General features: G+C 70.8%; 58 protein-coding genes (2 of these 58 cut by a window edge). 8 read left to right on the forward strand and 50 right to left on the reverse strand.

Translation table 11 applies throughout. From position 1 onward, the window contains the following. The 14 genes in view from ACFY04_RS14445 to ACFY04_RS14510 are tightly spaced (at most 43 nt apart) and all read right to left on the reverse strand, a layout consistent with a single transcriptional unit that may run on beyond the window. Positions 1-171, reverse strand: partial view of a PP2C family protein-serine/threonine phosphatase gene (locus ACFY04_RS14445; RefSeq protein ID WP_389116691.1) — the start only. It extends 1,089 nt beyond the left edge of the window; only the first 171 of its 1,260 coding nucleotides appear in the window; its start codon is at positions 169-171; its stop codon lies beyond the left edge, outside the window. Beyond that, complete coding sequence (locus tag ACFY04_RS14450) at positions 153-626, reverse strand: ATP-binding protein (protein WP_389116693.1); 474 nt, start codon at positions 624-626, stop codon at positions 153-155. The genes ACFY04_RS14445 and ACFY04_RS14450 overlap by 19 nt, the downstream gene beginning before the upstream one ends. Further along, complete coding sequence (locus ACFY04_RS14455; protein WP_030008825.1) at positions 623-934, reverse strand: STAS domain-containing protein; 312 nt, start codon at positions 932-934, stop codon at positions 623-625. The genes ACFY04_RS14450 and ACFY04_RS14455 overlap by 4 nt, the downstream gene beginning before the upstream one ends. A 16-nt stretch (positions 935-950) precedes the next feature. After that, a complete protein-coding gene (glgX, locus tag ACFY04_RS14460) occupies positions 951-3,098 on the reverse strand; it encodes a glycogen debranching protein GlgX (RefSeq protein WP_389116696.1) in 2,148 nt (715 codons plus the stop codon). Further along, on the reverse strand, positions 3,095-3,457 hold the full coding sequence (locus ACFY04_RS14465) for an STAS domain-containing protein (RefSeq protein WP_389116698.1): 363 nt from the start codon (positions 3,455-3,457) through the stop codon (positions 3,095-3,097). Before ACFY04_RS14465 ends, glgX begins: the two co-directional genes overlap by 4 nt. A 37-nt stretch (positions 3,458-3,494) precedes the next feature. Further along, entirely contained in the window at positions 3,495-5,327 is a 1,833-nt protein-coding gene (locus tag ACFY04_RS14470) for an AGE family epimerase/isomerase (RefSeq protein ID WP_389116700.1), read from the reverse strand. A 3-nt stretch (positions 5,328-5,330) separates the two neighbouring features. Next, the gene (locus ACFY04_RS14475) at positions 5,331-5,768 is read right to left on the reverse strand and encodes a VOC family protein (RefSeq protein ID WP_389116702.1); all 438 of its coding nucleotides are present in this window, start codon (positions 5,766-5,768) and stop codon (positions 5,331-5,333) included. After that, positions 5,768-6,379 carry a DJ-1/PfpI family protein gene (locus ACFY04_RS14480; RefSeq protein ID WP_389116704.1) on the reverse strand — a complete coding sequence of 204 codons (612 nt, stop codon included), beginning with the start codon at positions 6,377-6,379 and terminating at the stop codon, positions 5,768-5,770. Before ACFY04_RS14480 ends, ACFY04_RS14475 begins: the two co-directional genes overlap by 1 nt. Further along, positions 6,372-7,976 carry a GMC family oxidoreductase gene (locus ACFY04_RS14485; protein WP_389116706.1) on the reverse strand — a complete coding sequence of 535 codons (1,605 nt, stop codon included), beginning with the start codon at positions 7,974-7,976 and terminating at the stop codon, positions 6,372-6,374. Before ACFY04_RS14485 ends, ACFY04_RS14480 begins: the two co-directional genes overlap by 8 nt. Positions 7,977-7,985: 9 nt before the next feature. Further along, positions 7,986-8,369 (reverse strand): nuclear transport factor 2 family protein, encoded by a 384-nt coding sequence (locus ACFY04_RS14490; RefSeq protein ID WP_351157529.1) that lies wholly within the window; start codon positions 8,367-8,369, stop codon positions 7,986-7,988. Positions 8,370-8,382: 13 nt separating this feature from the next. Continuing rightward, positions 8,383-8,838: a nuclear transport factor 2 family protein gene (locus ACFY04_RS14495; RefSeq protein WP_382549055.1), complete on the reverse strand. Its 456-nt coding sequence runs from the start codon at positions 8,836-8,838 to the stop codon at positions 8,383-8,385. 23 nt (positions 8,839-8,861) lie between these two features. Next, on the reverse strand, positions 8,862-9,296 hold the full coding sequence (locus ACFY04_RS14500; protein WP_329104069.1) for a nuclear transport factor 2 family protein: 435 nt from the start codon (positions 9,294-9,296) through the stop codon (positions 8,862-8,864). 43 nt (positions 9,297-9,339) lie between these two features. Beyond that, entirely contained in the window at positions 9,340-10,986 is a 1,647-nt protein-coding gene (locus ACFY04_RS14505; RefSeq protein ID WP_389116709.1) for a thiamine pyrophosphate-binding protein, read from the reverse strand. 42 nt (positions 10,987-11,028) lie between these two features. Next, positions 11,029-11,853: a type 1 glutamine amidotransferase domain-containing protein gene (locus ACFY04_RS14510; RefSeq protein WP_030388465.1), complete on the reverse strand. Its 825-nt coding sequence runs from the start codon at positions 11,851-11,853 to the stop codon at positions 11,029-11,031. Between the two features lie 330 nt (positions 11,854-12,183). Between ACFY04_RS14510 and ACFY04_RS14515 the strand changes: the two genes are divergently transcribed. The 5 genes from ACFY04_RS14515 to ACFY04_RS14535 all read left to right on the forward strand — a co-directional run bounded on the left by ACFY04_RS14515 (position 12,184) and on the right by ACFY04_RS14535 (position 15,612). Beyond that, entirely contained in the window at positions 12,184-12,450 is a 267-nt protein-coding gene (locus ACFY04_RS14515; protein WP_389116979.1) for a UBP-type zinc finger domain-containing protein, read from the forward strand. Continuing rightward, positions 12,447-14,171, forward strand: a complete 1,725-nt coding sequence (locus ACFY04_RS14520) for an FAD-dependent oxidoreductase (protein WP_389116711.1) — start codon at positions 12,447-12,449, stop codon at positions 14,169-14,171. The genes ACFY04_RS14515 and ACFY04_RS14520 overlap by 4 nt, the downstream gene beginning before the upstream one ends. Before the next feature lie 55 nt (positions 14,172-14,226). Then, on the forward strand, positions 14,227-14,736 hold the full coding sequence (locus tag ACFY04_RS14525) for a hypothetical protein (protein ID WP_030729546.1): 510 nt from the start codon (positions 14,227-14,229) through the stop codon (positions 14,734-14,736). A gap of 73 nt (positions 14,737-14,809) precedes the next feature. Next, a complete protein-coding gene (locus ACFY04_RS14530; RefSeq protein WP_314253357.1) occupies positions 14,810-15,133 on the forward strand; it encodes an antibiotic biosynthesis monooxygenase family protein in 324 nt (107 codons plus the stop codon). 2 nt (positions 15,134-15,135) lie between these two features. Continuing rightward, a complete protein-coding gene (locus tag ACFY04_RS14535; RefSeq protein WP_389116713.1) occupies positions 15,136-15,612 on the forward strand; it encodes a group II truncated hemoglobin in 477 nt (158 codons plus the stop codon). Positions 15,613-15,781: 169 nt separating this feature from the next. Here ACFY04_RS14535 and ACFY04_RS14540 read toward each other — a convergent pair whose 3' ends face one another. From ACFY04_RS14540 to fmt, 7 genes are all read right to left on the reverse strand, one after another. Then, entirely contained in the window at positions 15,782-16,216 is a 435-nt protein-coding gene (locus ACFY04_RS14540; RefSeq protein ID WP_389116715.1) for a barstar family protein, read from the reverse strand. Next, the gene (locus ACFY04_RS14545) at positions 16,213-16,647 is read right to left on the reverse strand and encodes a ribonuclease domain-containing protein (RefSeq protein WP_389116717.1); all 435 of its coding nucleotides are present in this window, start codon (positions 16,645-16,647) and stop codon (positions 16,213-16,215) included. The genes ACFY04_RS14540 and ACFY04_RS14545 overlap by 4 nt, the downstream gene beginning before the upstream one ends. A 49-nt stretch (positions 16,648-16,696) precedes the next feature. Continuing rightward, positions 16,697-16,918 (reverse strand): CarD family transcriptional regulator, encoded by a 222-nt coding sequence (locus ACFY04_RS14550; protein ID WP_314253348.1) that lies wholly within the window; start codon positions 16,916-16,918, stop codon positions 16,697-16,699. Between the two features lie 123 nt (positions 16,919-17,041). Next, on the reverse strand, positions 17,042-18,055 hold the full coding sequence (locus ACFY04_RS14555; protein WP_030729529.1) for a sugar-binding transcriptional regulator: 1,014 nt from the start codon (positions 18,053-18,055) through the stop codon (positions 17,042-17,044). A gap of 124 nt (positions 18,056-18,179) precedes the next feature. Then, positions 18,180-18,866 carry a ribulose-phosphate 3-epimerase gene (gene rpe, locus ACFY04_RS14560; protein WP_389116720.1) on the reverse strand — a complete coding sequence of 229 codons (687 nt, stop codon included), beginning with the start codon at positions 18,864-18,866 and terminating at the stop codon, positions 18,180-18,182. Between the two features lie 308 nt (positions 18,867-19,174). Next, positions 19,175-20,650 (reverse strand): RsmB/NOP family class I SAM-dependent RNA methyltransferase, encoded by a 1,476-nt coding sequence (locus ACFY04_RS14565; RefSeq protein ID WP_389116722.1) that lies wholly within the window; start codon positions 20,648-20,650, stop codon positions 19,175-19,177. Between the two features lie 122 nt (positions 20,651-20,772). After that, the gene (gene fmt, locus ACFY04_RS14570) at positions 20,773-21,717 is read right to left on the reverse strand and encodes a methionyl-tRNA formyltransferase (RefSeq protein WP_389116724.1); all 945 of its coding nucleotides are present in this window, start codon (positions 21,715-21,717) and stop codon (positions 20,773-20,775) included. Between the two features lie 250 nt (positions 21,718-21,967). Here fmt and ACFY04_RS14575 point away from each other — a divergent pair, with 250 nt between their 5' ends. Next, entirely contained in the window at positions 21,968-22,519 is a 552-nt protein-coding gene (locus ACFY04_RS14575; RefSeq protein ID WP_389116726.1) for a hypothetical protein, read from the forward strand. Between the two features lie 156 nt (positions 22,520-22,675). Here the strand turns inward: ACFY04_RS14575 and ACFY04_RS14580 are convergent, their stop codons facing one another. The 14 genes from ACFY04_RS14580 to pyrR form a co-directional block, all read right to left on the reverse strand. Continuing rightward, positions 22,676-24,724 carry a primosomal protein N' gene (locus ACFY04_RS14580; RefSeq protein ID WP_389116982.1) on the reverse strand — a complete coding sequence of 683 codons (2,049 nt, stop codon included), beginning with the start codon at positions 24,722-24,724 and terminating at the stop codon, positions 22,676-22,678. A 286-nt stretch (positions 24,725-25,010) separates the two neighbouring features. Next, on the reverse strand, positions 25,011-26,219 hold the full coding sequence (gene metK / locus ACFY04_RS14585; protein ID WP_030841517.1) for a methionine adenosyltransferase: 1,209 nt from the start codon (positions 26,217-26,219) through the stop codon (positions 25,011-25,013). Between the two features lie 212 nt (positions 26,220-26,431). Continuing rightward, positions 26,432-27,646, reverse strand: a complete 1,215-nt coding sequence (gene coaBC / locus ACFY04_RS14590) for a bifunctional phosphopantothenoylcysteine decarboxylase/phosphopantothenate--cysteine ligase CoaBC (RefSeq protein WP_389116983.1) — start codon at positions 27,644-27,646, stop codon at positions 26,432-26,434. Positions 27,647-27,767: 121 nt separating this feature from the next. Continuing rightward, positions 27,768-28,040: a DNA-directed RNA polymerase subunit omega gene (rpoZ, locus tag ACFY04_RS14595; RefSeq protein ID WP_004948662.1), complete on the reverse strand. Its 273-nt coding sequence runs from the start codon at positions 28,038-28,040 to the stop codon at positions 27,768-27,770. Between the two features lie 73 nt (positions 28,041-28,113). Continuing rightward, positions 28,114-28,677, reverse strand: coding sequence for a guanylate kinase (gene gmk / locus ACFY04_RS14600; protein WP_030008745.1), 564 nt, complete (start codon positions 28,675-28,677; stop codon positions 28,114-28,116). Positions 28,678-28,738: 61 nt separating this feature from the next. Continuing rightward, positions 28,739-29,062, reverse strand: a complete 324-nt coding sequence (locus ACFY04_RS14605) for an integration host factor (protein ID WP_030008746.1) — start codon at positions 29,060-29,062, stop codon at positions 28,739-28,741. A gap of 303 nt (positions 29,063-29,365) precedes the next feature. Next, positions 29,366-30,205, reverse strand: coding sequence for an orotidine-5'-phosphate decarboxylase (gene pyrF / locus ACFY04_RS14610; RefSeq protein WP_389116728.1), 840 nt, complete (start codon positions 30,203-30,205; stop codon positions 29,366-29,368). After that, the gene (locus ACFY04_RS14615; RefSeq protein ID WP_189972633.1) at positions 30,202-31,311 is read right to left on the reverse strand and encodes a quinone-dependent dihydroorotate dehydrogenase; all 1,110 of its coding nucleotides are present in this window, start codon (positions 31,309-31,311) and stop codon (positions 30,202-30,204) included. The genes pyrF and ACFY04_RS14615 overlap by 4 nt, the downstream gene beginning before the upstream one ends. A gap of 95 nt (positions 31,312-31,406) precedes the next feature. Beyond that, complete coding sequence (gene carB, locus ACFY04_RS14620; protein WP_389116730.1) at positions 31,407-34,715, reverse strand: carbamoyl-phosphate synthase large subunit; 3,309 nt, start codon at positions 34,713-34,715, stop codon at positions 31,407-31,409. Next, positions 34,708-35,871, reverse strand: coding sequence for a glutamine-hydrolyzing carbamoyl-phosphate synthase small subunit (carA, locus tag ACFY04_RS14625; protein WP_389116732.1), 1,164 nt, complete (start codon positions 35,869-35,871; stop codon positions 34,708-34,710). Before carA ends, carB begins: the two co-directional genes overlap by 8 nt. Next, positions 35,868-36,449 carry a hypothetical protein gene (locus tag ACFY04_RS14630; RefSeq protein WP_030769179.1) on the reverse strand — a complete coding sequence of 194 codons (582 nt, stop codon included), beginning with the start codon at positions 36,447-36,449 and terminating at the stop codon, positions 35,868-35,870. Before ACFY04_RS14630 ends, carA begins: the two co-directional genes overlap by 4 nt. Then, positions 36,446-37,732, reverse strand: coding sequence for a dihydroorotase (locus tag ACFY04_RS14635; protein WP_389116735.1), 1,287 nt, complete (start codon positions 37,730-37,732; stop codon positions 36,446-36,448). The genes ACFY04_RS14630 and ACFY04_RS14635 overlap by 4 nt, the downstream gene beginning before the upstream one ends. Positions 37,733-37,734: 2 nt before the next feature. Beyond that, complete coding sequence (locus ACFY04_RS14640) at positions 37,735-38,727, reverse strand: aspartate carbamoyltransferase catalytic subunit (RefSeq protein ID WP_389116737.1); 993 nt, start codon at positions 38,725-38,727, stop codon at positions 37,735-37,737. A gap of 106 nt (positions 38,728-38,833) precedes the next feature. After that, the gene (pyrR, locus tag ACFY04_RS14645; RefSeq protein ID WP_030732111.1) at positions 38,834-39,409 is read right to left on the reverse strand and encodes a bifunctional pyr operon transcriptional regulator/uracil phosphoribosyltransferase PyrR; all 576 of its coding nucleotides are present in this window, start codon (positions 39,407-39,409) and stop codon (positions 38,834-38,836) included. Positions 39,410-39,703: 294 nt separating this feature from the next. On the opposite strand from pyrR, the gene bldD reads away from it, so the two are divergent. Beyond that, positions 39,704-40,204: a transcriptional regulator BldD gene (bldD, locus tag ACFY04_RS14650; protein ID WP_030008755.1), complete on the forward strand. Its 501-nt coding sequence runs from the start codon at positions 39,704-39,706 to the stop codon at positions 40,202-40,204. A 169-nt stretch (positions 40,205-40,373) separates the two neighbouring features. Here bldD and nusB read toward each other — a convergent pair whose 3' ends face one another. The 15 genes from nusB to ACFY04_RS14725 form a co-directional block, all read right to left on the reverse strand. After that, a complete protein-coding gene (gene nusB / locus ACFY04_RS14655; RefSeq protein ID WP_389116739.1) occupies positions 40,374-40,808 on the reverse strand; it encodes a transcription antitermination factor NusB in 435 nt (144 codons plus the stop codon). A gap of 3 nt (positions 40,809-40,811) precedes the next feature. Further along, positions 40,812-41,378, reverse strand: a complete 567-nt coding sequence (gene efp / locus ACFY04_RS14660) for an elongation factor P (protein ID WP_327386411.1) — start codon at positions 41,376-41,378, stop codon at positions 40,812-40,814. A gap of 59 nt (positions 41,379-41,437) precedes the next feature. Further along, positions 41,438-42,544 carry an aminopeptidase P family protein gene (locus ACFY04_RS14665; protein WP_389116742.1) on the reverse strand — a complete coding sequence of 369 codons (1,107 nt, stop codon included), beginning with the start codon at positions 42,542-42,544 and terminating at the stop codon, positions 41,438-41,440. Between the two features lie 113 nt (positions 42,545-42,657). Then, a complete protein-coding gene (locus ACFY04_RS14670) occupies positions 42,658-43,476 on the reverse strand; it encodes an AAA family ATPase (protein ID WP_389116744.1) in 819 nt (272 codons plus the stop codon). Positions 43,477-43,568: 92 nt separating this feature from the next. Beyond that, entirely contained in the window at positions 43,569-44,009 is a 441-nt protein-coding gene (gene aroQ / locus ACFY04_RS14675) for a type II 3-dehydroquinate dehydratase (RefSeq protein ID WP_373043692.1), read from the reverse strand. After that, the gene (gene aroB / locus ACFY04_RS14680; protein ID WP_389116746.1) at positions 44,006-45,097 is read right to left on the reverse strand and encodes a 3-dehydroquinate synthase; all 1,092 of its coding nucleotides are present in this window, start codon (positions 45,095-45,097) and stop codon (positions 44,006-44,008) included. Before aroB ends, aroQ begins: the two co-directional genes overlap by 4 nt. Beyond that, on the reverse strand, positions 45,094-45,612 hold the full coding sequence (locus tag ACFY04_RS14685; RefSeq protein WP_389116748.1) for a shikimate kinase: 519 nt from the start codon (positions 45,610-45,612) through the stop codon (positions 45,094-45,096). The genes aroB and ACFY04_RS14685 overlap by 4 nt, the downstream gene beginning before the upstream one ends. After that, complete coding sequence (aroC, locus tag ACFY04_RS14690) at positions 45,609-46,793, reverse strand: chorismate synthase (protein WP_389116750.1); 1,185 nt, start codon at positions 46,791-46,793, stop codon at positions 45,609-45,611. Before aroC ends, ACFY04_RS14685 begins: the two co-directional genes overlap by 4 nt. Before the next feature lie 132 nt (positions 46,794-46,925). Beyond that, complete coding sequence (locus ACFY04_RS14695) at positions 46,926-47,117, reverse strand: hypothetical protein (RefSeq protein ID WP_373043688.1); 192 nt, start codon at positions 47,115-47,117, stop codon at positions 46,926-46,928. Positions 47,118-47,148: 31 nt separating this feature from the next. Next, positions 47,149-47,973, reverse strand: coding sequence for a shikimate dehydrogenase (locus ACFY04_RS14700; protein WP_389116752.1), 825 nt, complete (start codon positions 47,971-47,973; stop codon positions 47,149-47,151). A 6-nt stretch (positions 47,974-47,979) separates the two neighbouring features. Then, positions 47,980-49,770: an endolytic transglycosylase MltG gene (gene mltG / locus ACFY04_RS14705; protein ID WP_389116754.1), complete on the reverse strand. Its 1,791-nt coding sequence runs from the start codon at positions 49,768-49,770 to the stop codon at positions 47,980-47,982. A 128-nt stretch (positions 49,771-49,898) separates the two neighbouring features. After that, positions 49,899-50,369, reverse strand: a complete 471-nt coding sequence (gene ruvX, locus ACFY04_RS14710) for a Holliday junction resolvase RuvX (RefSeq protein ID WP_030009552.1) — start codon at positions 50,367-50,369, stop codon at positions 49,899-49,901. A 2-nt stretch (positions 50,370-50,371) separates the two neighbouring features. After that, positions 50,372-53,041, reverse strand: coding sequence for an alanine--tRNA ligase (alaS, locus tag ACFY04_RS14715; protein ID WP_389116756.1), 2,670 nt, complete (start codon positions 53,039-53,041; stop codon positions 50,372-50,374). Continuing rightward, complete coding sequence (locus ACFY04_RS14720) at positions 53,041-53,385, reverse strand: DUF6167 family protein (RefSeq protein ID WP_389116758.1); 345 nt, start codon at positions 53,383-53,385, stop codon at positions 53,041-53,043. The genes alaS and ACFY04_RS14720 overlap by 1 nt, the downstream gene beginning before the upstream one ends. 8 nt (positions 53,386-53,393) lie before the next feature. Then, positions 53,394-53,837: a DUF948 domain-containing protein gene (locus ACFY04_RS14725; RefSeq protein WP_301372368.1), complete on the reverse strand. Its 444-nt coding sequence runs from the start codon at positions 53,835-53,837 to the stop codon at positions 53,394-53,396. Between the two features lie 147 nt (positions 53,838-53,984). On the opposite strand from ACFY04_RS14725, the gene ACFY04_RS14730 reads away from it, so the two are divergent. Further along, positions 53,985-54,898, forward strand: the beginning of a protein-coding gene (locus ACFY04_RS14730) for an ATP-binding protein (protein WP_389116760.1). 1,270 nt of this gene lie beyond the right edge of the window; the window shows 914 of its 2,184 coding nt (coding positions 1-914); its start codon is at positions 53,985-53,987; its stop codon lies beyond the right edge, outside the window.

The raw sequence follows: 54,898 nt of genomic DNA on the forward strand, positions 1-54,898 counted from the left end.
CTCGGCCGGGGCCAGCAGCACGTCCGCGACGGGCAGCAGTTCCAGTGCGCCTTCGCGCAGCTCCGTCAGGGAGCGGGTGACGAGTGCCGCGTCCATCGTCCGCAGAGCGTCGAGCAGCTCGGGCGGCGGTGGCGGGTACACGTCGAGGATGATCACGGTCGTGGAGGGCATCGGTCCGTCCCCTCAGCCTTCACAGTCAGGGTGCTGATGTTGCGGCCGTCCCTGTGCGCGTAGCCGAACTCGTCCACGCTGGTCAGCGCCAGGTGGATGCCGAGGCCGCCGATCCGCCGCTGCTCCGGGGGGACCCCGGGGGCGGGCGGCAGGCGGCCTTCGACGGGGTCGAAGGGGAGTGCGGTGTCCTCGATGACGATCTGCACCCCGCCCGGGCCGGAGCGGCCGCGGACGGTGATCCGTCCGTCGCCGCCCCGGTACCCGTGCATCACGACGTTCGTGGCCAGTTCGTCCACGGCCAGCCGGAGCCGGTAGGTGGCGCCTTTGTTCAGGCCCGCCGCTCCGGCCAGCCGCAGGACGAACGAGGCGATTTCGCCCAGTGCCCCCACCGTTGCGGGCACTTCCAGTACGCAGGACGTCCTCGCCAGTTCGGCCATGTCAGTCACGGTGGTCACTCATCGGAGAGGACGATGCTCCGGTCGAGCCCGGCGGTCCGGATGGTCCGGGACACGGGCTCGATGGCACCGACCACCTTGATGGTGACGTCGTTCGCGACCTTCTGCTGGGCGAAGACCAGGGAGCGCAGTCCGGCGCTGGCCATGTAGCCGACGCCGGCCATCCTGATCTCGACGGTCTGGGTGCCGTGGCCGGCGGCCTTCTCGATGGTCCGGTGGAAGTCCGGCGCGGTCTTGGCGTCCAGCTCGCCCGTCAGTTCGATCACGGTGGTGTCGCCCTCGATGCTCAGGGACACGGAAAGCGGCATGTCAGGTCTCCTTCGGTCAGGGCGTGTCGAGGTCGTCGCGGTCGTTCGTGCGGCCCACCAGGATCACGACCGAGCGCGGGCCGATCAGGTACTTCCCGGCGTTGTCCAGCTCCTGCTCGGCCCCGGGGGTGCGGATGTCGTACGGTGCCTCGGCCCCGGTGTCGGCGAACAGGTGCCAGCTCCGGCCTCCCGGCAGGGCGGGCAGTTCCAGGTCGTGCGACTCCCAGTGCGCGTTCATGGCCACGTACACCACGTCGTCGTCGCCGGTGCCGCAGCGGGCCACCGCCAGCAGCCGGCTCTCGGCCGACCAGTCGGGCTGCCAGGCCCGCTCCCCGTGCCAGCTGATGTCCGGCAGGCCCAGGTGCTCGCGGACCTGCCCGGTGGGGTGGGCGGTGGAGCGCAGCTCGCCGTGGTGCTTGCGGAACTCGATCATCTCCCGCGTGAACCGGAGCAGTTCGGCGTTGTCGTCGACCTGGTCCCAGTCGAACCAGGAGAGCTCGTTGTCCTGGCAGTAGGTGTTGTTGTTGCCCTGCTGGGTGCGCGCGACCTCGTCCCCGGCCAGCAGCATCGGGATGCCCTGGCTGGTGAAGAGGATCGCGAGGGCGTTCTTCATCTGCCGGGTGCGCAGCGCGTTGATCTCCGGGTCGTCGGTGGGTCCCTCGGCGCCGCAGTTCCAGCTGTTGTTGTCGTTGGCACCGTCGCCGTTGTTCTCGCCGTTGGCCTCGTTGTGCTTGTCGTTGTAGGAGACCAGGTCGGCGAGGGTGAAACCGTCGTGCGCGGTCAGGAAGTTGACCGAGGCCGCGGTGCCGCGGGTGGCGTACAGGTCGGGCGAGCCGGCGATCCGGGTGGCCAGCTCGCCGGTGACGCCGGGGTCGCCCTTGAGGAAGCTGCGCACGGTGTCGCGGTACTTGCCGTTCCACTCGGCCCAGCGGCCGTACGCCGGGAAGTTGCCGACCTCGTAGAGGCCGCCGGCGTCCCAGGCCTCGGCGATGAGCTTGGTGTGCCGCAGGACCGGGTCGTAGGCGAGCAGTTCCAGCAGCGGCGGGTTGGGCAGCGGGGTGCCGTCCAGGGCCCGGCCGAGGATCGCCGCCAGATCGAAGCGGAAGCCGTCGATGTGGTAGTCGGCGACCCAGTGGCGCAGGCAGTCGAGCACGTAGTTGCGCACGACGGGGTGGTTGCAGTTGACGGTGTTGCCGGTGCCGCTGAAGTTGAAGTAGTACCCCTCGGGCGTGAGCATGTAGTACGTGGCGTTGTCGAGCCCCTTGAAGGAGATCGTCGGGCCCTGCTCGTTGCCCTCGGCGGTGTGGTTGAAGACGACGTCGAGGATGACCTCGATGCCGGCCGCGTGCAGGTCCTTGATCAGGGTGCGGAACTCGTCGCCCTGCATGCCGTAGCGTCCGGTGGCCGCGTAGCCGGCCTTGGGCGCGAAGAACGAGACGGTGTTGTAGCCCCAGTAGTCGAAGAGCTGCTCGCCCGTCTCCGGGTTGGTGCGCGGGTTGTCGCTCTCGTCGAACTCGAACACCGGGAGCAGCTCGATGCAGTTGATCCCGAGTTCCTTCAGGTACGGGATCTTCTCGCGCAGCCCCGCGAAGGTGCCGGGTGCGGTGACCTGCGAGGAGGGGTGCCGGGTGAAGCCGCGCACGTGGGTCTCGTACACGACGAGGTCCTCGGCGGGGATGCCCAGCGGGGTGTCGTCGCCCCAGTCGAAGTCCTGGAGGCAGACGCGGGAGCGGTACTGGTAGCCGCGGCTGCGGTCCGGCTCCACGCCCCACACGTCCCGGCCGGCGATCAGCCGGGCGTACGGGTCGGAGAGCACCTGCCGGGCGTCGAAGCGGTGGCCGGTGACCGGGTCGTAGGGGCCGTCGGCCCGGTACCCGTACTCGATGTTCTCGTGGTCGAGGCCGAAGACGGTCATGGCGAAGACGCTGCCGGTGCGGAATTCCTCGGGGAACTCCAGTTCGGCCATCGGCTCGGGTTCTCCGCGCTTGAAGATGACCAGGGTCATGGAGGTGGCCTGGTCGGAGAAGACGGAGAAGCTGACCCCGCCGGGGACCACGTTGGCCCCGAAGGGGAACGGTTTGCCGGCGCGGACGCGGTACCCGCCCACCTCGTGGGTCGGGTACGCGTCGACGCGCAGCACCTGCTCGGACCGGGTCTCGGTCATCGCGCGGCCTTGGCCTTGGCCTTGGCCTTGGCCTTGGCCGCCGCGGCGACGGCCTCGCCGGTCTCGAAGAAGTCGAGGAACCCGGTGGCCGACATGACGAACCGGACTTCCTCGCTCACCCCGTAGAGGGTGACCGCGACGCCGGCGTGCTGCGCCTCGCGGTAAACCACGAGCAGGGTGCGCAGGCCCGCGCTGGAAACGTAGGAGACCGCCGTGAGGTCGATCTTCAGCGGCTTGCCCTCGCGAACCAGCGGCAGCAGTGCCTGGAGCAGCGAGCCGGATGTCTCGCTGTTGATCTCGCCGGTGGCGACGAGCACGGTGCCCGTCTTGTTCCGGCGTTCCTTGACGTTGAGAGTCATTGCATTCCCCTCTGGTTGGGGCGCCCCCCGTTGAGCGCTACTTCTTGGCCGCTGGACGCAGCCGGACCTTGACCTTCACGCGGCCCTGCACGTCGGGCAGCCGCACGGTGAGGGCATCGGCGTCGAAGTCGGTGTACGGCTTCTCGTCGATCTCCACGGACGCGATCCGCACCGAACCGGCGGGAAGCAGGTCGGGCGAGACGCGCAGGACGCGGTCGGGCAGGTTCGTCGGGTCGGGCTGGAAGTGGAAGTCCATCTCCCGGCCGTTGATGAGCAGGTTGTTGTAGACGGCGGAGAGGTAGCAGAGCTCCGCCGAGTGGTACATGGACATCGAGTGGCTGCCCTTGAGCCGCTCGGTGCCGAGCAGGTACGGCGTACCGCTGGCGAGCACGTTGAAGTAGACGGCTCCCTCGTCGTGGTCGAGGAAGAAGGTGTTGTAGAAGGCCTGGGCCTGGCGGGCCTCGCGCACGTTCGCGTCGCCGCCGACCGTGCCGTTCAGGATGAGGTAGGCGAGGATCGCCTGCTCCTGCTGCCACCAGGCCTTGCGGTCGTGCCAGGCGAACCGGTACGCCTCCTGCCCGTCCTCGCTGGTGGACTTGATCCGCTCGACGACGTCGTACCAGCCGCCGCGCTGCACGTCGCTGCCGACCGCCGGCATGATCTCGCCGATCTTCCTGGCGAGCTGCTCGTACTCCGGCTTGGCCTTCAGCGAGTTCATCCGCATCAGGTTCCAGGCGATCTTCAGGTTGTGTCCGACCACCGCGCGGTTCTGCTGCCAGCTGTGCGCGGTGTCGTGCGACCAGTCGCGGAAGAAGCGCTCCTGGACGAAGGGGCTGTTCTTGTAGTCCGGGAACTTGTCCGCGATGGTGTCGAAGGTGTACTCGAGGAAGTCGGCGTATTTCTGGTCGCCGGTCGCCAGGTACAGGTTGATCAGGTAGGCGGGCGCGTGGTCGCCGACCGAGTTCCAGTTCTTGCGCTCGGCGTTCTCACCGAGGGACTCGTGGTCGGCGCTGAAGAGGATCGGGTCGATGTGCGAGTAGTAGCCGCCCTGCTCCGGGTCGAAGAAGAACTTGTCGAACAGCCGGATGGTGGCGTCCGCGTCGTTCTTGATCCGGATGTCACCGGTGACCCGGTACGTCTGGATGGGGCCGGCCAGCGCGTAGATCTGCTCGTACATCGGGATCGCGTCGTAGTCGTCGGAGAACTCCGAGGTGAAGAGCTTGCGCTCGCTGTCCCCGTCGACGCTGATGCCGTGGTACCAGAAGACCACGTCCTCCTCGCTGTCCACGACCCGCATGTGCTTGCGCAGGTACTCGGTGCCGCGCTCGGCGACCTCCAGGTACTCGTCCTTGCCGGTCAGCAGATAGGCCGAGGCCATGCCGTAGACCAGGCGGGAGATCGTGTCGGTCTCCTGGACGTGGCTTGCGGTCTTGTCACCGCCGAGCCGGATCTCGGTGCGGTACTCGGTGAAGTCCACCGGCCCGTCGCCGAACTGCGCCCGCTTGTAGAAGTCGGCCAGGGATTCGATCTGCTTGATCCACCAGCTGGGCTCCTCGAAGCGGTAGTCCTCGGCCCCGCGGCCCAGGAAGACCAGGCGCTTGGCGTCGAAGCGTCCGCCGCGCTCCGGGTAGTGGACCCCGTAGACGAAGAGGAACCGTCCGGGCGAGAGCATCTCGTCGATGTGCCCGGAGGCGTCGATGTAGGGCTCGTCCAGGTTGCGGACCAGCTCGGCGCTGGGGTCTCCGGCGAGGGAGACGTCGAACTCGCGCCCGTCGGAGGTCTTCAGCTTCAGCAGCCGGGCCCCGGAGTCGAAGCGGGTGACGTATCCCGCGATCGTGTCGGAGAAGGAGAAGGTCACGGCGTCAGCCATGGGTCACGCACCGTCCTTGTCGTGAGAGCCGTCGTCCTCGTATCCCTGGCTGACCTCGACGATGACCCCGTCGGGATCGCGGACCCACACGGTCCGCCAGCCGCAGATGAAGTCGTCGAAGTCCAGTGGTCCCAGGGTCACTTCCGCCGCGTCGCCCAGCTCGGCCAGGAACGCGTCCACGCTGTCGGTCTGGAAGGCCAGGTGGCGCATCCGGCCGGGGGCCTGCGGGCCGTCGTCGTTCGCCGGGCGGGCCGGTCCGGTCCCGCCGGCCGCGAAGAGCTCCAGGTACGCGTCCCCCTTGCGCAGGAACACGATCTGCGTCTCCCCGAGGTCGACCACCCGGGCCCGGGCGAAGCCGAAGTACCGGGTGTAGAACTCCTCGGTGGTCTTCTGGTCCGTGCAGTTCAGTCCTACGTGGGACCACCGCAGCCCGGCGGCCATCAGCCGGCTCCCCGGCCCCGGCCGGCCGCGATCAGTTCGATGATCCGGCGGGCGAACAGGTGGTGGTGGGCTCCGGTGCGGCCGGTGACCAGGTCCCCGTCGACCACCACGTCCTCGTCGACGTACTCCCCGCCCATGTTCCGGACGTCACCGATGAGGTTGTTGTGGCAGACCACCTTGCGGCCGCGGATCTTGTCCGGGATCGAGGAGGCCAGCCACATGCCGTGGCAGATGATCCCCTTGAGGACCGTCGGCTCCTCGAAGGCCCGGCGCAGCAGCTCGGTCGCCGGGGCGAGGACGTCCACGTCCTCGGTGTAGCGCAGCCGGTCGGCCACCATGCCGGAGGGCACGATGATCGCCGCGTACCGGCGCAGCTCCGCGTCGCCCAGTCCCTCCAGGGACTGCGTGGCCGTGAAGGGCGCCCGGTACTCGTGCCCGGTGAAGGTGATGGAGTCGTTGCCCCACAGCCGGGTCAGGAAGTCGACCTCGGCACCCTCCTCGGCGAAGCGGCGCTGGTAGTAGAAGATCTCCGGCTCGTAGTAGTCGCTCTCGACCAGGACCGCGATCCGGGTCCCGGACAGCGCGCCCTCGCGCAGCACCACGTCAGACACGGGAGGCCCCCTTCAGGAAGTCCGCCGCGCGCTCGGCGATCATCGCGATGGCGGTGTGGCAGTTGCCGGACGGGACCGCGGGCATCACGCTCGCGTCGACCACGCGCAGGTTCCGTACGCCGTGCACCCGCAGCTCGGGGTCGACGACGGAGAGGTCGTCGATGCCCATGCGGCAGGAGCCGGCCTGGTGGTGGTAGCTCTCCGACTTCTGCTTCACGAAGGTCCGCAGGTCGTCGTCGCTCGCGTAGCCCGGGCCGGGCTGGAGCTCCTGCTTGTACCAGGGGGAGAAGGCGGAGGTCGCGAAGATCTCCCGGGCGATCTTGACGCCCTGCACCATCCGTTCCAGGTCCCACCGGTCGCCCAGGTAGTTCGGGTTGATCAGTGGGTGGGCCAGCGGGTCGGCGCTCGCCAGCTTGATCCAGCCGCGCGAGACGGGCCGTACGACTCCGGGCAGGATGGACACCGTGTTGGGGTGGTCCTGGCCGACAATCACGTCGAACGGCACGTGGACGAAGGCGATCTGCAGGTCGGGGGCGGGCAGCCCGGGCTGCGAGGACAGGAATAGAGCGCTCTCCGACAGGTTCTGCGCCGGCGGCGGGAGCTCCTGGGTGACCTCGGCCATCAGTCCGGTCAGGACATGGTTGTGGAAGTTCTCGCCGACCCCGGGCAGGGCCGCGGTGACCTCGATACCGTGCTCGCGCAGCTGCTCGGGATGGCCGATGCCGGAGAGCAGCAGCAGCTTCGGGGACTCGATCGCCCCGGCCGCCACGATCACCTCTCGGCGGGCCCGTACGGTGTGCGGCCCGGGCGCCGCGGCGCTGCTGTGGCTGTCCCGGACGGTCCGGCCCGGGATCTCGGCGGGAGCCCGCAGCTGGACGTACTCGACGCCCGTGCAGGTGTCCCCGCCGAACAGCAGCCGGGTGCTCTGCGCGTTGGTGCGCAGGGTCAGGTTTGCGCGCCGCAGCGCCGGCTCCAGGTAGGCGGCGAGGACGCCCTGGCGGCGGCCGTCGGCCACGTCGATGTGGTGCCAGCCGGTGCCGAAGAGGCCGCGCCGGGGGCCGTCGGTGTTGAAGTCGTCGATCTCCTGGTGGCCCAGCTCGACGGCGGCGTCGATGAAGGCGCGGGAGACCGGGTTGGGGCCGTGCCGCCCGGCGTTGGTGATCCGCTGCGGGCCTCGGGTGCCCGTGGTGGCGGCGGTGGCGTCCTCCTGGCCCTCCAGCAGGGCGAAGTAGGGCAGCACGTCCTCGTGGGACCAGCCGGCGGCGCCCTGATAGGCCCAGTTGTCGAAGTCCGAGGCGTGGCCCCGGATGTGCATCATGATGTAGAGGTTGCTGCTGCCGCCGGGGGCCTTGCCGCGCGGTTCGTACGTACGGCGGCCGTCGAGTCCGGGCTGCGGGGTGCTGGTGTAGCCCCAGTCCACCGGCCCGCCGAGGAGCTTGTACCAGGAGGACGGGTCGTCCACCTCGGGCGGGATGCGGGAGCCGCCCGCCTCCAGGACCAGGACGGAGACCTCGGGGTCCTCGGAGAGCCGGTCCGCCAGCACGCTGCCGGCGGTGCCGGATCCCACGACGATGTAGTCGTACTCTTCGACGCTCACGGATCCCCCTCAGCCCTGGCTCAGCACCTGGAAGGGAACCGTGTCGTGGTAGTTCGCCATATAGGCGATCTTTCCGTCCACGATCCGGAAGAAGTTCATGACCTCGGCCTCGATGGCCTCGCCCGAGGCGCTGACCGCGGTCAGGTGCGAGACGGCCGCGGCCTTCTCGCCGTCGACGACGAAGTGCACGGGCTCGTTCCGGAAGACCCGGTACATCGTGCCCATGCCCTTCATCATCGAGCGCAGCACGTCCAGGCCCTCGATGTGGCCGGCGAGCTGCTCGTCCATCACCTGGTCGTCGGCGAACAGGTCGCACCAGCGGTCCCAGTCCCCGGCGTTGGCGTACTCGTAGTACTTCCGAAGGATTTCGGTGTGGCTCTCGTGTCGGTCCATCGCGCTCAACCCCCTATCGGTCCCTGCGGGTTCCGTCCGGCGCGAACGGCGCCCAGAACTGGCTGAAGGCGGTCGCCGAGTCCCCGAAGAGCCCGTCGCGGCCCTCGACGATCCGGCCGCCGCGCCACCGCATGAAGTGGAAGACCGGGTAGTCCATCCGCTCGTACGGGGACGTGCTCGTCTCGTCCGCGCCGTCCCGCAGGGCCACGTTGCGGCACACGTCGGCGCTGCAGTCCTCGCCGACGAGGACCGCCTGGATGTCCATCCGGAAGGTGCCGCCCGTGAGCTTGTGGGTCTGCCCCATCAGCTCCAGGAAGGCGTCCAGGCTCTCGTACCAGCCGGCCAGCGGGTGGCTGCCCGGCACCAGCCAGCGCAGGTCCTCGGAGTAGTAGTCCAGGATGCGCGCCCGGTCGCCGGAGCCGAGGGCGGCGTAGGCCGCCTCGACCCGCTCCCGTGTCACTTCGGTCATCGTCGCTTCTCCTTCGCCGGCGCTCAGAGCGAGCCGGAACCGGGCATCGGCGCCAGGTCGTTGACGGTGTACTGCTTGATCAGCGGTCCGTCCGGACCGGCCACGACCGTCCAGGTCTGGTCGGCGTCGAAGCCGAGCCACTGGCTGCGGGCGGCCGGCGGGTCCCAGATCTTGGCCTGCCAGTTGACGAGGACCCGGACGACCGCCCGGTCGCCCTCGATGACGGGCTCCACCTTGGTGACGGTGTGCACCTCGTCGAAGAAGCGGTTGGTGACGGCCGCGTACCAGCGGCCGAATCCCTCGTGTCCGAGGAAGGTGTCCTCGGGGACCTTGAACTCCAGGTCCTCGGTGATCAGGGCGAGCACGTCGTCCAGACCCACGTGCTGGTCCAGCGCCACGTACCAGTTCTCGGCGAAACTGCGGATCGCGTCCTCGGTCAGCTGCCGCTCGGCGGGCATGCGGTCTCCTCCTGTCCGTACGGGGCCTTGCGTCGGATGGCTGTCAGATCTGGATGTCGACGAGGAACGGTCCGGGGTGGGACAGCATCCGGCCCACGGCGGCAACCGCCTCGTCCGGCTTCTCCACGCGCATCCCGCCGGCGCCGAGCGACCGGGCCAGCCCGGCGAAGTCGATCTCGGGGTGGGAGAGGTCGAAGGAGCCCGGGAAGCCGTGCTCCGGGATGTCCCGCTCCCGCCAGTACTGGGCGATGTTGTCGTCCAGCAGCCGGTACTTGCGGTTGTTGCACACCACGAACTTGGCGTCGATGCCGTGCCGGGCCGCCGTCCACAGCGCCTGGTACGTGTACATGGACCCGCCGTCGCCCGCGAAACCGACCACCAGCCGCTCCGGCCGGGCCAGCTTGGCCCCGACCGCGCCCGGGAAGCCCACGCCGAGCGAGCCGCCCCGGGTGAGGTGGTAGTCGCCGGGGCGCTCCGCCGGCAGGTACCGGGTGACCAGCGGCGAGGTGGTCAGCGCCTCGTCGAAGACGATCAGGTCCCCGCCGGTGCGCTCGGCCAGCGTCTTCAGGAAGACGGCCATCGGCGTGCCGTCGTCCGTGGCCGACCGCGCCTCCCGCACCTCGCGGACCCGCTCCCGGGTCCGTACGTCGAGGCGCGCGGCCGCCGCGGCCCGCCGCTGCGGGCCGAGGCTCCGCTCCAGTACGCCGGCCAGCGCGCGCAGCGCCTGCTTGGGATCCGCCGCCAGGCCCAGGTCCACCGGGTGGTTCTTGGCGATCTCGTAGGCGTTGAGGTCGATGTGGACGACCTTGGCGCCCGCCCTGAAGGGGCTCTCCAGCTCGGGGAAGACCTCCGGGAAGACATAGGTGCCGACGATCAGCACCCCGTCGGCGTCCCCGACGAGCTCCTTGCTGTGCGGGCCGAACATGTGCCCGGTCTGGCCCCGCCGCAGCGGGTGCGAGGCCGCGATGTTCACCTCGGACGAGTCGACCTCGTACACGTCGGCGCCCAGCAGCTCGGCGACGGCGACGAGCTCGTTCTGCGCCCCGGAGAGCGCGACCCCGTCCCCGACCAGGACGATCGGCCGCTCGGCGGAGGCGAGCAGCTCGGCCGCCCGCCCCACCGAGGCCGGCGAGGGCGCCACGTCGGTGAGCACCTCCGTGGAGGGCAGGACGGGCTCGGAGTTGAGCTCGTCCAGCACGTCCATGGGAAGCGCCACGAACACGGGCCCGCGGGGCGGGGTGAGCGCGATCTTCACGGCTCGCCGGATGGTGCGCAGGACCGAGTGCCGGTCGGTGACCCGGGTCGCGTACTTGGTCACCGGCTTGGCCATGGCCACCAGGTCGGAGGCCATCTGCGCGTCCATGGCGTCGTAGCGCACCCCTGCGTCGCCGGCGACCACGACGAGCGGGGTGTGGCCGCGCAGCGACTGGTAGAGCATGCCGATGCCGTTGCCCAGGCCGACGCCGGAGTGCAGCTGGAGCAGGGCCGCGCCGCCGGTCGCCCGGGCGTACCCGTCGGCGATGCCGGCGGCCACGGTCTCCTGGAGGGCGAGGATGTAGTGGAAGTCCTCCGCCGCGTCCACCGCGTCGAGGAATCCCTGTTCCACCGTCCCCGGATTTCCGAACATCACATTCAGGCCGTCGGCCTTGAACTGCTCGATCAGCCTTTCCCGTCCGGGAGTGGCTTCCATGAATTCCCCCTCAACTCTCCTATTTCCCTGCGGCCTCCGGGATCACCAGCCGTATCGGGTGAGTCCGTCCTCCAGGACTTCCACGATCTTCTGCCCCGTGAGATACGAGTCGGGGGTGGAACGTCCGGTGACGAAGGGGAAGTCGACGATGACCGACACCGGCTTGCCGAAGTTCCCGTGGTACGCGCCGCGCGGGCCCGTCGCGTCGCGCAGGATGTATTCCAGCGGATACGGCGGCGGTCCCATGTTGAAGTCGGTACCGAGGAATCCGGTGCCGTCCTTGTAGTCGTACTCCTTGCAGTGGCCGGTCACGTGCTTGCCCCAGATGATGCTCCTGCGGTCGCCCCAGTCCCGGGCGAAGGCCAGGCAGGCCACGCCGTAGCACTCGGCGGCGACGACCTTGCCGGCCTTCCGGAAGGCCAGGATCAGGGCGTGCACGCGCTCGTTGTTGGCGAGGTCCGCGATCGGGCCGCTGCCGCCGACGATGAGGATCGCGTCGTACCCGGCGATGTCGGCGTCGAGTTGGTCGAGATCGCGGTGGTACTGCTCCAGCTTGGGCAGATAGCCCTCGTCGCTCGTGTACGGACGCTCGGGGACCCACGCCTCGATGTCGAGCGGCGAGTCCAGCCGGCTCGACTGCTCGAACTCACGCCCCAGCCGGGCGTTCTCCTCGGTCGTGACCGAGCGTCCCAGCGGGGGATCGATGTAGTTCGCGTCGAGGCTCGGCGGAAGAGCGTGTGCACGCTTTCCGGTCGGCGTGGCGAATATGACCTCGTAGCCCCGCTCGTCGAACTTCGATACGGGGCCTATCAGTTCCTCGGCCCAGTAACCATGTTCGGAGACAATGACCAGAATCTTTCTGCTCACGTATTCCTCCAGGCGCCGCCTGTTGTCGTTGGCGTCCCCCACACTGGCCGCGCCCGGGGGCTTCGTCAAAGCGCTGGTATGCGACTTCGTGAGGTAGCGGGCCAGGTCGTGGCGGCACCTCAGGAAGTCGTCCGCAGACGTCATGAAGTAGCTTCAGGACTACCTGACTTCGGCCGAATCGATGAACCATTCCGGTGGCTCCGCCCTATCGTCTGGACGCGCCGTGAATCACAGGCGCACGAGCCGATTCGATGAACGAGCAACAGCACGGGCGACAGCGCGAGCGACAGCACGGGCAAGAGCACGAGGAGAGGGACGGGGACGATGACGATGGACCTGTTGTGCACACACATCGATCAGATACGTCCGGTGAAACCCACGGCCGTGGGCTGCGAGGAGTGCCTCATCGCCGGCGACACCTGGGTGCACCTGCGGATGTGCCTCAGCTGCGGGCACGTCGGATGCTGCGACTCGTCGAGGAACCGTCACGCCACCCGGCACTACCGGAGCACCGAGCACGCCATCGCGGCCTCCCACGAGCCCGGCGAGGACTGGGCCTGGTGCTACGCCGACCAGCTGATGCTGGACCCGGCATGAGCGCGGCCCCGGAGAGTTCCGCCGCCACCACCTCGGCGGCCGCGGCCGCCGAACGCGCGGAGCACAAGAAGCCGGTCATCCTCGCCGTGGACGACGACCCGCAGGTGCTGCGCGCCGTCCGCCGCGACCTGCGCAGCGCCTACGGTGACCGCTACCGGGTGCTCGGCGCCTCCTCGGCGGCCGACGCCCTGAAGATCCTGGACTCCCTCGACGAACGCGGCCACGACCCGGCGCTGTTCCTCGTGGACCAGCGCATGCCGGACGTGACCGGCGTCGAGTTCCTGCTGGAGGCGGTCAGCCGCTTCCCGGACGCCCGCCGCGTCCTGCTGACGGCCTACGCGGAGACCGACGCCGCGATCACCGCCATCAACCGGGTCCGGCTGGACTACTACCTGCTCAAGCCCTGGGACCCGCCGCACGAGCGGCTCTTCCCGGTCCTGGACGACCTGCTGTCGGACTGGCTGGCCACCTACCGGCCGGCGTACGACGGGATCATCGTCGCGGGTCACCTCGTCTCCCCCGGCACACACGCCGTGCGGGACTTCTTCACCCGCAACGGCCAGCCGTTCCGCTTCCTCAACGTCGAGCGGGACCCCGAGGCGCTGACCCTGATCGCCGCCCAGCCCGACGGGGCGCTCCCCCTCGTCCGCTTCCCCGACGGGTCGGTCCTCTCGGCCCCGACCGACACCCAGCTCGCCCAGCGCCTGGGCCTGGCCACCACCGCCTCCCGCCCGCACTACGAGTGCGTCATCGTCGGCGCGGGCCCGGCGGGCCTGGCGGCGGGCGTCTACTCGGCCTCGGAGGGCCTGTCGACCCTGATGCTGGACTCCCGTGCCCCGGGCGGCCAGGCGGGCACGTCCAGCCTGATCGAGAACTACCTCGGCTTCCCCTCGGGCCTCTCGGGCGGCGACCTGACCCGCCGGGCCACCATCCAGGCCTCCCGGTTCGGCGCCGAGATCCTGCACCCCGTGGAGGTGGTCTCGCTGACCCGGGACGACCCGGCCAAGATCCTGACCCTGGCGGACGGCACGGAGATCTCCGCCGAGACGGTGCTGCTGGCCACCGGGGTCTCGTACAACCGCCTCGACGCCCCCGGCGCGGACCGCTTCGAGGGGGCCGGTCTCTACTACGGCGCGGCCACCACGGAGAGCTCGGCCTGCATCTCGCAGCACGTGTTCATCGTCGGCGGGGCCAATTCCGCGGGCCAGGCGGCGGTGCACTTCGCCAAGTACGCCGCCCGCGTGACGATCCTGGTCCGCGCGGCCTCCCTGGACGCGAGCATGTCCCGCTACCTGATCGACGAGATCGACCGCACCCCGAACATCGAGGTGAAGGTGCGTACGACGGTGGTCCGGCTGGACGGCGACGAGCACCTCGAACGCCTCACCCTCCACGACGCGGACACGGGCGAGGACACCGAGATCCCGGCCCGCTTCATGTTCACCTTCATCGGCGCCCGCCCGCACACCGACTGGCTCGCGGGCGTCGTCGAGCGCGACGAGTACGGCTTCGTCCTCACCGGCTCGGACCTGATCTCGAACGGCGGCGAACTCCCGGCCGAGTGGAGCCTGGAGCGCGCCCCGTACCCCCTGGAGACGAGCGTCCCCGGAGTCTTCGCGGCGGGCGACGTCCGCGCACACTCGGTGAAACGGGTCGCCTCGGGGGTCGGCGAGGGTGCGATGGCCGTCTCGCTGATCCACCGCTACCGCTCGATGGGCTGAGAGCGAACGCCGCGAGCCTTGCGATCAAGGCCGCAACGGATGCAACGTTGATTACATGATTACAGCCGAACAGAGCGAACAGCTCCGCGCGTGGTTCGCCGAGCGCCTGCCGGTCGACGTCTACGAGTCCCTGGACTCGGTCACCCTCGACCGCGAGGAGATCACGGTCGTCGGCGTCATACCGGCGACCGAATCGGTCAAGGAGTTCCGCGAACGCACCCGCGAACAGCGCATCGAAGTGGCCCGCGAGGCCGAAGAGCTCTACCGCCGGAAGGTTGCCTGGGGCGTGCGGGTGGGTGAGGAGACGACCCTGTTCACCCACCTCGCCGTCCCGGTGATGACCCGCCTGCGCCAGTCCGAACGCCAGGTCCTCGACACCTTGGTCGCCGGCGGCGTGGCCCGCAGCCGGGCCGACGCCCTCGCCTGGTGCGTCCGGCTCGTCGGCCGCAACACGGACGAGTGGCTGACCGAGCTGCGCGACTCCCTGGACAAGGTCCAGCGGGTCCGCGCCCAGGGCCCCGACGTCTCCGAACCCACCGACTCCATGAAGTCGGAGTCCGAATGACGAATCCGCCCCACGGCGGCGCGTGATCGCGTAAGGCTGGCGACGACCTACACCCAGGGAGAGGCACGCACCCATGACCACCACCGTCGAATACATCCGCTACCGGATCGCATTGGACGACCAGTCGGCCTTCGAGGACGCGTACGCCCGGGCCGCCGAGTCCCTGGCCGCTTCGCCCGAGTGCATCGACTACGAGCTGGCCCGCTGCGACGAGGAGAAGGAGCGCTACATCCTCCGGATCCGCTGGACCTCGATCGAGGACCACCTGGGCGGGTTCCGCAAGGGCGAGCACTTCCCGGCCTTCTTCAACGCGATCCGTCCGTACGTGACGGCCATCGAGGAGATGCAGCACTACCTCGTGACGGGCGTCGTGGGCACGGGAAAGGCCGCCGGATAACGATGAGCACCACACCCACCATCTACGAGTGGATGGGCGGAGCGGAGGCGATGAACCGCCTCACGGACGCCTTCTACGCCCACGCCCTGCAGGACGAGATCCTGGCCCCGGTCTTCGCCGGCATGGACTCGGAACACCCGCAGCACGTCGCGGTCTGGCTGTCGGAGGTCTTCGGCGGCCCCTCGGACTACACCGCCCACCACGGCGGCCACCAGCACATGGCCACCAAGCACCTGGGCCGGGCGATCACCGAACAGCAGCGCCGCCGCTGGGTGGACCTGCTGATGGACACGGCCGACGAGGTCGGCCTCCCGACGGACCCGGAATTCCGGGGGGTGTTCGCCTACTACATCGAGTGGGGCACCCGCATGGCCCTGATCTACTCGGGCCCCAACCCGCCCCCGGTCGACGCGGCCAAGATCCCGGTCTGGTCCTGGGGCCAAACCCCACCCTGGATCCCGGACACCCCGCAGGACTGACGCAAGAGGGGGGCAGGCCCTGCGCCTGCCCCTCAACCCACTGCACAAGCACCCCGGCCCGGCCTGCCCCGCCGGCGCTTGAGGCACTCTCTCAGCCCCGCCGGCCCCACCCCAGCCCCGCCGGCGCTTGAGGCGCTCTTTCAGCCCCGCCGGCGCTTGAGGCGCTCTTTCAGCCCCGCCGGCGCTTGAGGCGCGGGGTCCGGGGCGGAGCCCCGGCAACCGGCCCTGGCCCGGCCTCGGCCAGCACCACCACCAGCTCCGGCCCACCGCCGTCAGGCCCCCGCTCCCGCCAGAAGTCCACGGCCTCCTCCAGCACCTCGACCAGCGTCTCCCACTCGCCCGGCCGAGCACCGGCATACCCACGCCAAGAGCTGATGGCCAACAGTCGCCCCCCGGCACCCGGGAGCCACGACAGGTCCCGCAGCGCGTCGGCCAAGGCATCCCAGTTCCCGCCGACCCACTCCGGCAGCCGCAAGGCATCCCCGCACCGCCGCATCAGCTCGGCCTTGCCCCGTACCCCGCTCAGGTCCAGCCGTACGGTCGTCCAGCCCGCAGCTTCGGCGGCTTCGAGCGCCGGGGTGAGCGGCTGCGGGTCCAGGCTCATCGGAGAACCGCCTTGAAGGTGTCGTAGTGGTCGTCCGTGTAGAAGAACTCCGCACCCTCACCCGTCACGATCCGCCGGGCTCCGCGATCACGCTCTCCCGGCGTCCGCACGGTGTACTCGTGGTAGTAGCCACGTTTCTGCTGGGGCAGGGCCTTCTCGAAGTTCCCGAAGACCGTGCCGTCCTGCCGGTAGGGGTACGGCCCGCCCTTGTCGATGAGCGCGAGCACGTCACGGGCCTGCTGCGGCAGCCCGTCGGCCCGTACGGTGGCCATCCCCTTCGCCCACCCCGGGACGACGGAGGCACTCGCACTGGCGGCGGCGGCAGGTACGGGTTTCGGCCCGCCACAACCCACCGCACCGGCCAGCGCGGCACAAAGGAACAGGGCCCCCAGCAAACGCAGCAACGATCGGGGCACGTTCCGAAAGATCATGCACCGATCGTGCCAAATATCCGATTCGCTCGCGAATCGCCCGGTGGCCTCAGAGCGCGGCCATCTTGGTGTAGGGACTCAGGATTCGCTTCTGAACCGAACCGAAGTCGACGAGAACAGCGATCCCCTCCTCGATTCCGACGACACGGCCGAGGCCGTGCTCATCGTGGGTAACCCGGTCGCCGACGTTGAAGTGCCGGATGGGCTGCTCCACGGGGGCCTTGAACGGGCTGGACGGCAAATGGCGGCGAGGTACTGCTGACTTTGTCATTGGAACCAGTATGCGCCCCGCAGGCCGCCGCGCGGTCCGCCGTTCGGATCTCAATTCCAGCACCATCCGCACCGATGGCGGCAGCAGCGGCCACCACGGCCCGTCATGCCCGGTCAGACCGCATCAGTCGTCCGGGTCGGCCCGGTCCAATGCCGGCCGCAGTCCTGGGGCCGACTCGGTGAGGAGGTAGTCGGCGACGGCCGTGTCCGTGACGAGACTGGTCACCAGCCCCGACCTCAGCACGGCCCCGATCGCGGAGGCCTTCCGCAGCCCGCCCGCGATCGCCACGACCTCGGGGATCCGCCGCAGCCGGTCCGCCTCCACCGTGATGCACCGCTCGCCGAGGTCCCGGCCCACACGACGCCCCTCGGAGTCGAACAGGTGCGCGGACATCTCCGCCGCCACACCCAGCGAGGCGTAGTGCTCCCGCTCCTCGTCGGTCAGCATGTCGTGCACCGTCGAGATGCCCGGCTCCCACGAGCCGATCGACACGGCCGCGACCGTCACCTTGTCGAAGTACTCGAAGGCACGCGCGATCCCGGTCTGGCTGCGCAGCGCGGCCGCGGTCGCCGGGTCGGGCAGCAGCATCGGCGCGTAGATCGGGTGCGCGTCACCGCCCGAGACCTGGGCGGCCCGGCGTACTGCCTCGACCGAACCGCGCTCGGCGGTCCCCGCGTCGTACACACCGGTCAGCTGCACCACGGTGCACTGCGGCAGCCGGTGCAGGGAGGCGGCCATGTGAATGGTCGACCGCCCCCACGCCAGGCCCAGCACGTCGCCTTCGTTGACCAGCTCGCCCAGCAGATCGGCGGCGACCGCACCCAGGTTCTCCGGGTCGGGCGCGTCCTCGGTGGCGTCGGCTGGCGACTCCACGACGACGGCGTGCCGGAGCCCGTACCGGGCCCTGAGCGCGTCCGACCGCTCGGCATCGAGCTCGGCCGGTACCCGGATCTCGATCCGTACGAGGTCACGTTCGAGGGCGGTCTCCAGGACCCGGGCCACCTTGAAGCGGCTCACGCCGAACTCCTCGGCAATCTGGATCTTGGACTTGCCCTCCAGGTAGAAGCGGCGCGCCATGGCCGCCGCCTGCACCAGCTCCGCGGGTCCCATCCGCAGGGCTGACCGTCCCGCCGACATTGCAGACACCGCGCTCTCCTCACTGCTGTTCACACTCTCGACTCGCCGTTCATCCTGTCAGATCCGACGGCCGTTGATCAGCCTGGACAGCTCCCGTTCACCGAGCTGTTCATCAACCCTTGGTTCAGTGGTCGCAAGCCCACGGCGCGGCTGCGATCGACGCACCCGCCTGCTCACGCAGCGTGCGCACGGCAGTGGCGGGATCGACCGCCCCGTAGACCGCACTGCCCGCCACGAAGACGTCCGCGCCGGCCTCGGCACAGCGTTCGATGGTCGAGGCGGAGACCCCGCCGTCGACCTGGAGCCACAGCTCCAGACCGTGCTTGGCGATCAGCTCCCGGGTGCGGCGGATCTTCGGGAGCATGATGTCGAGAAAGGGCTGGCCGCCGAAGCCGGGCTCGACCGTCATGATCAGCAGCATGTCGAGCTCGGGAAGGATGTCCTCGTACTGTTCGATCGGCGTCGCGGGCTTGAGCGCCATCGAGGCGCGCGCCCCCTTGGCCCGGATCTCCCGCGCGAGCCGCACGGGCGCCGCGGCGGCCTCGGCGTGGAAGGTGACCGAGCCCGCGCCGGCCTCCACGTACTGGGGGGCCCAGCGGTCCGGGTTCTCGATCATCAGGTGAAGATCCAGCGGGATGTCCGTGGCCCTGCTCAGGGATTCCACGATCGGCAAACCGAGGGTGAGGTTCGGGACGAAGTGGTTGTCCATGACGTCGACATGCAGCCAGTCGGCCCCCTCGACGGCCTTCGCCTCCTCGGCGAGTCGGGCGAAGTCGGCGGACAGGATGCTGGGATAAATCTGAGCGGCCATGCCCCAAGCCTGCCATGCCCCCACCGGGTTCCGGCCACGACCCCGCAAGTCGCCCCACGCGGGACGGGACGGGACCACCGGGCACGGTACAGCCGGGACCGGGTGCTACGAGAGCGACCCCCGGGGGCGGGATCCGGCCGGACGAAACCGAAGGCGCGACGAGGCCGGAGGAGCGGGGGCGGGGGCGGGTCGGGGCTCCGGGGAGCGGGAGCCGGGCGGGCGGGGTCAGACGAAGTGCGGCGGGGGCTTCGGGGGGCGGGAGCCCCCGCCCCACCACCCGCCCCCGGTCGAGCAGGAGACCCGCTCGGCTACGCCGTGCGCCTCAGCAGCGCCAGGTACATCGCGTCCGTGCCGTGCAGGTGGGGCCACAGCTGGACGTCCGGGCCGTCGCCCAGGGCCGGGACGCCCGACATGAAGGGCCTTGCGTCGATCAGTTCCGCGGACACCGGGGAGTGGCCCGCGCCGCGGCCCTTCAGGACGTCGTCCACGATGACCCGGGTCTCCGCCAGGTGCGGCGAGCACGTCGCGTAGCCGACGATGCCGCCCACCCGCACCGCCGACAGCGCCTCGCGCAGCAGCCCGCGCTGGAGCGGCGCGAGGCCCTCCAGGTCCTCCGGGCGGCGGCGCCAGCGGGCCTCCGGGCGGCGGCGCAGCGCGCCCAGGCCCGAGCACGGGACGTCCATCAGGACGCGGTCGAAGGAGCCCGGCAGCCAGGCCGGGCGGGTGCCGTCGGCCGCGATGACCTGGTACGGGCCCGGGTTGCCCGCGAGCGAGCGCTCCACGAGCCGGGCCCGGTGCGGCTGCTTCTCCGAGGCCAGCAGGAACGCCCCGCGCTGCGCCGCGAGCGCCGCGAGCAGCGCCGCCTTGCCGCCCGGGCCCGCGCAGCCGTCGAGCCACCGCTCGTCGCGGCCCTCGACCGGTACGGCCGCGAGGGCCATGGCCACCAGCTGGCTTCCCTCGTCCTGCACGCCCGCGCGGCCCTCGCGGACCGCCTCCAGCGCGCCCGGTTCGCCGCCCTCGGCCATCCGGACGGCGTACGGCGACCAGCGGCCCGGCAGTGCCGAGTCCTCGCCGACGGCCTCCAGCAGTTCCTCCGGCGTGGACCGGCCCGGGCGGGCCACCAGGGTCACCTCGGGCCGTTCGTTGTCGGCCTCCAGCAGGTCCTCGATGCCCGCGCGCCCGCCGCCCAGCGCGTCCCACAGGGCGCTGACGACCCACCTGGGGTGCGAGTGGTACACCGCGAGGTGTTCCTCGGCGTCGTCCTCGTAGGGCGGGGCGACGCGCTCCAGCCAGCCGTCCAGGTCGTGCGCGGCGATCTTCCGCAGGACGGCGTTCACGAACTTGGCGCGCCCGTCCCCGAGCACCACCCGGGCCAGTTCCACGCTCGCCGAGACGGCCGCGTGCGTGGGGATGCGGGTGCCGAGCAGCTGGTGGGCTCCGAGCGAGAGCACGTCCAGCACCGGCGGGTCCACCTCCCGCAGCGGGCGGTCGATGCACGCCTTGATGACGGCGTCGTAGGTGCCCTGGCGGCGCAGTGTCCCGTAGACCAGCTCGGTGGCCAGTGCCGCGTCGCGCGCCTGGAAGGTCTCGTCCTGGCGGGCCTTCTTGAGCAGCGGCGGCAGCACGAGGTTGGCGTAGGCGTCGCGCTCGCCCACCGCCCGGAGCACCTCGAAGGCCAGCATCCGGACGGGGTCCTTCTGGGGCCGGCGGTGGGGCTTGGCCTGCTTGCCGCCCGCGCCTGCGGGGGCAGGCTTGCGTCGGGGCTGACGGGGCTGTTCGCTCACGAGAAAGGTGCTCCGGGGTTACGAGTGCTACGAGTGCTACGGGTGGTGCCGGTTCTGCGGGTCCTGCGTGTGGTGCGGGGGGGCGCGTGGGGACGTCAGCGCTCGGGCGCCGTCCCCACCGGTCAGCCTACGTCGGCTCCGCCGAGCCGCTCGCCGGGAGCGATCCGCACCCCGCGCGCCCAGTCGGCGGCCCGCATCGGCTTCTTGCCCTGCGGCTGCACCCACAGCAGCTCCACGGCGTGCGAGCCGGTGCCGGCGTAGACGTTGTTCTTGGCGGGGGCCAGCTCGCCCGGCTCAAGGTCCGCGCGGTCGGGCACCAGGCCCAGCGAGATCAGCTTGAGGCGTTCCCCGCGGAAGACGGTCCACGCGCCCGGGGCCGGCGTGCAGCCGCGCACCACGCGGTCGGCGCGCATCGCGGGGGCGGTCCAGTCGATCCGGGCGTCCTCCACCGTGATCTTGGGCGCGTGGGAGATCCCGTCGTGGGGCTGCTCGACGGCGCGCAGGGTGCCGTCCTCGATGCCGTCCATGGTGGCGGCGAGCAGTCCGGACCCGGCGAAGGCGAGCCGGGTGAGCAGGTCGCCGCTGGTGTCGGTGGGCCGGATCTCCTCGGTGAGGATGCCGTAGACCGGGCCGGTGTCCAGGCCCTCCTCGATGCGGAAGGTGGAGGCGCCGGTGACCTGGTCCCCCGCGATGATCGACTGCTGGACGGGCGCGGCTCCGCGCCATGCGGGGAGCAGCGAGAAGTGCAGGTTGACCCAGCCGTGCCGGGGGATGTCGAGGGCGCTCTTGGGGAGCAGGGCGCCGTAGGCGACGACCGGGCAGCAGTCCGGGTCGATCTCGCGCAGCCGGGCCTGGAAGTCGGGGTCGCGGGGGCGGACGGGCTTGAGCACCTCGATGCCCGCTTCCTCGGCGCGTTCGGCGACCGGGCTGGCGACGAGACGGCGGCCGCGGCCGGCCGGTGCGTCGGGCCGGGTGATGACGGCGGCGACCTCGTGCCGCCCGGAGGCGATCAGGGCGTCCAGTGCGGGTACGGCGACCTCGGGGGTGCCTGCGAAGACGAGCTTCACTGGGGGACTACCTCGCTATCTCGGCTGTCAGCAGCGCACCAGTCTATGGGGCGCGGGTCGGGCCGCCCACCTGTGGTGTTGAGGGGGCGTACGCACACGTGCGCGCCCCTCGCATATGCCGACACGCCCCCACAGCGTGACCTGGGCGACGGGTGGCGCGTTGGTCAAGAGAGATTGACCGAAACGGGCCGCGTGTGAACGGTGTCTGCGGCCCGATCCGCCCTTCAGCACCGGTTCGAGAGGCTTCTTCATGGCCGACCACGCCACCCACGACGCCCAAGCCCGGGCCAGCCTGCACCTCCTGGTACGGGACATCGAGCGGGTTCGCCGGCAGGTGGATGCCCTGCGTACGCTCACCGCCCAGCTCGGCAACGTGTACCGCCCGCGCCGATCGGGTCCGTCCACCGGCTTCGTCGTCTACGGCCGGGCGCCCGCGCCGACCGTCCGCCTCGCGCAGGAGCTGCGGGACAGCGTCGAGACGCTGGTCACCGCGGCGGTGGACTTCGACCGCTCGCTCGGTTTCTCGTGGGACGCGGTCGGTTCGGCTCTGGGTGTCACCAAGCAGGCCGTGCACCGCCGCTACGGGGCCCGGCGGGCGCAGTCCGCCGAGTCCGCGGAGCCGCTGGCCGAGGGGACGGCCACCCGGACCCTGGGGCCGCTGCCGACCGTCCCGGCGGCGCGCTCGATGCCGCCGCAGCCGGTGCGCGAGGAGGCCCAGGCGGCCGCCGCCGGGGGTGTACCCGGGCGGGGGCTCGCAGAGGCGCCCCGCTCCCCCGCTTTCCCCGGTCCGCGTAACGGCTGACGGGTGTCCTGCCGCCGGGACGCCGACACCCGACGGCCGGCCGCGCCGGCTCGCCGCGCCTGAGTCCACCCCCGGTGGGACGACCGTACGGGTCGCCCCACCGGGGGTTTCGGCGTTCGGCGACGGCCTTGCGCGCACCGCGTCGGCGCGGCCGCGTCAGCCGATGTCGGGCGGGTCGATCCGGACCCGGACGGCCTCCGCCGCCGGAACCCCCTTCGCCATCCGGGCGGCCTGCGCCGACTTCAGGGCGGCCGCCAGGGCGGCTCCGCTGCCCGGCGGGACCCGGACCAGTGCCCGCTCCCCGGGGGACGGCTCGCCGCGCCGCCCGGGGAGCGGCACCGGCCCCAGGATCTCGGCGTCGGGCGGCAGCCCGGCTCCGGCCAGGAAGGCCTCCACGGCCTCGCCCCGGCCGGCCACGGCCGCCATCCGGGACACCGGGGGGAAGCCGAGCTGGGACCGCTCCGCGAGCTCCCGTACGGCATGGCCCACCGGGTCCCACCGGACGAGCGCCTGGACGGGTCTCAGCGTCGGTTCGGCGACCACCACGACCTGGCCGTCGCCCCGGACCAGGGAGGCGGCCGCGATCCACCGCCGCAGCGCGTCCTCGCCGGCCCGCAGGTCGGGCCGGGTCAGCATGGCCCAGCCGTCGAGCAGCAGCGCGGCCGCGTACCCGGCGCCCGCGGCCACCGGTTCGGCGCCCGGGGTGCACACCACCAGTGCGGGCCGGTCCGGAACCTCGTCGAGGACGTGGTCGCGTCCGGAGGTCCGTACGGCCACGGCCGGGAAGGCCCGTCCCAGTTCCTCGGCGGTGCGCCGCGCGCCGACCACCTGGGCCCGCAGCCGGAACGACCCGCATTCCTCGCAGTGCCAGGACGGCTCGCCCCGCCCGCACCACCCGCACCTCAGGTCCCGCTCGTCGGGGGCCTCCAGCGGTCCCGCGCAGACCGTGCAGCGGGCGGGAGTGCGGCACCGCTCGCACGCCAGCCGGGGCACGTAGCCCCGCCGCGGTACCTGCACGAGCACGGGCCCGGTCTTCAGCCCTTCCCGTACGGTCTCCCAGGCCAGGCTCGGCAGGCGCGCGGCCCGGGCGGCCTCGTCGCGGGCGAGCAGCTCGTCCCCGACGGTCCGGATCCGGGGCGCGCAGGCCCGTACGGTCTCGCGGTCGGCGATCAGGGGCCTGGCCCAGCCGGACTCGACCAGCTGGGCGGCTTCCACGGTGCAGCTCGTACTGCCCGCGAGGAAGCCGCAGCCGTCGTTGACGGCGCGCAGTTCCAGTACCTCCCGGACGTGCGGGAAGGGGGCGTTGTCGTCGCTGTGGCTGGAGTCGCCGTCGTCCCAGATGGCGACCAGCCCGAGGTCCCGTACGGGTGCGAACATCGCGGCCCGGGTGCCGATGACGGCCCGCACGGAGCCCCGGTGCACGGCCAGCCATTGGCGGTAGCGCTTCTCGGGCCCCGACTCGGCGGTCAGCAGAGCGTGCCGGCCTTCGCCGAGCAGGGCGGTCAGGGCGGCGTCGACGCGGGCGGCGGTCCGCCCGTCGGGGAGCACGGCGAGGGCCCCGCGCCCGGAGGCCAGGGTGGCGGCCATGGCGCGGGCGAGTTCGTCGGCCCAGCCGGGGCCGGGCAGGGCGGTCCACACGGCGCGCGGGGCGGCGCCGGTGGCGAGGGCGCGCAGGAAGCCGGGTCCGGCGCCGTACCGCTCCCAGCCGGCGGGCTCGGGTGCGGGCGGCGGCGGCAGGGGTTCCGGTGAGGGCTTGGCCTCGGCGCGGGCGCTCCGCGCGGGCAGGGCGAGCTGGAGCACGTCGGCGAGGCTGCCCGCGTACCGGTCGGCGACGGCCCGGGCGAGGGCGAGCATGCGGGGGCTGAGGACCACCTCGGGCGAGACCACGTGGGCGAGGGCGGCCAGTGCGCCCTCGTAGTCGGACTCGGCGCGGCGCTCCACGATGAAGCCGTCGATGAGGCCGCCGCCCTCGCGGCGGCCGCCGCGCACATGGTGGGAGCCGGCGCCGAAGCGGACGCGGACGCGGACGCCGGGCTGGGCGGCCTCGGAGAGCTCCTCGGGGACGGCGTAGTCCCAGAGCTGGTCGAGGTGGAGCACGCCCTTGTTCACGAGGATCCGGGCGACGGGCAGCTCGGCGGCGACGGCGGCCCCGCGCCAGGTGCGCGGCTTCGCCTTGGGCGCCTTGGCCTTCGCCTCGGCGACCATGTCCCGGATCAGCGCGAGCTGCTCCGGCGGGGACTCATTCGCGCTGCTCACATCAGCATTCTTACCAAATGCCGCTGACAGCGGCGGCGCGGTGCGTGCGCCCTCCCGAGATCGGGCCGGGCGGCGGCGGGTCCTGCGCTTCCTTCGACACGGGGTTCGCACCCCGCTCCAGATGAAGCCGTCACCCCTCGCACCGGGAGGGCGGCGCCAGCCTATGCGCGCGGGACGGGCCACACCAACGAAATACGGCCCCGGACCTCAAGGTCCGGGGCCGTATCGCGGGTGCTTACAGGCCGGCGGCCGTGCGCAGGGCGTCCACGCGGTCGGTGCGCTCCCAGGTGAAGTCCGGCAGCTCACGGCCGAAGTGGCCGTAGGCGGCGGTCTGGGCGTAGATCGGGCGCAGCAGGTCCAGGTCGCGGATGATCGCGGCCGGGCGCAGGTCGAAGACCTCGCCGATCGCGTCCTCGATCTTCTGGACCTCCACCTTGGCGGTGCCGAAGGTCTCGACGAAGAGACCGACGGGCTCGGCCTTGCCGATGGCGTACGCGACCTGCACCTCGCAGCGCGAGGCGAGACCGGCGGCGACCACGTTCTTGGCGACCCAGCGCATGGCGTAGGCGGCGGAGCGGTCGACCTTCGACGGGTCTTTGCCGGAGAAGGCGCCGCCACCGTGGCGGGCCATGCCGCCGTAGGTGTCGATGATGATCTTGCGGCCGGTGAGGCCGGCGTCGCCCATCGGGCCGCCGATCTCGAAGCGGCCGGTGGGGTTCACCAGGAGGCGGTAGCCCTCGGTGTCGAGCTTGATGCCGTCCTCGACGAGCTGGGCCAGGACGTGCTCGACGACGAACTCGCGGATGTCGGGAGCGAGCAGCGAGTCGAGGTCGATGTCCGAGGCGTGCTGCGAGGAGACCACGACGGTGTCCAGGCGCACGGCCTTGTCGCCGTCGTACTCGATGGTGACCTGGGTCTTGCCGTCGGGGCGCAGGTACGGGATGGTCCCGTTCTTGCGGACCTCGGAGAGCCGGCGGGACAGCCGGTGCGCGATGTGGATCGGCAGCGGCATGAGCTCGGGGGTCTCGTCGCAGGCGTAGCCGAACATCAGGCCCTGGTCGCCGGCGCCCTGCTTGTCCAGCTCGTCCTCGTCGCCCTCGACGCGCTTCTCGTAGGCGGTGTCGACGCCCTGCGCGATGTCCGGGGACTGGGCGCCGATGGACACCGACACGCCGCAGGAGGCGCCGTCGAAGCCCTTCTTGGAGGAGTCGTAGCCGATCTCGAGGATCTTGTCCCGGACGAGCTGCGCGATCGGCGCGTAGGCCTTCGTCGTCACCTCTCCCGCGATGTGCACGAGACCCGTGGTGATCAAGGTCTCCACGGCGACGCGCGAGGTGGGGTCCTCGGTGAGGAGCGCGTCGAGGATCGTGTCGCTGATCTGGTCAGCGATCTTGTCGGGGTGGCCCTCGGTGACGGACTCCGAGGTGAACAGACGACGGGACACAACGCTCCCTGGGGTTGCAGCGGCTGCTGGCTGATCATTTGGCGGAACCACATCGGGGGCTGCGCCCGATCACGTTCCGGATGCAGTTTATCGGTCGCCACCGTTTCCTGGACCACCCGTCTCGCCTTATGGGAGCCGTGTGACCTGCGGCACTCCCATTCTTACGCACGGAGGTGACCTGGAGAAGGGGAATCGGCCCAGGCGCGTCGCGGCTAAAGCCGGACCGCCACCTGGTCCCAAATCACCTCGGCCAGGGCCTCCTTCGGACCATGGGGCACGTGCGTCTCAGAGCCATCGGAGGCCAGGATGACCGCTTCATTCTCCTCAGAACCAAAGGTTCGAGCCTCCCCGACCTCGTTCACGACGAGAAGATCACAGCCCTTTCGGGCGAGCTTGGCGCGGCCGTTCGCGAGGACGTCGTCGGTCTCGGCGGCGAATCCCACGACCACTTGTCCGGCCCTGGCACGATCGGCCGAGATCTCCGCGAGAACGTCCGGATTACGTACGAGCGCCACCGGCGCCGGCTCCTGCCCGTCCTTCTTCTTGATCTTTCCGCCCGCGTATTCGGCGGGCCGGAAGTCGGCCACGGCCGCGGCCATCACCACGGCGTCGGCGTCCGCGGCGGCCTTGAGCACGGCCTCCCGCAGCTGCACGGCCGTCCCCACGCGTACGACGTCCACCCCGGCCGGGTCGGCCAGCGCGGTGTTGGCCGAAACCAGGGTGACCCGGGCGCCGCGGGCGACGGCGGTACGGGCGAGGGCGTAGCCCTGCTTGCCGGAGGAGCGGTTGCCGAGGAAGCGGACCGGGTCCAGCGGCTCCCGCGTGCCGCCCGCGCTGATCACCACGTGCCGCCCGGCGAGGTCCGGCCCGGCCACCCCGCGGGCCACACCCTGCCTTCTCAAGACGTGGCGGCAGACCTCGAAGATCTCCTCGGGGTCGGGCAGCCGTCCCTTGCCGGTGTCCTTGCCGGTGAGCCGGCCGACGGCGGGCTCGATGACGAGGGCGCCGCGCCGGCGCAGCGTGGCCACGTTCTCCTGAGTGGCGGGGTGCTCCCACATCTCGGTGTGCATGGCCGGGGCGAAGACCACCGGGCAGCGGGCGGTGAGCAGGGTGTTCGTCAGCAGGTCGTCGGCGAGCCCGTGGGCGGCCTTGGCCAGCATGTCGGCCGTGGCGGGGGCGACGACGACGAGGTCGGCGGACTGCCCGATGCGCACGTGCGGCACCTCGTGGACGGATTCCCAGACCTCGGTGGAGGCCGGGTTCCCGGAGAGGGCGGACCAGGTGGCCTCCCCCACGAAGTTCAGGGAGGCCGCGGTGGGCACCACCCGCACGTCGTGGCCGGACTCGGTCAGTCGGCGCAGCAGCTCGCACGCCTTGTAGGCGGCGATCCCGCCACTGACTCCCAGTACGACCTTCGGCTTGTCCACCACGTACTTCCCTTCGACGGCTGTGACGCGTTCGGCTCTGATCGTCGTCGTACCCACCCATGACACACCACAGGCCCGGCAGATGTTCTGCCGGGCCTGTGGTGAAAGGACTTCTGGTGCCTTACTGGGCCGGGGCCTCGATGGCCTCGGAGGTCAGCAGACCAGCGTTGATCTCGCGCAGCGCGATCGAAAGCGGCTTCTCGTGGACGTGGGTGTCCACCAGCGGGCCGACGTACTCCAGCAGGCCCTCACCGAGCTGCGAGTAGTACGCGTTGATCTGGCGCGCGCGCTTGGCCGCGTAGATCACGAGGCTGTACTTCGAGTCGGTAGCCTCGAGCAGCTCGTCGATCGGCGGGTTGATGATGCCCTCGGGCGCAGTGATGGAAGAGGACACGCTCTACCTTCCGAAGATGGGTGAAAGATGGGGCCGTCCTGGAATCGATCGAATGAAAAACATCGATCAACGATCAGACAACTGCCATCAAGGCTAGCAGCTCACGGGCTACATCCTCGACGGAGGTGTTGACCAGGGTGGTGTCGAACTCGGATTCGGCAGCGAGTTCGATCTTGGCGGCGGCGAGCCGGCGCTCGATGACCTCCGCCGATTCGGTGCCCCGGCCGGTCAGCCGGCGGACCAGCTCGTCCCAGCTCGGCGGGGCCAGGAAGACCAGCTGGGCGTCGGGCTTGGACTCGCGGACGAGCCGTGCGCCCTGGAGATCGATCTCCAGCAGTACCGGCTCGCCGTTGTCCAGGCGTTCCAGCACCGCGCCGCGGGGGGTGCCGTAGCGGTTGCCCGCGAACTCGGCCCACTCCAGCAGCTCGCCGTTGGCGATCAGCTTGTCGAACTCGTCGTCATTGACGAAGAAGTAGTGGACTCCGTGTCGCTCACCGGGCCGCGGCTTGCGGGTGGTGGCCGACACCGAGAGCCACACCTCGGGGTGAACCTTGCGCATATGCGCGACGACCGTGCTCTTGCCGACCCCTGAGGGGCCGGAGAGCACGGTCAGCCGCGGACGAACCTCTGCTGCCATAGAGCGATTATCCAGGTTCTCAGGACTGCCTGAGAACGCCGGGAGAACTTCAGGCGACGCCTCAGGCGCCGGTGCTGCCGAACTCGCGCTCCAGAGAGGCGATCTGGTTGGAACCGAGACCTCGGACACGCCGGGACTCGGAGATGCCGAGACGCTCCATGATCTGCTTGGCGCGCACCTTGCCCACGCCAGGCAGAGACTCCAGCAGGGCGGAGACCTTCATCTTTCCGATGACGTCGTTCTCCTGGCCCGTCTTGATGACCTCTTGGAGCGAGGCGCCGGAGTGCTTGAGTCGATTCTTGACCTCGGCCCGCTCCCGGCGAGCCGCGGCGGCCTTTTCGAGCGCGGCTGCGCGCTGTTCAGGGGTAAGGGGCGGAAGAGCCACGCCTACGTCACCTCGGATGTCGAACTGTCGGATACGGACCGGTGGGCAGCCCGAAGGCACCACACCTGGCGAGCTCCCGAACAGCGATCGAAACGCGTTCGCTGCACGTTCACTCTGGTCGGAGACTAGCGGCCAACAACGCTCCAGTCAGCGAGAACGGACGAAAAGTCCTGGTCAGCCTCCACTGAACCGTACATCACGGACAAAATACCCCGGTTTTGTCCGATGAAGAGCGTTCGAGTTTCGCCAAGAAATGCGAGAGGCCCTGCCGCGGAGGTGCGGCAGGGCCTCCCAGGTGACCGGTTACGCGGTGACGGCCTCGTGGATCTCGTCGGCGAAGCGCCGCGCCGCGTCGCGCAGGGCGCTCACGTCCGGACCGTGCTTCAGGACCCCCCGCGAGACGTTCGGGACCACGTTGCGCACGGCCTTGCCGAAGACGCCCGGCAGGTCCGCCGCCGTCGCGCCCTGCGCGCCGATGCCGGGGGCCAGCAGGGGCCCGTTGATGTCCAGGTCGAAGGAGGACAGATCGCCCAGCGTGGCACCGACCACCGCGCCGAAGGAGCCCATGGGCGTGGCGTCCGCGTTCTCCGCCGCCAGGTGCGCCAGCATCGTCGCGCCGATCGTCCGGCCGTCCTCGCGGACCGCCCGCTGGACTTCGGCGCCCTCCGGGTTCGAGGTCAGCGCCAGGACGAACAGGCCCGCGCCCGACTCCCGGGCCAGGTCGACGGCCGGCTTCAGCGAGCCGTAGCCCAGGTACGGGGAGACCGTCAGCGCGTCCGAGAACAGCGGCGAGGCCGGGTCCAGGAAGGCCGAGGCGTACGCCGCCATGGTCGAGCCGATGTCCCCGCGCTTCGCGTCCATGACGACCAGCGTCCCGGCCGCCCGGGCGTCCGCGACGGCCCGCTCCAGGACGGCCACACCCTTCGAGCCGAAGCGCTCGAAGAAGGCCGCCTGGGGCTTGAAGACCGCCACCGACTCGGCGAGCGCCTCGACGACCGTACGGGAGAACCGCTCCAGGCCCGCGATGTCGTCCTGCAGGCCCCACTGCGCCAGCAGGGCGGCGTGCGGGTCGATGCCGACGCACAGCGGGCCCCGGGAGTCCATCGCAGCGCGCAGGCGGGCGCCGAACGGGATCACAGTCACTTGGTGGCCTTTCGGGTCTCGGCGCCCACCGCTTCGGCGAGCGTCGCGTACGGGCTGTTGGCCAGGCGTGCGGCAAGGCCCTTGTGGATGGCACGGGCGTAGAACGGGCCCTCGTAGATGAAGGCGCTGTAGCCCTGGATCAGCGTGGCGCCGGCCAGGATCCGCTGCCAGGCGTCCTCGGCGTTCTCGATGCCGCCGACCCCGACCAGGACCAGGCGGTCCCCCACCCGGGCGTACAGGCGGCGCAGGACCTCCAGCGAGCGCTCCTTGACCGGGGCGCCGGACAGTCCGCCGGTCTCCTTCACCAGGGACGGGGAGGACTTCAGGCCCAGCCCCTCGCGGGCGATGGTGGTGTTCGTCGCGATGATGCCGTCGAGGCCCAGCTCCAGGGCCAGGTCGGCGACCGCGTCGACGTCCTCGTCGGCCAGGTCGGGGGCGATCTTGACCAGCAGCGGCACCCGGCGGTCGGTCACCGTGCGGTCGGCGGCCTCACGTACGGCCGTCAGCAGCGGGCGCAGCGACTCGGTGGCCTGGAGGTTGCGCAGGCCCGGGGTGTTCGGGGAGGAGACGTTCACCACGAGGTAGTCGGCGTGCCGGGCGAGGCGCTCGGTGGAGGCGACGTAGTCCCCCACGGCCTCCTCCTCGGGCACGACCTTCGTCTTGCCGATGTTGACGCCGACGACGGTCCTGAAGACCGCCTCACGGGCCGCCAGGCGGGCCGCCACGGCCGCCGAGCCCTCGTTGTTGAAGCCCATGCGGTTGATCAGCGCCCGGTCCGGCACGAGGCGGAAGAGCCGCTTCTTCGGGTTGCCGGGCTGCGGCTCGGCCGTGACCGTGCCGATCTCGATGTGGTCGAAGCCGAGCATCGACATGCCGTCGATGGCCACGGCGTTCTTGTCGAAGCCGGCGGCGAGGCCGAAGGGGCCGTGCATGCGCAGGCCGAGGGCCTCGGTGCGGAGCTCCTCGTAGCGCGGGGCCAGGGCGGCCGCGACGAAGGTGCGCAGCACGGGGGTGCGGGCGGCGAGGCGGATCCAGCGGAAGGCCAGGTAGTGGGCCTGCTCCGGGTCCATCCGCTTGAAGACCAGGTTGAAGAAGGTTTTATACATCGTCGGAAAATCCCTCTGCGCTCGTGAAGAGGGGGACACCCGTCGTGAAACCGGTGTCCCCCTCCCCGTGTCCGGGCTGGCTGTGCGGGCCTGCGTCAGTCGCGGGCCGCGGTCAGGTGCTCCGCGTGCTCCTGGAGGGAGCGGACGCCCACGTCGCCGCGGTTGAGCGCGTCGATGCCCTGGACGGCGGCGGCGAGCGCCTGGACCGTGGTCAGGCAGGGGACGCTGCGGGCCACGGCCGCCGTACGGATCTCGTAGCCGTCGAGGCGGCCGCCGGTGCCGTACGGGGTGTTGACGATCAGGTCGACCTGGCCGTCGTGGATCAGCTGGACGATGGTCTTCTCGCCGTTCGGGCCCTCGCCCTCGCTGAGCTTGCGCACCACGGTGGCGTTGATGCCGTTGCGGCGCAGCACCTCGGCGGTGCCGGAGGTGGCCATCAGCTCGAAGCCGTGGGCGACGAGCTCGCGCGCCGGGAAGATCATCGAGCGCTTGTCGCGGTTGGCCACGGAGATGAAGGCGCGGCCCTTGGTGGGCAGCGGGCCGTAGGCGCCGGCCTGCGACTTGGCGTAGGCGGTGCCGAAGACGGCGTCGATGCCCATGACCTCGCCGGTGGAGCGCATCTCGGGGCCGAGGACGGTGTCCACGCCGCGGCCGTGGATGTCGCGGAAGCGCGACCACGGCATGACGGCCTCCTTGACGGAGATCGGCGCGTCGATCGGCAGGGTGCCGCCGTCGCCGGTCTTCGGCAGCAGGCCCTCGGCGCGCAGCTCGGCGATGGTGGTGCCGAGGGAGATGCGGGCGGCGGCCTTCGCGAGCGGGACGGCGGTGGCCTTCGAGGTGAAGGGGACGGTCCGGGAGGCGCGCGGGTTGGCCTCCAGGACGTAGAGGATGTCCCCGGCCATCGCGAACTGGATGTTGATCAGGCCGCGGACGCCGACGCCCTTGGCGATCGCCTCGGTGGAGGCGCGCAGGCGCTTGATGTCGTAGCCGCCGAGGGTGATCGGGGGCAGGGCGCAGGCCGAGTCGCCCGAGTGGATGCCGGCTTCCTCGATGTGCTCCATGACGCCGCCGAGGTAGAGCTCGTGGCCGTCGTAGAGGGCGTCGACGTCGATCTCGATCGCGTCGTCGAGGAAGCGGTCGACCAGCACGGGGCGGGTCGGGGAGATCTCGGTGGACTCGGCGATGTACGACTCGAGGCGGGCCTCGTCGTAGACGATCTCCATGCCGCGGCCGCCGAGCACGTAGGACGGGCGGACCAGGACCGGGTAGCCGATCTCGTCGGCGATCGCCTTCGCACCCGCGAAGGTGGTGGCGGTGCCGTGCTTGGGGGCCGGCAGGCCGGCGTCGGCGAGGACCTGGCCGAAGGCGCCACGGTCCTCGGCGGCGTGGATGGCCTCCGGGGAGGTGCCGACGACGGGGACGCCGTTGTCCTTGAGGGCCTGGGCGAGGCCCAGCGGGGTCTGGCCGCCCAGCTGGACGATGACACCGGCGATGGGGCCGGCCAGCGACTCGGCGTGGACGATCTCCAGCACGTCCTCGAGCGTGAGCGGCTCGAAGTACAGGCGGTCGGAGGTGTCGTAGTCGGTGGAGACGGTCTCCGGGTTGCAGTTGACCATCACGGTCTCGTAGCCGGCGTCGCTGAGGGCGAAGGAGGCGTGGACGCAGGAGTAGTCGAACTCGATGCCCTGGCCGATGCGGTTCGGGCCGGAGCCCAGGATGATCACCGCGGGCTTGGTGCGGGGAGCGACCTCGGACTCCTCGTCGTACGAGGAGTAGAAGTACGGGGTCTTCGCGGCGAACTCGGCGGCGCAGGTGTCGACCGTCTTGTAGACCGGGCGGACACCGAGGGCGTGCCGGACCTCGCGGACGACGTCCTCGCGCAGGCCGCGGATCTCGGCGATCTGGGCGTCGGAGAAGCCGTGGCGCTTGGCCTCGGCGAGCAGCTCGGGGCCGAGCTTCTCGGCGGCGGTCAGCTCGTCCGCGATCTCCTTGATGAGGAAGAGCTGGTCGACGAACCAGGGGTCGATCTTCGTGAACTCGAAGACCTCTTCCTGGGTGGCGCCGGCGCGGATGGCCTGCATGACGGTGTTGATGCGGCCGTCGGTCGGGCGGACCGCGATGCGCAGCAGCTCGTCCTTGTCGCCGGTGGGGCCGACGAAGGTGAACTGCGAGCCCTTCTTCTCCAGGGAGCGCAGGGCCTTCTGGAGGGCCTCGGTGAAGTTGCGGCCGATGGCCATGGCCTCGCCGACCGACTTCATGGTGGTGGTGAGGGTGGCGTCGGCCAGCGGGAACTTCTCGAAGGCGAAGCGCGGGGCCTTGACGACGACGTAGTCGAGGGACGGCTCGAAGGAGGCCGGGGTCTTCTCGGTGATGTCGTTGGGGACCTCGTCGAGCGTGTAGCCGATGGCCAGCTTGGCGGCGATCTTGGCGATCGGGAAGCCGGTGGCCTTCGACGCGAGCGCCGAGGAGCGGGAGACGCGCGGGTTCATCTCGATGACGATGACGCGGCCGTCGGTCGGGTCGATCGCGAACTGGATGTTGCAGCCGCCGGTGTCGACGCCGACCTCGCGGATGATCGCGATGCCGATGTCGCGCAGCCGCTGGTACTCACGGTCGGTGAGGGTCATCGCCGGGGCGACGGTGATGGAGTCACCGGTGTGGACGCCCATCGGGTCGAAGTTCTCGATGGAGCAGACGACGACCACGTTGTCCTTGGTGTCGCGCATCAGCTCCAGCTCGTACTCCTTCCAGCCGAGGATGGACTCCTCCAGGAGCACCTCGGTGGTCGGGGAGAGCGTGAGGCCCTGGCCGGCGATGCGGCGCAGCTCGTCCTCGTTGTGGGCGAAGCCGGAGCCGGCGCCGCCCATGGTGAAGGAGGGGCGGACGACGACGGGGTAGCCGCCGAGGGTGTCGACGCCCTTGATGACGTCGTCCATCGAGTGGCAGATGACCGAGCGGGCGGACTCGCCGTATCCGATCTTGGCCTTGACGGCCTCGACGACGCCCTTGAAGAGGTCGCGGTCCTCGCCCTTGTTGATGGCCTCGACGTTGGCGCCGATGAGCTCGACGCCGTACTTCTCCAGCACACCCTGCTCGTGCATGGAGATCGCGGTGTTGAGCGCGGTCTGGCCGCCGAGGGTCGGGAGGAGCGCGTCGGGGCGCTCCTTGGCGATGATCTTCTCGACGAACTCGGGGGTGATCGGCTCGACGTACGTGGCGTCGGCGATCTCCGGGTCGGTCATGATCGTCGCGGGGTTGGAGTTCACCAGGATGACCCGCAGGCCCTCGGCCTTGAGGATGCGGCAGGCCTGGGTGCCGGAGTAGTCGAACTCGGCGGCCTGTCCGATGACGATCGGGCCGGAGCCGATGACCAGGACGGACTGGATATCGGTGCGCTTAGGCACGCTCGGCCTCCATCAGGGCGGTTTCCATCAAAGACGTGAAGCGGTCGAAGAGGTACGCGGCGTCGTGCGGGCCGGCGGCCGCCTCGGGGTGGTACTGGACGCTGAAGGCCGGCTGGTCGAGCAGCTGGAGGCCTTCGACGACGTTGTCGTTCAGGCAGACGTGGGAGACCTCGGCGCGGCCGTAGGCGGTCTCGGTGACCTTGTCGAGGGGCGCGTCGACGGCGAAGCCGTGGTTGTGCGCGGTGATCTCGACCTTGCCGGTGGTGCGGTCCTGCACCGGCTGGTTGATGCCGCGGTGGCCGTACTTCAGCTTGTAGGTGCCGAAGCCGAGCGCGCGGCCCAGGATCTGGTTGCCGAAGCAGATGCCGAAGAGCGGGGTCTTGCGCTCCAGCACGCCCTGCATGACGGCGACGGGGCCGTCGGCGGTGGCCGGGTCGCCCGGGCCGTTGGAGAAGAACACGCCGTCCGGCTGGACCGCGTAGACGTCCTCGACGGTGGCGGTGGCGGGCAGCACGTGCACCTCGATGCCGCGTTCGGCCATCCGGTGCGGGGTCATGCCCTTGATGCCGAGGTCGACGGCGGCGACGGTGAAGCGCTTCTCGCCGATCGCGGGGACGACGTACGTCTCCTTGGTGGCGACCTCGGCGGAGAGGTTCGCGCCCTTCATCTGCGGCTGCGACTTGACCTTGGCCAGCAGGGCCTCGTCGCGGATGCCGACCCAGGCCTCGCCCGAGAAGATGCCGACGCGCATGGCGCCGCGCTCGCGCAGGTGGCGGGTCAGGGCGCGGGTGTCGATGCCGGAGATGCCGACGACGCCCTGCTTGACCAGCTCCTCGTCCAGCGAGCGGCGGGAGCGCCAGTTGGAGGGGACGCGGGCGGGGTCGCGTACGACGTAGCCGGCGACCCAGATGCGGGAGGACTCGGGGTCCTCGTCGTTGACGCCGGTGTTGCCCACGTGCGGGGCGGTCATCACGACGACCTGCCGGTGGTACGACGGGTCGGTGAGGGTCTCCTGGTAGCCGGTCATGCCGGTGGAGAACACGGCCTCGCCGAAGGTCTCCCCCACAGCGCCGTAGGCGCGGCCGCGGAAGATCCGACCGTCCTCCAGGACGAGTACGGCGGGAGCTTTGGCTGCTCCCCTGGTGGAGGTCGTCATCGTTCGGCGCCTTCCGTCGTGATGGATGAGTTCATGAGATTGACGGCTTCGACCCAGGCGGCGTGTTCGGCCGCGCGGTCGGAGCGGAATCCGGAGTCGATCAGCTTGTCGCCGTGCGCCCAGGTGACGACGAGCAGACCGCCCTCGGTGAGTACCTTGCCCGCGATTCCCTTGTCGAGGCGGGCGCCGCGCAGTTGCGCGGCCGGTACGAAGAAGTCGTTGGCCCCCGGTCGGACCACATCGAGGCCCGCGTCGGTGAGCGTGAGCTCGACCCGGCTGCGCAGGCCCAGACCGTGGGCGACGATCCGGTCGAGCCACTGTCCTGCAGTGGTGGACCCGTGGTACCGGCCGGTCAGGGCCAGCCGGTGCTCGGGAAGACCGTCGGGTGCGGCGGGCAGCTCCGGCAGATCGTTCTGCAGAGCGCCGCGCCATTTCCAGCCCTGCCGCATCAGCCAGTAGACGAACGCGACGAAGACGGCCAGGCCGATCACCCACGCCATGCGGGCACCGAAGCTGGTCACCTCCGCCGACTGTCGTTCGGCGGCCTCGGCGGCCAGTTGGATTACTGCAGGTGTCACGCCAGTTTCCCGTCCACGACCGTTGCCCGGCCCCGCAGGAAGGTATGAGTGACGCGCCCCGGCAGCTCACGGCCCTCGTAAGGCGTGTTGCGGCTGCGGGAGGCGAAATGTGCGGGGTCCACGACACCACGGTACGAGGTATCGACCAAGGTCAGGTTCGCGGGTTCACCTGCCGAGACGGGACGGCCGTGGTTCTCCAGGCTGCCGATGCGCGCCGGAGCGAAGGACATCCGCTCGGCGACGCCCGCCCAGTCGAGCAGCCCGGTCTCGACCATCGTCTGCTGGACGACGGAGAGCGCGGTCTCCAGGCCGACCATGCCCATGGCGGCGGCGGCCCACTCGCAGTCCTTGTCCTCGTGCGGGTGCGGGGCGTGGTCGGTGGCGACGATGTCGATCGTGCCGTCGGCGAGCGCCTCGCGCAGGGCCAGCACGTCGCGCTCGGTGCGCAGCGGCGGGTTGACCTTGTAGACCGCGTTGTACGAGCGCACGAGCTCCTCGGTGAGGAGGAGGTGGTGCGGGGTGACCTCGGCGGTGACGTCGATGCCGCGGGACTTGGCCCAGCGGACGATCTCGACGGATCCGGCGGTGGAGAGGTGGCAGATGTGGACGCGGGAGCCGACGTGCTCGGCGAGCAGGACGTCGCGGGCGATGATCGACTCCTCGGCGACGGCCGGCCAGCCGCCGAGACCGAGTTCCGCGGAGACGACGCCCTCGTTCATCTGCGCGCCCTCGGTGAGGCGGGGCTCCTGGGCGTGCTGGGCGACGACTCCGCCGAAGGCCTTCACGTACTCCAGGGCGCGGCGCATGATCACGGCGTCGTCCACGCACTTGCCGTCGTCGGAGAAGACGGTGACGCGGGCGGCGGACTCGTGCATGGCGCCCAGCTCGGAGAGCTGCCTGCCCTCCAGGCCGACGGTGACGGCGCCGATGGGCTGCACGTCGCAGTAGCCGGACTCCTTGCCCAGGCGCCAGACCTGCTCGACGACGCCGGCGGTGTCGGCGACCGGGAAGGTGTTCGCCATGGCGAACACGGCGGTGTAGCCGCCGGAGGCGGCGGCGCGGGTGCCGGTGAGGACGGTCTCGGAGTCCTCGCGGCCGGGCTCGCGCAGGTGGGTGTGCAGGTCGACGAGGCCGGGGAGGAGGATCTGGCCCTCGGCCTCGATGACGGTCGCGCCTTCGGCGGACAGGTTCTGGCCGACCTCGGCGATGGTCTCGCCGTCGATCAGGACGTCCTGCGCCTCGCCGCCGAGTACCTTCGCGCCACGGATAAGGATCTTGCTCATGGTTACTTGCTCTCCTCGGTACGGGCAGCGGCGGGGGTGGTGGTGACGGCGGGCTCGGAGCCTCCGAGCAGCAGGTACAGGACGGCCATCCGGGTGGAGACGCCGTTGGCGACCTGCTCGACGGCCGTGCAGCGGTCGGAGTCGGCGACCTGGGCGGTGATCTCCATGCCGCGGTTCATCGGGCCGGGGTGCATCACGATGGCGTGCTCGGGCATCTTCGCCATGCGGTCGCCGTCGAGGCCGTACCGGCGGGAGTACTCGCGCTCGGTCGGGAAGAAGGCGGCGTTCATGCGTTCGCGCTGCACACGCAGCATCATCACCGCATCGGACTTCGGCAGCACCTCGTCGAGGTTGTACGAGACCTCGCAGGGCCAGGTCTCGACGCCGATCGGGACGAGCGTGGGCGGGGCCACCAGGGTGACCTCGGCGCCGAGGGTGTGCAGCAGGTGGACGTTGGAGCGGGCCACGCGGCTGTGCAGGATGTCGCCGACGATGGTGATCCGGCGGCCGTTCAGGTCCCTGCCGAGGCCGGCGTCGCGGCCGACCAGGCGGCGGCGCATGGTGAAGGCGTCCAGCAGGGCCTGCGTGGGGTGCTCGTGGGTGCCGTCGCCGGCGTTGACGACGGCGGAGTCGATCCAGCCGGAGGTCGCGAGCCGGTAGGGGGCGCCGGAGGCGTGGTGGCGGATGACGACCGCGTCGGCGCCCATGGCCTCCAGGGTCAGCGCGGTGTCCTTCAGGGATTCGCCCTTGGAAACGGACGAACCCTTCGCGGAGAAGTTGATGACGTCGGCCGAGAGCCGCTTGGCGGCCGCCTCGAAGGAGATCCGGGTGCGGGTCGAGTCCTCGAAGAAGAGGTTGACGACGGTGAGGCCGCGCAGGGTGGGCAGCTTCTTGATCGGCCGGTCCGCGACACGGGCCATCTCCTCGGCGGTGTCGAGGATCAGGACGGCGTCGTCGCGCGTGAGGTCGGCGGCCGAGATGAGGTGGCGCTTCATCTGGATGGCTCCGTAGGTCGGGAGGGCAGGCGGACTGACTGCAGGGGTGCGAGCGGGCAGGGCAGGCCTCGGCGCGGGCCCGGTCGGGGCCCGTCACCAGAACGGTCTACTGACCTGCTGCCTGGGCGGTCCGCTGGCCGAGCAGCACGGCGTCACGGCCGTCCTCCTCCTGGAGCTGGACCTTGACGGTCTCCCGCAGCGACGTGGGGAGGTTCTTGCCGACGTAGTCGGCGCGGATCGGCAGTTCGCGGTGGCCTCTGTCGACGAGGACCGCGAGCTGCACGGCGCGGGGGCGGCCGAGGTCGCCGAGGGCGTCGAGAGCGGCGCGGATGGTGCGGCCGGAGAAGAGCACGTCGTCGACGAGGACGACGAGGCGGCCGTCGAGGTCGTCGCCGGGGATCTCGGTGCGACCGATCGCCCGGGCGGGCTTCATCCGCAGGTCGTCGCGGTACATCGTGATGTCGAGGGAGCCGACCGGGATCTTCGTACCGGTGATCTCTTCGAGCTTGGCGGCCAGCCGGCGGGCGAGGTAGACACCGCGGGTGGGAATGCCGAGGAGCACCACGTCGTCGGCGCCCTTGGCGCGTTCGACGATCTCGTGGGCGATGCGGGTCAGGACCCGTGCGATGTCCTGCGCTTCGAGTACGGGGCGCATGGAATCGGTGTTCTGCTGAGTGTCCATGAAAAGGACCTCCTTCTCCGCCTCACGGGACGGACCTTAAAGGACGTCTGATGTACGTCTCACACGGTACCAGGGAGAGGCCGGTGACTCGGACCGGGCCGGTACGGAATGACCCTCTCCGGGCTGCTGGGACGAACACCCAGGGGGCGACGAAGACCATTCGGCTTGACGCATCCAAGTAACGCTGCGTAACCTCACAGTGAGTTACCAGCCGCGCGGCGGAGCCGCACGTAGTTACGTAGTTACGTAGTCGCAGTGTCCACCAGTCACAGCGTCACAGCGTCCGGGAGCGTTATGTCCAGCGAATACGCCAAACAGCTCGGGGCCAAGCTCCGCGCCATCCGCACCCAGCAGGGCCTTTCCCTCCACGGTGTCGAGGAGAAGTCCCAGGGCCGGTGGAAGGCCGTCGTGGTCGGTTCTTACGAGCGCGGGGACCGCGCCGTGACCGTCCAGCGTCTTGCCGAGCTGGCGGACTTCTACGGGGTTCCGGTGCAGGAACTGCTGCCGGGTACGACGCCCGGCGGGGCTGCCGAGCCGCCGCCGAAGCTGCGTCTCGACCTGGAGCGCCTGGCGGGCGTCCCCGCCGAGAAGGCCGGCCCGCTGCAGCGTTACGCTGCGACGATCCAGAGCCAGCGGGGCGACTACAACGGCAAGGTGCTGTCGATCCGCCAGGACGACCTGCGCACCCTGGCCGTCATCTACGACCAGTCCCCCTCGGTCCTGACCGAGCAGCTGATCAGCTGGGGCGTGCTGGACGCGGACGCCCGTCGCGCGGTGGCGCACGAGGAACTCTGAGTCCCGGTCTCCGGACCAGCAGAAACGTTTACCGGTGGGCGCCGGACCCTTGCGGGGGTCCGGCGCCCACCGGTTTTTCGTTCCCGCGCCCCGCGCCGCATACGGAAGGGCCCGCAACGCGTACGCTGCGGGCCCTTCCGTATGGCGGTGCCGGCGCCGGGCCGTGCGGTCAGCTCTCGCTGCGCCGCAGGCTCGGCTTCAGGTCCTTGAAGCGGGCCAGCAGCCCGTTCACGAACGAGGGGGACTCGTCCGTCGAGAACTCCTTGGCCAGCTGGACGGCCTCGTCGATGGCCACGGCGTCCGGGGTGTCGTCCACCCAGATCAGCTCGTAGGCACCGAGCCGCAGGATGTTCCGGTCCACGACCGGCATGCGGTCGAGGTCCCAGTCCACGGCGTAGGTGATGATCAGATCGTCGATGCGGTTCACCTTGTCGGCGTAACCCTCGACGAGATCCATCGTGAAGGCGCTGACCGGCGGCTGCCGGTCGTCCGACCGCGCGTGGCGGATCCAGTCCGCGAGGACCTCGCGGACGGGCACGTCGCGCTGGTCCGCCTCGAAGAGGATCTGAAAGGCGCGCTTGCGCGCATTGCTCCGAGCAGCCACGGGTTAGTTGCTCTTCCGGCCGAGGTAGTCGCTGGTGCGGGTGTCGACCTTGACCGTCTCGCCGGTGGTGACGAAGAGCGGGACCTGGATCTCGTAGCCGGTCTCCAGGGTGGCGGGCTTGGTGCCACCGGTGGAGCGGTCGCCCTGGACGCCCGGGTCGGTGTGCTCGATCTTGAGCTCGACCGCGGCCGGGAGCTCGACGTAGAGCACCTCGCCCTCGTGCTGGGCGACAGAGGCGGTGAAGCCCTCGATCAGGAAGTTGGCGGCGTCGCCGACAGCCTTCTTGTCCACCATCAGCTGGTCGAAGGTGGTCATGTCCATGAAGACGAAGTACTCGCCGTCCATGTACGAGAACTGCATGTCGCGGCGGTCGATCGTGGCCGTCTCGACCTTCGTGCCGGCGTTGAAGGTCTTGTCGACGACCTTGCCGGAGAGCACGTGCTTGAGCTTGGTGCGCACGAAGGCCGGGCCCTTGCCGGGCTTGACGTGCTGGAACTCGACGACGGACCAGAGCTGGCCCCCGTCGAGCTTCAGCACCATGCCGTTCTTGAGGTCGTTCGTGGAAGCCACGGTTGCGGAATCTCCTGCACTGGAAGACCACGGGTGCGCGCACAGCCCGGCAGAGCCGGCTAGAGCGCGAGCAGCTCCTTGGTCGTAATGGTGAGTAGCTCGGGACCGCCGTCCGCCTCGGGGCGTACGACGAGCGTGTCATCGATCCGGACACCTCCCCGGCCCGGGAGGTGAACCCCCGGTTCGACGGTGACCGGCACGCAAGCGTCCAGTTTACCCATTGCCGTAGGTGCAAGCTGCGGGTCCTCGTCGATTTCGAGGCCCACGCCGTGTCCGGTCCACGGAGCGAGCTCTTCCGCGTGGCCCGCGGAGTCCAGGACGGAGCGTGCGGCATGGTCCACGTCCCGGTACGCGGCCCCCGGCAGCAGGGCCTCGCGACCGGCCCGCTGGGCGGTGAAGACGAGGTCGTACAGCTCGATCTGCCAGTCGGCCGGGCTGGTGCCGATCACGAAGGTCCGGCCGATCTCGCACCGGTAGCCACGGTAGTTGGCGCCCAGGCAGACCGTGAGGAAGTCGCCCTCCTCCACCCTGCGGTCGGAGGGACGGTGCCGGGAGCGGCCGGAGTGCGGGCCGGTGCCGACGGACGTCGGGAAGGCGGGGCCGTCCGCCCCGTGGTCGACGAGCCGCCGCTCCAGCTCCAGGGCGAGGTGCCGCTCGGTGCGCCCGACGAGGATGGACTCCAGCAGCTCCCCGAGGGCCTGGTCGGCGATCTCGGCGGCGATCCGCAGACAGGCGATCTCCTCCTCGTCCTTGACGAGGCGCTGCTGCTCGACGGCGGTGCCGAGGTCGGCGAGGCGCAGTGTGGGCGCGACGGAGCGCAGGGCCCGGTGCCGGCCGACGGTGAGGTGGTGTTCCTCCACCGCGAGCGAGTCGGCCCGGACGGAGGCGGCCAGATCGGCGGCCGCGACGGCCGGGTCCCCGCCGGGGCTGCTCAGGACGGAGACGGCCAGGTGCTCGTCGAGGCGGCCCTCGTCGGCCTCGCCGGTGGGCGCGCCGGAGCAGAACAGCATGTCCTCGGTGGGGCCGACGAGCAGCACCGCGCCGAGCGGGGACGCCCCGGAGAGGTAGCGGACGTTCGCCGGACGCGTGATCAGTGCGGCGGCGTTCCCCGCGGCGGCGCATCGGTCGCGAAGCAGGTTCCGGCGGACGGCGTACACGTCTGACATGTCTTCGAGCGTACGAGCGCCCCGCCGATCCGGCCCGGCGAGCGCGTCCGGACGGGCCCGGGGATGTCGTGCCGATCGGGCGGGAGCGCGGCCTGACCGGCGGGACGCCCCTGCTACCCGGGCCAGCCGCCGGGGGCCGACAGGGCGCGGGCCAGGGCCTCGTCGAGGGCGCGGGCGGTGCCTTCGACGTCGAGGTGGGAGTTGTCGATGATCGGCAGTCCGGAGCCGTACCAGCCGGCCATCCGGCCGTGGATCCGCGCGACTTCCTCGTCGGAGAGCCGTCGGTTGCCGGAACGGGCAGCGTTCCGCTCCAGGACGATCTCCAGGCCGGGCAGCAGCACCACCGGCAGCAGCGTGGGGCCCACGTGCCGCTTCCAGCCGCCCAGCCCGACCACGGGCCGGTCCGGGAAGACGGCGTCGTCCAGGATGCAGGAGATGCCGTTCGCCAGGTAGTTGCGGGCGGCGAAGCCGCAGGTGCGGCGGGCGAGCCGGTACTGGGCCTCGGAGTGCTCGTTCCAGCCCGCCTGGGGGTCCGCGAAGCCGGAGCAGACCCACTCGCGGACGTCGTCCAGGCTGACGTGGGCGGTCGGCACGGGCCGGGATCTTGCCCAGTGCCGGGCGACGGTGGTCTTACCGGCGCCGGCCGGGCCGATCAGCAGTACGGCCAGGACGGCCCCGCCGGTGCCCGGCACCGCGGGAGGCAGCGGGATGTGCCCGGTGGACTCCGGCACGGCGGGCACCGGCTGCGACTGATGGTGCTGGTGAGGCGGCTGGTGGGGCTGGTGAGGCTGGTGAGGCGGCTGGGGCGGAGACTGCGGCGGGGGCGAACCCGGCCAGCCCTGTGCCGGGGGTATCGGCGGCTGCGGGGGCGCCGACGGACGCGGTCCCGACTGCCCCCAGCCCGCGCCCCCGCCCCCCACTCCGTGCTGCATCCGCTGCCACTCCGTCTCGTTCCGGCGACTGATGCGAGAACGTTATATGACTGCCGGGGCCCGGCCGTCCACCAGCACTGTCAGGCAGGGTGTCAGGTGGAGATCTCGTCCGCCAGTGCGCGCAGCGCAAGCCGGTACGAACCGATACCGAAGCCGGCCACCGTTCCGGTCGCCACGGCCGCGATGACCGAGGTGTGACGGAACTCCTCGCGGGCGTACGGGTTCGAGATGTGCACCTCGATCAGCGGCGCCGTGCGCTGCGCGGCCGCGTCCCGCATGCCGTACGAGTAGTGGGTGAAGGCCCCCGGGTTGATGACCACGGGGATCTTCCCGTCCGCCGCCTCGTGCAGCCAGCGGATCAGCTCGCCCTCGTCGTTGGTCTCCCGGACCTCGACGTCGAAGCCGAGCTCCTCGCCCAGCGAACGGCAGCTCTCCACCAGTCCCGTGTACGAGGTGGCCCCGTACACGTCGGGCTCGCGCGAGCCGAGCCGGCCCAGGTTCGGGCCGTTCAGCACGAGGACGCGGCGGCTCACGCCGACACCTCGCCGTAGGCGGCGACCAGGTGCGCCGGGTCGGGACCCTCCAGGACGGTCGGCTTGGCCAGCCCGTCGAGGACGATGAAGCGCAGCAGGTTGCCGCGGGACTTCTTGTCGACCTGCATGGTCTGGAGCAGCTTGGACCACTGGTCGCCGCGGTAGGTCAGCGGCAGCCCGACCGAGGCCAGGACCGCCTTGTGCCGGTCGGCCGTCGCGTCGTCGAGCCGGCCCGCGAGCCGGCCGAGCTCGGCGGCGAAGACCATGCCGACGGACACGGCCGCGCCGTGCCGCCACTTGTAGCGCTCGTTCTTCTCGATGGCGTGCGCGAGGGTGTGGCCGTAGTTGAGGATCTCGCGCAGTCCCGACTCCTTGAGGTCGCTGGAGACCACGTCGGCCTTGACCTGGATGGAGCGCACGAGGAGCTCGGCGGTGTGCGGGCCTTCGGGCGTGCGCGCCGCCGCCGGGTCCTCCTCGATCAGGTCGAGGATCACCGGGTCGGAGATGAACCCGGCCTTGATGATCTCGGCGAGGCCGCTGACGTAGTCGTTGACCGGCAGCGAGTCCAGGGCCGCCAGGTCGCAGAGCACACCGGCCGGCGGGTGGAAGGCACCCACCAGGTTCTTGCCCTCGGCGGTGTTGATGCCGGTCTTGCCGCCGACCGCCGCGTCCACCATCGCGAGGACGGTGGTCGGTACGGCGACCCAGCGCACGCCGCGCAGCCAGCTGGCCGCGACGAAGCCCGCGAGGTCGGTGGTGGCTCCCCCGCCGACGCCGACGATCACGTCGGTGCGGGTGAAGCCGGACTGGCCGAGGGCCTTCCAGCAGTAGGCGGCCACCTCGACCGTCTTGGCCTCCTCGGCGTTCGGCACCTGGATGGCGACCGCCTCGTAGCCCTGCTCGGCCAGGTCGTCGCGCAGTGCCTCACCGGTCGAGGCCAGCGCCTCGGGGTGGATCACGGCGACCCGCTGGGCCTTCGTACCGATCAGGGAGCCGAGCTCGCCGAGCAGCTGCCGCCCGACCAGCACGTCGTACGCGTCGTGTCCGGCGCTCGCGCCGACGTGGATCCGCGTCACCTGGTCTGTCATACGTCCTTCAACTCCAGAGCGTCGAGGACCGCCTGGGCGACCTCTTCGGGGGTGCGGTCGTCGGTGGCCACCACGACGCGCGCGACTTCGGTGTACAGGGGGCGCCGGGCGTCCATCAGCTCGCGCCACTGGCGGCGCGGGTTGACGGCGAGCAGCGGGCGGGCGGCGCCGAGGCCAACGCGCCGTACGGCTTCCTCGACGTCCATCGACAGATAGGCGACGGGCAGGCCGGCCAGCAGCTCGCGGGTGCCCTCGTCGAGGACGGCGCCGCCGCCGAGGGCGAGGACTCCGGTGTGCCCGGCGACGGCGGCGGCGACCGCCTGCCGCTCCAGCTCACGGAAGTACGGCTCGCCCTCGTCGACGAAGATGTCGGAGATCTCCCGGCCCTGGGCCAGGGCGATGTCGGCGTCGGTGTCCCGGTAGGGGACGCCGAGCCGCTCGGCGAGCAGCGCCCCCACCGTGGACTTGCCGGACCCCATGGGGCCGACGAGGACGACCAGTGGTCCGGCGGTCACCGGATCTGCAGGTTGTCGAGGTACGCCTGGACGTTGCGGCGGGTCTCCGGGACGGAGTCTCCGCCGAACTTCTCGACGACCGCGTCGGCCAGTACGAGGGCGACCATGGCCTCGGCGACGATGCCGGCGGCCGGCACGGCGCACACGTCGGAGCGCTGGTGGTGGGCCACCGTCGCCTCTCCGGTGGCCACGTCGACGGTCGCCAGCGCGCGCGGGACGGTCGCGATGGGCTTCATCGCGGCGCGTACGCGCAGCAGTTCGCCGGTGGTCAGTCCGCCCTCGGTGCCGCCGGAGCGGCCGGTGGTGCGCTTGAGGCCCTCGGGGGTGGAGACGATCTCGTCGTGCGCCTTCGAGCCGGGCACGCGGGCGAGCTCGAAGCCGTCGCCGACCTCGACCCCCTTGATGGCCTGGATGCCCATGAGGGCGGCGGCGAGGCGGGCGTCGAGGCGGCGGTCCCAGTGGACGTGCGAGCCGAGGCCGACCGGGACTCCGTACGCCAGCACCTCGACGACGCCGCCGAGGGTGTCGCCGTCCTTGTGGGCCTGGTCGATCTCGGCGACCATCGCCTTGCTGGCGTCCGCGTCGAGGCAGCGCACCGGGTCGGCGTCGAGCTTGTCGACGTCGGCGGGGGTCGGGTAGACGCCGTACGGGGCCTTGGCCGCGGCCAGTTCCACCACGTGCGAGACGATCTCGATGCCGGCGACCTCCTTGATGAAGGAGCGGGCGACGGCGCCGAGGGCGACGCGGGCGGCGGTCTCCCGGGCGCTGGCGCGCTCCAGGATCGGCCGGGCCTCGTCGAAGCCGTACTTCTGCATGCCGGCGAGGTCGGCGTGGCCGGGGCGCGGACGGGTCAGCGGCGCGTTGCGGCCGGTCTCCTTGAGCAGCGAGGGGTCGACGGGGTCGGCCGACATGACCGTCTCCCACTTGGGCCACTCGGTGTTGCCGATCATGACCGCGATCGGGGAGCCCTGGGACAGGCCGTGGCGGACGCCGCCGAGGAAGGTGATCTCGTCCTGCTCGAACTTCATCCGGGCACCGCGGCCATAGCCGAGCCGGCGCCGGGCCAGGTGATCGGCCACCAGCCCGGTGGTGACCGGGACGCCGGCGGGAAGACCCTCCAGCGTCGCGACCAGTGCCGGTCCGTGCGACTCTCCTGCGGTCAGCCAACGCAACCTGCTCAACGATGCTCCTCATGCTCGCGCCTGGTACAGCGACGGCGCGATCGGGTGCGCGGCCCGGACCCGCCTCACCAGATCCTCCCACGTCCGGAGGGGTTTATCGGGCCCCGGTCCAGCTATCGGACGCCTGGGGCGTCAGCGGGCCCGCCGGCCGCGCTCGCGCTGCCAGGTGATCCCGTACCAGAGGATGACGGAACCGAAGAGTCCGATGATGAGCGCCTTGGCCCACAGGGGCAGGCCGCCGAAGGCCACCCTGACCATGGTGAAGACGACGAAGGGGAGATCCCACTTCGACGCGAGTACCTCGTCCGTGCTGTTCCCGTCCATGCCGCCCCCTGTGAATACGCAGGTGGAAAGCCTAACGGGCGGCGAGCGCCCGCTCTCCGGCGGCCCTCATGGCGGCGAGCGGTCCCGGGGTCCGGCCCGTCATCAGCTCGACCTGGAGCACGGCCTGGTGGACGAGGAGGTCGAGTCCGCCGACGACCTGGCCGCCCTGCCGGGACCAGGCCGCGGCCAGCGCGGTCGGCCAGGGGTCGTAGAGGACGTCGAAGAGGGTGCCCGCCCCTTCGGGTACGGACGCCGCCAGGGCGTCGGTCGTACCGGCCGGGGTGGTGGCGATCACCAGGGGCGCGGACAGCGCGGCGGCCGCCTCGGACCAGTCGGCCGTGCGGACGGGCACGCCGAGCCGCTCGCCCCACTGCCGCATCTCGTCCGCGCGGGCCGCCGAGCGGACGTACGCCGTGACCTCGCCGGAGCAGATCCGAGAGAGCGCGGCGAGCGCCGAGGAGGCCGTGGCGCCGGCGCCGAGGACGGCGGCGGAGGTCACCTTCTCGACGCCGCGCTCCTGGAGCGCGGCGACGATGCCGGGGATGTCGGTGTTGTCGCCGAGGCGCCGGCCGTCCTCGGTGAGGACGACCGTGTTGACCGCCTCGACGGAGGCGGCCGTGTCACTGATGCCGTCCAGCAGCGGCATGATCGCCCGCTTGAGCGGCATGGTCAGGGACAGCCCGGCCCACTCGGGGCCGAGTCCTGCCACGAACTCCGGGAGCGCGGCCTCGTCGATCTCGAAGCGGTCGTACGACCAGTCGTCGAGGCCGAGCTCCTGATAAGCGGCGCGGTGCAGCACCGGTGAGAGGGAGTGCTCGATGGGCGAACCCAACACCGCGGCCCTTATGCGTGACATGTCCTGCTATCCGCCGTTCTTCTGCTTCTGCCGTTCCTGGAACTCGTTGGCCAGCTTGGTGTGCTCTTCGTAGGTCTTGGTGAAGGTCGTCGTCTTGCCGTCGACCGACACGAAGAACATCCAGCCGCCGTGGTCCGGGTTGAGCGTAGCGGTCAGCGCGTCCAGGCCCGGGTTGTTGATCGGGCCGGTGGGCAGTCCCCTGACGAAGTGCGTGTTGTAGGAGTGGTCGAAGGCCTGGGCTTCCTTCAGGTTGAAGTTGATCTCGCTCTGATTCTTGACGTAGTTGTACGTCGAGTCGAACTGGAGCTTCTGGTTCGTGATGTCGTTGGTCTTCTTGAGGCGGTTGTAGACCACCTCGGCCATCTTCCGGAAGTCGTCGTGGTTCTTGCCCTCGGCGTTGACGAGGCTGGCGACCGTGACCACCTGGAGCGGATTCTCCAGGCCCAGCTCCTTGGCCTTGCCCTCGATGCCCAGCTCCGCGTACTTGTCGGTCGCGTTCTTGACCATCTGCTTGAGCAGGGAGTCGGGGGTGCTGTCCTTGCTGAGGTCGTAGCGCGCCGGGTACAGGAAGCCTTCGAGCGGGTCGATCAGCTTCGGGTTGTTGTTCGCCCAGGCCGGCAGGCCGAGGTTCTTGACCTCGCGCTTGGCGATCTCGGCGGTGGTGCCCTCCTGCTGGCCCAGCTTCTTGTCGATCGCCGCGTACACCGCGGTGTTGCGCATGCCTTCGGTGACCGTGATGACGTTCAGCTTCGAGGGGTCGCTCATGACCTCGACCGCGGACGCGGCCGACATCTTCTTCCTGAGCGGGTAGACACCGGCCTGGATGGCCTTGCCCGGAGGGAGCTTGGACGCGGCGTCGACGAACGCCTGCCCACTGGCGACGACGCCCGCCTTCTTGAGGATCAGGCCCATCTGCAGGAGGCCCGAGCCCTTGGGGATCTCGACCTCGACGATCTCACCGCTGCCCTCGCCCGCGAAGTCCTCGGCCGAGGCGAACCGGGCCTTGATGTAGTTGTAGCCGTAGTAGCCGCCACCGCCGACCACGCCGAGGATGACGACCGCGGCGACCAGGCAGGCCGTGCCGCTGCGCTTCTTGGGCTTGTCGCCCTTGGAGCGGCCGCCCCGGCGGCCGTCACCGTCGTCGCCGTCGTCCTCGCCGTCACGGCCTCCACCGTCGGTGAGCAGGCCGCTTTCCGGCTCCTCCGCCGGCTCCGGCTCCTCGACGGGTTCCGGCTCCAGGTGCCGCCGGCCCGGGGGCTGCGGCGGCTCGTAGGCGTCTTCCGTGCTGTAGAGATCGGGGGCCTCGCCCGGGTAGCCCGCCACGGGCTGCTGGGTGTAGGGGTCCACGCCCGCGTACGGGTCGGTCTGCACCGCCGCCGGGTACTGGCCCTGGCCGGTGTCCCAGCCCTGGCTGTCGTACACGGGCTGCTGCGCCTGGTGCTGCGGGGCATAGGCCTGCTGCTGCCCGGCGTACTGCTGCTGCGGGTACTGGCCGCCCTGCATGTACTGCTGCGGCTGCTGCGGCGGCTGCTGCTGCTGCGCCTGCTGCGGGTACTGCCCCTGCGGGTACTGCTGCTGGTACTGCTGCTGCGGGTACTCCGGGTACTGCTCGTACTGCGGATGCTGGGGGTACTGCTGCTGGTACTGCGGCTCCTGTGGGTACTCCTGCTGCTGCGGGGCACCGGCGTAAGGCACCTGGCCCTGCTGGGTCTGGTGCCCGGTCCACCCCTGGTCCCCGTAAAGGGGGTCCTCGGGGTGCCAGGGTTCGGGGCCACGGCCCCGGCCATACTCAGTCATCGGTCCCCTAGAGCCGCGAGACGGAGGCCACGGACTCCGTCGTCCGTGGCACCCGGTTCCGCCTCTTTGACGGTGGGCGACGGCTGTTCGAATGCCGTCTCATCGCGCGGAACGTTACCGTATCGCGATCAGACAACCACTTCGACGCACTCACCGGGAGGATTACCTGATACCCGTTCGGTCTCAAGAGCGTTCTGAAGGATCACCACAGCGGCTGCCTGATCGATGACCGACCGGCCCTTCTTCGCGTTCTTCCCGGAGGCCCGCAGACCCTGGGCGGCGGTGACCGTGGTCATCCGCTCGTCCACCAGACGGACCGTCACCGGCTTGATGCCCTTGGCGAGTTCGTTCGCGAAGGCGCGCACCTTGACCGCGGCCGGACCCTCCCGCCCGCTGAGCGAACGGGGAAGGCCGACCACGACTTCGAGGGGCTCGTACTCCTCGACGAGCTGCCGCAGCCGCCGGTGGGCAAAGGGGATGTCCCGGCCCGGAACGGTTTCCACCGGTGTGGCCAACACCCCATCGGGGTCGCAGGACGCGACCCCGATCCGGGCGTCCCCGACGTCGATGGCGAGCCGGCGGCCGCGGCGCAGCGTCATCGTCAGACCGTCTCGACGACGAGGCGCTCGACGGCGCTGATGGCCTCCGGCACGGCGGCCGGGTTCTGGCCTCCGCCCTGGGCGACGTCCGGCTTGCCGCCACCGCCGCCACCGAGGGTCTTGGCGGCCGTACGGACCAGGTCGCCCGCCTTGAGGCCGCGCTCGCGGGCGGCCTCGTTGGTGGCGATGACGGTCAGCGGGCGGTCGTTCGCCACGGTGAACAGGGCCACGACGGCCGGGCGGTCACCCTGGATACGGCCCCGGACGTCGAGGACCAGCTTGCGCAGGTCGTCGGCGCCGATGCCGTCCGCCACCTGGCCGATGACCAGGGCGACACCGTGGATGTCCTGGGCGTTCGCGGCGAGAGGGGCGGCGGCCTGGAGGACCTTCTCCGCGCGGAACTTCTCGATCTCCTTCTCGGCGTCCTTCAGCTTGCCGAGCATGGAGGCGATCTTCTCCGGCAGCTCCTCGGGGCGGCCCTTGACCAGCTCCTGGAGCTGGGCGACGACCGTGTGCTCCTTGGCGAGGAAGTTGTACGCGTCCACGCCCACCAGGGCCTCGACGCGGCGCACGCCGGAGCCGATGGAGGACTCGCCGAGCAGCTTCACCAGACCCAGCTGGGCGGTGTTGCCGACGTGCGTGCCGCCGCACAGCTCCTTGGAGAAGTCGCCGATGGTCACGACGCGCACGCGCTCGCCGTACTTCTCGCCGAACTCGGCGATGGCGCCCTGCTTCTTCGCCTCGTCGATGCTCATGATCTCGGCGGTGACGTCGAGCTCGCGCGACAGCACGTCGTTGATCTTCTGCTCGACGTCGGTCAGGACCGAGCCGGGAACGGCGTTCGGCGAACCGAAGTCGAAGCGGAAGCGGCCGGGGCTGTTCTCGGAGCCGGCCTGGGCGGCCGTCGGGCCGAGGGCGTCGCGCAGCGCCTGGTGGGTCAGGTGCGTGGCCGAGTGGGCGCGGGCGATGGCCCGGCGGCGGCTGACGTCGATGGCGGCGTACGCGGAGGCGCCCACCGTCACCTCGCCGACCTGGACGGAGCCCTTGTGCACGGAGACGCCCGGAACCGGCTGCTGCACGTCGCGGATGACGATGACGGCGCCGGAGTCGAGCTTGATCCGGCCCTGGTCGGCGAGCTGGCCGCCGCCCTCGGCGTAGAAGGGGGTGCGGTCGAGGACGACCTCGACCTCGTCGCCCTCGGAGGCGGCGGGCGCGGAGACGCCGTTGACCAGGAGGCCGACGATGGTGGACTCGCCCTGGTTGGTGGCGTAGCCGGTGAACTCGGTGCCGCCGGCGCTGTCGGCGATCTCCCGGTAGGCGGACATGTCCGCGTGGCCGGTCTTCTTGGCCTTGGCGTCGGCCTTGGCCCGGTCGCGCTGCTCCTGCATCAGGCGGCGGAAGCCGGGCTCGTCCACGGTCAGGCCCTGCTCGGCGGCCATCTCCAGGGTGAGGTCGATCGGGAAGCCCCAGGTGTCGTGGAGCAGGAAGGCCTTGTCGCCGGAGAGGACCGTGCCGCCGGTGGCCTTGGTCTCGGTCACGGCGGTGTCGAGGATGTTGGTGCCGCCCTTGACGGCCTTCAGGAAGGCGGCCTCTTCGGCGAGGGCGACGGTCTCGATGCGCTTGCGGTCGGTGACGAGCTCCGGGTACTGCTGGCCCATCGTGTTGATCACGACGTCGACCAGGTCCTGGACGACGGGACCCGTGGCGCCCATGAGGCGCATGTTGCGGATGGCGCGGCGCATGATGCGGCGCAGCACGTAGCCGCGGCCCTCGTTGCCGGGGGTGACGCCGTCGCCGATGAGCATGACGGAGGTGCGGATGTGGTCGGCGACCACGCGCATCGAGACGTCCGTGCCCTGGGCGGCGCCGTACTGCACGCCGGTCAGCTCGGTGGCCTTGTCCATGACCACGCGCAGGGTGTCGGTCTCGTACATGTTCTGCACGCCCTGCAGGATCATCGCGAGGCGTTCGAGGCCGAGACCGGTGTCGATGTTCTTCGACGGCAGGTCGCCGAGGATCGGGAAGTCTTCCTTCCCGTCGCCGGCGCCGCGCTCGTACTGCATGAAGACCAGGTTCCAGATCTCCACGTAGCGCTCGTCGTTGACGGCCGGGCCGCCCTCGACGCCGAACTCCGGGCCGCGGTCGTAGTTGATCTCCGAGCACGGGCCGCAGGGGCCGGGGACGCCCATGGACCAGAAGTTGTCCTTCTTGCCCAGGCGCTGGATGCGCTCGGCGGGGACGCCGATCTTCTCGCGCCAGATCGTCTCGGCCTCGTCGTCGTCGAGGTAGACGGTGATCCAGAGCTTCTCCGGCTCCAGGCCGTAGCCGCCGTCCGCCACGGAGCCGGTGAGCAGCTCCCAGGCGTACTTGATGGCGCCTTCCTTGAAGTAGTCGCCGAAGGAGAAGTTGCCGCACATCTGGAAGAACGTGCCGTGCCGGGTGGTCTTGCCGACCTCTTCGATGTCCGGCGTACGGACGCACTTCTGCACGCTGGTGGCCCGCGGGGCCGGGGGCTTGGTCTCGCCGAGGAAGTACGGCTTGAACGGGACCATGCCCGCGTTGACCAGCAGCAGAGTCGGGTCGTCCGCGATGAGCGACGCCGAAGGGACAACGGCGTGACCGCGCTCCTCGAAGAAGCTCAGCCAGCGGCGGCGAATCTCAGCCGACTCCATCAGTGGTCCTCATTCCGGTCGTACGAAAACTTAGGTCGGTGGGTGGTCTTGGTGTTCTCGATGGCCCGCAGCCGCCGCGGCCCGGGGAGGGCCGTGACGTTGTCGGGCCGGTCGGGGTCCTGGTGGAGCCCCAGTGCGTCGTTCAGCTCGTCCTCGCGCTGCGTCATTCCCGCTTTGACGTCGAGGGCGAAGTCCTTGAGGCGGTGTCCCGCCTCCACGGCCTTGTCGGCCGCCTGGGCGGCGAGACTCTCCGGCGTCAGCTTCTTCAGCTGGCGGTTGACCTTGGTGGTGGCCCACACGCCGGCGGCTGCGCCTGCGGTGAACCAGAAGGCTCGGCGGAACATCGGCGGTCTCAGCCCTTCTGCTTCCGGCGCCGGGCGGCCGGCACCGTACGTCCAACGATCACGGTTCGTCGGGATGCCTTCGCCGGCGTGCCGCCCGACGTCGCGGCATCCCCCTTGCCCAGCGCCTTGCGGACGCCGTAGCCGAAGGCCGCGACCTTCACCAGCGGGCCGCCGAAGGCGGTGGCCACGGTGGAGGACAGCGCGGAGGCGTTGGAGGTGACCTCCTGCACGTCGCTCGCGATGGCGTCGACCCGGTCGAGCTGGGTGCGCGCGGAGCGGACGGTGGTGGAGGCGTCGGCGAGCAGCGGGACGGCCTGGTCGGTCACGTCGGCCACCAGCTTGGTGGTCGCCCTGAGCACCTGGGCCAGCCTCACCAGGGCCACGGCGAGGAAGGAGATCAGGATGGCCCAGAAGACGGCCACGATGATCCCGGCCACCTCTACACCGGACACGTCACACCGCTCTCTGTCTGTACCTGAACCGCAGGACTATGCGCCCTCCGACCCTATCGCGCCGGAGATCCCCGGCCGTACCGGAAATCCGGGAGGCCCGGACCCGCCTTGAACGCAGCGCATCCGGACCAGTACCCTCCGTGTCCTATGGGACGGAGACCCCTTCGAAGTACCGCCGGGGGCAATCTTCCCTCGGAGCTCGGCCGGTTCATCGGGCGGGGTGGCGAACTCGCCCAGCTGGGGCGGCTCCTGGAGTCCTCGCGGCTCGTGACGGTGACCGGCGTGGGCGGGGTGGGCAAGTCCCGGCTCGCGCTCGCGGCCGCCCGGGCCGCCGCCGAGGGATCGCAGGAACGCTACTGCGACGGGGTCTGGCTGGCCGAGCTGGCCACCGTACGGGATCCCGCGCTGCTGGAGCTGGCCCTCGCCGAGGCGCTGGAGCTGACCGACCACACGACCCGGCCGCCGCGGACGGTCCTGGCCGAGCACCTGGCCGGGCGTCGGCTGCTGCTGGTCCTGGACGGCTTCGAGCAGCTGGTCGACGAGTGCGCGGACCTGGTACGGGAGCTGCTGCGGCGCTGCCCCGGCCTGCGCGTCCTCGCGGCCGGCCGGCGCCCGCTGGCCCTGGACGGGGAGCTGGCCTTCCCGCTGGCCCCGCCGGCCGCCGAGGAGGCGCTGGCCCTGCTGGCGGCGCGGGCGTCCGCGGCCGACCCGGCCTTCGCGGTGACCGCGGAGAACCGGGCGACGCTCGCCGAGCTGTGCGCCCGCCTCGACGGGATCCCGCTGGCGCTGGAGCTGGCGGCGGGCCGGCTGCGGACGCTGTCCCCCGCGCAGGTGCTGGCGCGGCTGGAGGACCGCTTCGCGCTGCTGACGGGCGGTGCGCGCGGCGGGCTCGCCCGGCACCGGGCGCTGCGGACGGCGATCGGCTGGAGCCACGAGCTGTGCACGCCCGCGGAGCGGCTGCTGTGGGCGCGGCTGTCGGTGTTCGCGGGGCAGTTCGACCTCGACGCGGTCGAATACGTGTGCGCGGGTCCGGATCTGCCGGTGGAGGACGTGCTGGACCT

Origin of the sequence: Streptomyces sp. NPDC001549, from assembly GCF_042894025.1 — a bacterium.
Lineage (GTDB): Bacteria > Actinomycetota > Actinomycetes > Streptomycetales > Streptomycetaceae > Streptomyces > Streptomyces kutzneri.

What these genes read in the sequence shown, in the direction of transcription:
- mltG (WP_389116754.1), bottom strand. Translation starts at nt 49,770, where the DNA reads ATGACTGAGTATGGCCGGGGCCGTGGCCCCGAACCCTGGCACCCCGAG.
- ACFY04_RS14695 (WP_373043688.1), bottom strand. Translation starts at nt 47,117, where the DNA reads ATGGACGGGAACAGCACGGACGAGGTACTCGCGTCGAAGTGGGATCTC.
- aroB (WP_389116746.1), bottom strand. Translation starts at nt 45,097, where the DNA reads ATGACAGACCAGGTGACGCGGATCCACGTCGGCGCGAGCGCCGGACAC.
- ACFY04_RS14530 (WP_314253357.1), top strand. Translation starts at nt 14,810, where the DNA reads ATGACCACCACCGTCGAATACATCCGCTACCGGATCGCATTGGACGAC.
- ACFY04_RS14665 (WP_389116742.1), bottom strand. Translation starts at nt 42,544, where the DNA reads ATGTCAGACGTGTACGCCGTCCGCCGGAACCTGCTTCGCGACCGATGC.
- ACFY04_RS14490 (WP_351157529.1), bottom strand. Translation starts at nt 8,369, where the DNA reads ATGGACCGACACGAGAGCCACACCGAAATCCTTCGGAAGTACTACGAG.
- bldD (WP_030008755.1), top strand. Translation starts at nt 39,704, where the DNA reads ATGTCCAGCGAATACGCCAAACAGCTCGGGGCCAAGCTCCGCGCCATC.
- ACFY04_RS14700 (WP_389116752.1), bottom strand. Translation starts at nt 47,973, where the DNA reads ATGTCACGCATAAGGGCCGCGGTGTTGGGTTCGCCCATCGAGCACTCC.
- ACFY04_RS14580 (WP_389116982.1), bottom strand. Translation starts at nt 24,724, where the DNA reads ATGGTCGCCGAGGCGAAGGCCAAGGCGCCCAAGGCGAAGCCGCGCACC.
- ACFY04_RS14555 (WP_030729529.1), bottom strand. Translation starts at nt 18,055, where the DNA reads ATGTCGGCGGGACGGTCAGCCCTGCGGATGGGACCCGCGGAGCTGGTG.
- ACFY04_RS14615 (WP_189972633.1), bottom strand. Translation starts at nt 31,311, where the DNA reads ATGTATAAAACCTTCTTCAACCTGGTCTTCAAGCGGATGGACCCGGAG.
- ACFY04_RS14520 (WP_389116711.1), top strand. Translation starts at nt 12,447, where the DNA reads ATGAGCGCGGCCCCGGAGAGTTCCGCCGCCACCACCTCGGCGGCCGCG.
- glgX (WP_389116696.1), bottom strand. Translation starts at nt 3,098, where the DNA reads ATGACCGAGACCCGGTCCGAGCAGGTGCTGCGCGTCGACGCGTACCCG.
- ruvX (WP_030009552.1), bottom strand. Translation starts at nt 50,369, where the DNA reads ATGACGCTGCGCCGCGGCCGCCGGCTCGCCATCGACGTCGGGGACGCC.
- ACFY04_RS14550 (WP_314253348.1), bottom strand. Translation starts at nt 16,918, where the DNA reads ATGACAAAGTCAGCAGTACCTCGCCGCCATTTGCCGTCCAGCCCGTTC.
- ACFY04_RS14500 (WP_329104069.1), bottom strand. Translation starts at nt 9,296, where the DNA reads ATGCCCGCCGAGCGGCAGCTGACCGAGGACGCGATCCGCAGTTTCGCC.
- alaS (WP_389116756.1), bottom strand. Translation starts at nt 53,041, where the DNA reads ATGGAGTCGGCTGAGATTCGCCGCCGCTGGCTGAGCTTCTTCGAGGAG.
- ACFY04_RS14640 (WP_389116737.1), bottom strand. Translation starts at nt 38,727, where the DNA reads ATGAAGCGCCACCTCATCTCGGCCGCCGACCTCACGCGCGACGACGCC.
- ACFY04_RS14455 (WP_030008825.1), bottom strand. Translation starts at nt 934, where the DNA reads ATGCCGCTTTCCGTGTCCCTGAGCATCGAGGGCGACACCACCGTGATC.
- ACFY04_RS14515 (WP_389116979.1), top strand. Translation starts at nt 12,184, where the DNA reads ATGGACCTGTTGTGCACACACATCGATCAGATACGTCCGGTGAAACCC.
- ACFY04_RS14575 (WP_389116726.1), top strand. Translation starts at nt 21,968, where the DNA reads ATGGCCGACCACGCCACCCACGACGCCCAAGCCCGGGCCAGCCTGCAC.
- ACFY04_RS14525 (WP_030729546.1), top strand. Translation starts at nt 14,227, where the DNA reads ATGATTACAGCCGAACAGAGCGAACAGCTCCGCGCGTGGTTCGCCGAG.
- ACFY04_RS14540 (WP_389116715.1), bottom strand. Translation starts at nt 16,216, where the DNA reads ATGAGCCTGGACCCGCAGCCGCTCACCCCGGCGCTCGAAGCCGCCGAA.
- ACFY04_RS14470 (WP_389116700.1), bottom strand. Translation starts at nt 5,327, where the DNA reads ATGGCTGACGCCGTGACCTTCTCCTTCTCCGACACGATCGCGGGATAC.
- pyrR (WP_030732111.1), bottom strand. Translation starts at nt 39,409, where the DNA reads ATGGACACTCAGCAGAACACCGATTCCATGCGCCCCGTACTCGAAGCG.
- ACFY04_RS14635 (WP_389116735.1), bottom strand. Translation starts at nt 37,732, where the DNA reads ATGAGCAAGATCCTTATCCGTGGCGCGAAGGTACTCGGCGGCGAGGCG.
- ACFY04_RS14495 (WP_382549055.1), bottom strand. Translation starts at nt 8,838, where the DNA reads ATGACCGAAGTGACACGGGAGCGGGTCGAGGCGGCCTACGCCGCCCTC.
- ACFY04_RS14545 (WP_389116717.1), bottom strand. Translation starts at nt 16,647, where the DNA reads ATGATCTTTCGGAACGTGCCCCGATCGTTGCTGCGTTTGCTGGGGGCC.
- rpe (WP_389116720.1), bottom strand. Translation starts at nt 18,866, where the DNA reads ATGGCCGCTCAGATTTATCCCAGCATCCTGTCCGCCGACTTCGCCCGA.
- carA (WP_389116732.1), bottom strand. Translation starts at nt 35,871, where the DNA reads ATGACGACCTCCACCAGGGGAGCAGCCAAAGCTCCCGCCGTACTCGTC.
- ACFY04_RS14465 (WP_389116698.1), bottom strand. Translation starts at nt 3,457, where the DNA reads ATGACTCTCAACGTCAAGGAACGCCGGAACAAGACGGGCACCGTGCTC.
- gmk (WP_030008745.1), bottom strand. Translation starts at nt 28,677, where the DNA reads ATGGCAGCAGAGGTTCGTCCGCGGCTGACCGTGCTCTCCGGCCCCTCA.
- ACFY04_RS14720 (WP_389116758.1), bottom strand. Translation starts at nt 53,385, where the DNA reads ATGTTCCGCCGAGCCTTCTGGTTCACCGCAGGCGCAGCCGCCGGCGTG.
- ACFY04_RS14535 (WP_389116713.1), top strand. Translation starts at nt 15,136, where the DNA reads ATGAGCACCACACCCACCATCTACGAGTGGATGGGCGGAGCGGAGGCG.
- ACFY04_RS14670 (WP_389116744.1), bottom strand. Translation starts at nt 43,476, where the DNA reads ATGCAGCACGGAGTGGGGGGCGGGGGCGCGGGCTGGGGGCAGTCGGGA.
- ACFY04_RS14475 (WP_389116702.1), bottom strand. Translation starts at nt 5,768, where the DNA reads ATGGCCGCCGGGCTGCGGTGGTCCCACGTAGGACTGAACTGCACGGAC.
- ACFY04_RS14505 (WP_389116709.1), bottom strand. Translation starts at nt 10,986, where the DNA reads ATGGAAGCCACTCCCGGACGGGAAAGGCTGATCGAGCAGTTCAAGGCC.